We start from the raw sequence: 56112 nt of genomic DNA, 5'->3' as shown, positions 1-56112 counted from the left end.
CAGTCCCTCGGCGCCTGGACGGCCGCCGAGCAGGGCGCGGTCTTCTTCGAGAACGTCGTCAACGAGCAGAGCGCCAACCCGCGCATGCTCCTCGTCCACGAGGTGATGGGCCGCAATTGCGGCTGGCTCGCCGCCGCCACCGCCCGGGCCTATCGGGCGCGCCTCGCGCGCCAGATCTTGCTGCCGGACTTCAACCTCGGCCCCGCCCACAAGGACATCGACGCGGTCTACCTGCCCGAGACGCCGATCGACCTCGACGCCGAGGCGGAGCGCCTGCGCGCGCGCCTCGCCCGGAAGGATTGCGCGACGCTCTTCGTCAGCGAGGGCGCCTGCCTCGACGCGATCGTGGCCGAGATCGAGGGGCGCGGCGAGGTCCTCGGCCGCGACGCCTTCGGGCACGTCAAGATCGACACGGTGAATGTCGGCCAGTGGTTCGCCGATCGCTTCGGCCCCCGCCTCGGGGTCGAGAAGACGCTGGTCCAGAAATCCGGCCACTTCGCCCGCTCGGCCGCGCCCAACGCCGACGACCTCAACCTGATCCAGGGCATGGTCGACCTCGCGGTCGAGAGCGCGCTCGCGGGCGTGTCCGGGGTGATCGGCCACGACGAGGAGCACGAGGGGCGCCTGCGGGCGATCGAGTTCCCGCGCATCCGGGGGGGCAAGGCCTTCGACCCCGCCACCCCCTGGTTCACCGACCTCCTCGCCGCGATCGGCCAGCCGCGCGGCTGAGCCCTACTCCGCCGCCGCGGGGAGGGGCGCCCGGTCGGGCAGCCCGTCGAGGGCGGCCGGGCGCGGGCCGCCGGTCGCCCAGTCGAGCAGTTCCACCGTGTGGACGATCGGGATGGCGGTGCCCTTCCCGATCTGGGTGGCGCAGCCGATATTGCCGGTCGCGATCAGGTCCGGCGCCACCCGCTCGATGTTGGCGACCTTGCGGGCGCGCAGGGCGCCGGCGAGTTCGGGTTGCAGAAGGTTGTAGGTGCCGGCCGAGCCGCAGCAGATGTGGCCCTCCGGCACGTCCTTCACGGTGAAGCCCGCCCGCTTGAGCAGGGCCTTCGGCTCGGTGCGGATGCCCTGGCCGTGCTGCATCGAGCAGGCCGAGTGGTAGGCCACGACGAGGTCGGTCTCGACCGACGGCTCCCGCAGCCCGATCGCGGCGACGTACTCGGTGACGTCCTTGGCCAGGGCGGAGACGCGCCGCGCCTTCTCGGCATAGGCCGGGTCGTCCCGGAACATGAAGCCGTAATCCTTGATCGTCGTGCCGCAGCCCGAGGTGGTGACCACGATCGCGTCGAGGCCCGGCCCGTCCATCTCGGCGATCCAGGCGTCGATCGTGCGCCGGGCGAGCGCGTGGGAGGAATCCTCCCGGCCCATGTGGTGGGTGAGCGCCCCGCAGCAGCCCTCGCCCTTCGCCTGCACCACCTCGATCCCGTGGCGGTTGAGGAGCCGGATCGCCGCCTCGTTGAAGTCCGGCCGCAGCACCGACTGGGCGCAGCCGCGCAGGAGCGCGACCCGGCCCCGGCGCGGTCCCGCCGGCGGGAACAGGCCCGGCCGGTCGCCCGCGCCCCGGCCCGGCAGCGCGGCGGGCGCGAGGTCGAGCATGGCGGAGAGCCGGCTGCCCACCCGCGGCAGCCCGGCGACCAGGCGCCGGAAGGGCTTGCCCAGGGTGGCGGCGAGAAGGGCGAGGCGGAAGCGGTGCGGATAGGGCAGCAAAGCGGCCAGCAGGGCGCGCAGCCAGCGGTCGGCCGCCGGGCGGGCGTAGGTCCGCTCGATGTAGGACCGGGCGTGGTCGACGAGGTGCATGTAATGCACGCCGGACGGGCAGGTGGTCATGCAGGACAGGCAGGAGAGGCAGCGGTCGACGTGCTTGACCACTTCGGGCGGCGCCGGCTTGCCGCCCTCCAGCATGTCCTTGATCAGGTAGATCCGCCCGCGCGGCGAGTCGAGCTCGTCGCCGAGGAGCAGGTAGGTCGGGCAGGTGGCGGTGCAGAATCCGCAATGCACGCAGGTGCGCAGGATTTTCTCCGAGGCCGCCATGGCCGGATCGGCGAGCTGCGCGGGGGTGAAGTTCGTCTGCACGACGGTTCCTCGATCACGTTTTGTCGGGGCGGCTTCTCAGGGGCCTGCCGTGTTCTAGACCAATTCCACGGCGCGTGGGGCGCCGTCGTCGCCGCATCCGGAGCCGGAGCGATGCAGACATTCTTCTATTACCTCGCCACGCTCGTCGAATCCGCCCTCTCGCTGGTGGGGATCCGGGCGGCCTACGAGGCACCGGCCTACGCCCTGGTGCGCCGCCTCGACGGGGAGGTCGAGATCCGGGATTACGCGCCGCGGACGGTGATCGAGACCGGAACGCGCGGGCCGGGCGATGCCGAGGCCTTCCGGCGCCTGTTCCGCACGATCACCGGGGGCAATCGCGGCGCGCGGCTGATCGCCATGACGGTGCCGGTGGAGCAGGCCGAGCGGCCCGCCGCGCCGGCTTCCCCCGGGACGGCGGGGGAGGGGTCGATGCGCTTCGTCCTGCCGCGCAAGGTGGTCGCGGCGGGCGCGCCGGAGCCGACCGACCCGCAGGTGCGGCTCGTGCACCTGCCCCCGCAGCGGCTGGCGGTGCTGCGCTTCTCGGGGGCCGCGGACGCGCGCACGCGCCGCGTCCGGGAGGAGGCGCTGCTGCGCAGCCTCGCGGCGGCCGGGCTCGCGCCGCGCGGCGCGCCCGTGCTCCTGTCCTACGATCCGCCGATGACGCCCCCGTTCCTGCGCCGGAACGAGGTGGCGGTGGAGGTGGCCTCAGCCTCCTGATTCGGCGGCCGGACGCGGCGCCATCCCGGTGAGCGCGTCCCGCATGGACTTGGCCCGAGCGTCCAGCCTCCGGACAAAGTCGTCGTCCACCTCGACGTCGCCGCCCCGCAGGCGCTTGATGTCGAGGTAGGGAATGAAGATGTCGGGCTTGCCGGACAGCCAGATCGCCGAGACGTGCAAGGCCGGCACGTCGAGGATCCGGATCTCGTAGGGGGTGGGCTTTCCGTCCGCGATCGTTGCGGCGAGGGCCGCGGCGTCCATGAGGCGCCGCGCCGCGTCGCCCCGCGAGAGACTGGCGAACCGTGCCTCGTCCCCAGCCCTTTGGCCGAGATCGGCCACCGCCGCGGAGCCGCTGCCCGCTTCGAGGAGGTAGCGCCAGCCCACGGGCTCGGCGCCCGACACGCCCTCGGCGCTGACCTGGTCGAGCCCCAGGCGGTAGAGCGGGATCGGCTCCGACAGGTTGAGGGCGGCCCCGCCGGCCGCGCCGGCGCCGGCGCCCGCGCTCCAGAGGTCGCGCACCGCGCGGGCGACGATCGCTCGGCCGTGCTCCGGGGCCGGCTTCAGGATCAGGCTCATGGTCATGCTCCCAGGAGATCCGGATCGTCCGCGCCCGCCTGCGCCACCGCGGCGCCCCCGCTGGCGGTCGGGGCCGTGAGATAGGAATGCGTCCAGTCGCCTCCCGATCGGTACAGGGACGGAAACTCATCGTAGGCCACCTGAGTCTCCATCCAAATCGGGTCCGCGATGTCGAGATAGGTCCGGCCGTCCTGCGTGAGATATCCGATCACGGCGACGAAGTGGCCGCCCCCACCATACCACCCGATCCGACAGCCGACGACCGAGCCCGCGTCGATCCGCGCCTGCACCTGGGCGAAGGTCAGAGGCTGGGCGGTGGTGTCCTCCAGGTGACCGACGATCTTCAGGACACGATCCAGGTACCAGGGCTTGTCGCACTTGGTCGTGTCGCTCCCTCCGTCGGCGCAGCAATCCTGACGACCGAGGGCGGTGCAGGCGAGTGCGCATTGCGTCCGCCTGCGAGCGCCGGCGTAGAAGTGCTCGATGCTGACGCCGACTGCGGCCCAGCACCAATTGTCCTGCTCCTGCTGCTCGATTCCGAAGCTCAGCCTGCGTCGAAGGGGCGGAGCGGACCCTCCCAGGGCCGACACGGCTGCGGGGGCGTGGCCCTGGATCGGCCGCGGTGACAGGAATTGCGGAATAGGCATTCAGCCCTCACTGAATGTCGGCCGGACTTTATGACGGCCGCGTCGGATCGTCCGGCACCGATTCCGCATGAATCTGCATCGGAGTCGGACCCTCGTCCAGGGGCAACATTTTGGAAGTCGGCGCTCCGGCACCCGCGAGAACGCTGCTGAAGCGAGCGAGTACGGGAGCATGTGCAGCCGGAGCAATCGCGCTCGCGTTTCTCATCTGCTGGCGTAAGAAATCATCGCTCAAAGATTCTCTGGATCCAGGTCGAGTCAGGCAATCGAACCGTTAAATTGTTGACCCTGGCGACGGCAGGTCGCGGCATGTGCGCGCGAGGTCAGGGAAAGGCGCGGCGCTCGCCGGGGTCGAGATCTGTTCCGCGCGTGCCGCACAGGCCTCTTATACGACATCCGACGGGTTGCGTCGCCATGCGGATGCCGGCTTCGCTCACGCGCCGCGCGGGCTTGGCATACCCAATCCGCTTGATCCCTTCGGGATGACGGATTTGGGCTTCGCTCCAGTGCCGCGCGGGCTTGTCATCCGCTGTCCGGACGTGATCGTCCGGACAGCGGATCACACCCCCGGATACATGCGGCCCGGGTTGAACAATCCGGCCGGATCGTGGGCCGCCTTGATCCCGGCCGTGAGGCGCATCAGCGGCTCCGCCAGCGGCTCGAAGACTGGCACGGCGGCGCGCACCGCCTCGGGGGCCCGCACCAGGGTGGCGTGGCCGCCGACCTGCGCCACCGCCGCCCGCAGCGCCGCCGCGCCCGCATCGCTCTCGGGGCTCGTGCGCAGCCAGATCAGGCCGCCCCCCCAGTCGTAGAACCACGCCGCCGCGCGCTCCCGGGCAATGGCGGCGGTCACGAGCGGGCCCCGCGTCGGCGCCGTCGAGATGCGCCAGACCACCCCCTCGCCGGCCGAGGCCGCGAAGGGCGTCGCGTCGCGCACCGAGGCCCAGAGCGAGGCCGCCTCCTCGCCCTCGATCACGGCCGGGGTGCCGAAGCGGCGCAGCAGCCGGCGCAGCTCGCCGAGCCGGTAATCGATCGAGGCGGAGAACCCCTCGATGCGCAGGAAGCTGCGCGCCTCGCCGCCGTCGATCCCGGCGGGCCAGTGCGCCGCCCCGGTGATCTCGAAGGGCGAGCCGAGGGCGAGGCTCAGCGCCTCGACCGCCCGGGCATCGTCGAGGCCGGGGAACACCAGGGTCGCGGCGCGCTCGGGCACCGGCAGGACCTTGAAGGTCACCTCGGTCAGGAAGCCGAGGGTGCCCCAGGAGCCGGCCATCAGCTTGACGAGGTCGAGGCCGGTGACGTTCTTCATCACGCGCCCCCCCGACTTCACCACCTCGCCGCGCCCGTTGACGAAGCGCACGCCGATCAGGCTGTCGCGGGCCGCCCCGGCCATGATCCGCCGCGGCCCCGAGATGTTGCCGGCCGCCACCGCCCCGATGGTCGGCTCGCCCGAGGAGCCGAGGAGCGGGCGGTGGTCCATCGGCTCGAAGGGCAGCATCTGGCGCCCGGCGGCGAGCCGCGCCTCCACCTCGGCCAGGGGGGTGCCGGCCAGCGCCCGGATCACGAGCTCGGCCGGCTCGTAGAGCGTGATGCCGGTGAGGGAGCGGGCCGACAGGGTCGCCTCGTCCTGGGCCGGGCGCCCGATCCCCGCGCGGGTGCCGCCGCCGACGAGCCGCAGCCGCTCCCGCCGCTGGGCCGCGGCCGCCACCATCTCCGCCGCCTCCGCCTCGGTCCGGGGCTGGTACACGCTCATGGCCGTTTCTTCCCTCCCGGCCGGATCGGCCGGATCGGCGAGGAATGCGGCGAAGCACCGGCCGGCGCAAGCCGTCGCCGGCGCGGCGCAGCGCGCCGTCCCGAAGCGTCATTCGCCGAAGCGGTCACCGGTTTGGCGGCAAGAATGATGCGAAAACAAGAGTCTAAGCAGAATTGCGGCATGCAATCCTGCTTAGGCGGCCGGAACCGCGCGGCGCAGGCGCGGCGCCACCGCCGCGCGCAGGCCCGCGATGTCGAAGATCCAGACCGCGGCGCCGTAGACCGCCGCGCCCGCCGCCACGCTCGCCCCGAGCGCCGGCCAGGGGCCGAGGCCCCGCAGGGGCAGCACCGCCGCCACCATCAGGCCGGTCGCCGCCAGGGAAGCGGCGAGGTCGCGCAGCGGCAGGCGCAGGCGCCGCGGCCCGGTAAGGCCGCGCAGGGCCAGGAACAGGCAGGCCGCCATCAGGCCGAGGGACTGCGCCGCCGCGATGCCCGAGGCGCCGAAGGCGCGCGCGAGCGCGAGCCCGCCGAGCCCGTTCACCCCGGCCCCGATCAGGGCCGCGACGATCACCGGCCGCGTGCGGCGGCGGATCTGGAAGATCGGATTCAGGGCGAAGTTCATCAGCGCCCCGGCGAACAGGCCGGGCAGCAGGAGCAGCGTGTAATGGGCGAAATGCCCGCGGAACGCCTCCGGCACCACGATCGCCTCGACCGCCGGGGCGACGAGCCAGAACCCCGCCGCGCAGGGCAGCAGCAGCGCCACCACCACGGCGCCGTTGCGCGCCACCTGCGCCTCGCCGGCCGCCGCGCCGTGATGCTCCTCGGCCTGCACGGCGAGCTGGAACAGCAGCAGATCGAGCGCGGCGCCGAGCGTGCTGAAGATCCGCCCGCCGATATCGGCCGCCAGGGAGAAGTAGCCCGACTCGGAGAAGCCCGCCAGGGCCGCCACCGCCGCCCGGTTGGCGAAGGGCATCAGGTGGTAGACCGCGTTCGCGGCGATCAGCGGCAGCCCGTAGGCCGCGAACACCCGCAACGTCGCGTGCCGGCGCGCCCGGTCCGGCGCGTGCGGCGGGTCGGCGAGGGCGCGCCGCACGGCCAGCACCGCGAGGAACTGGCTGAGGCCGCCCGCCACCATCACGAGGGGCGGGAACGGCAGGAGCCAAGCGGTCGCGGTCATCAGCGCCAGGGCGAGGGCGTTCTTGGCCAGGACCAGCCGGAAGTAGAGCCCGCCCTCGAACCGCGCCCGGGTGAGCGCCGCGGCCGCGTCGAAGAGGCCGATCCCGACCGCGGCGGCGGCCGCGGCCGCCGCGAGCCGCGTCTCGTCGTGCCAGCGCGCGGCGAGTTCGCCCCCCGCCAGGACGAGGAGCGCCGCGCCCGCGAGCCCGACCGCCACCGCCGCGTAGGCGCGGTTCAGCATGGCGCGGATCCAGGGCTCGTCCCGGCGGACCCGGTCGGAGTAGAAGCGCGTCGCCGAGAGGCGCAGCCACTCGAACAGGAGCGTGTTGAGCAGCACGGCCCCGGCCGTCCCGAGGGCGAAGCGGCCGAAATCCGCCGGCCCGAGGAACTGCGCGATCAGCAGCCCCAGCGCGAAGTTGAGGGCGGCGTTGATCACGAAGGCTGCGATGACCGCCATGTCGGGCTGCTTGCGTGGGGACCGGGACGAGAGGTGTACGTGGTCGCGGCGAAGATGTCCTTAAGCGCGGCGGCCGGGCCCGGGCGCGCGATGCTGCTCGCCGTGACCGGCATCGGCCTCCTGTCGCTGATGGACGCGATGATCAAGGGGCTGGCGGCGCGCTACGCCGTGCCGGAGATCGCGTTCCTGCGCTACCTTTCCGGGTCGGTCCTGATCCTGGCGCTGCTGGCGTGGCGGCGGCCGGGCTGGCCCTCCGCGGCGACGTGGCGCGCGAACGGCCTGCGCGCGGTGCTGGCGGCCGCGACCGCGCTCACCTTCTTCACCGGGCTCGCCCGCCTGCCCCTCGCCGAGGCGCTGGCCCTCTCCTTCCTCAGCCCGATCTTCATCGCGCTCTTCGCCGGCCTGCTGCTGCGGGAGATGGTGCGGCCGCGCGTCTGGGCGGCCCTGCTGCTCGGCCTCGCCGGGGTGCTGGTCGTGGCGGGCGGGCAGCTCGGCGGCGGCGCGGCGGGGGAGGGGCACCTCCTCGGCATCGCCGCCGTGCTCGCCTCGGCGCTGACCTACGCGCTCTCGATGGTGCTGCTGCGCGCCCGCGCCGCGCGGGATTCCGTCGCGGTGATCGTGGCGATCCAGCATGTCGGGCCGGCCGCGCTGCTGGCGGCGCCCGCCGCCTCCACCTGGGTGCCGGTGGCCGCGTCGGACTGGCCGGCCTTCGCGCTGGTCGGCGCGCTCGGGGTGGCGGGCCACCTCGTGCTCAGCCGCGCCTATGCGGGGGCGGAGGCCGCCCGGCTCGCGGTCGCCGAGTACTCGGCGCTGATCTGGGCCGTCGGCCTCGGCTATCTCGCCTTCGGCGAGGTGCCGGGGCTCGCCACCGCGGCGGGATCCGGCCTGATCCTGGCGGGCTCGGCCCTGGCGGCGCGGCGCTGACCCGACCGGTCAGGCGAGCGCCTCGGCCCCGGCCTCGGCCGGGATGTCGCGCAGCGAGATCATGCCGACCACCGCCTCGTCCCGCATCACCGGCAGGTGGCGGATGCCCCTCTCGGCCATGAGCCGGTGCGCCTCGGCGAGGGGCGCCTGCGCGGCGATGGTCAGGGGCTCGCGGGTCATCACCTCGCGCACCAGGGTCAGCATCGGGTCGCGGTGGCCCGCGATCACCCGCCGGGCGATGTCGCGCTCGCTGATGATGCCGATGAGCCGGCCCTCGTCCAGCACCGCGAGCGCGCCGACGTTGAGCGCCCGCATCCGGTGGCAGACGCTCGCGATCGTGAAGCTCCCGGTCACCGCGTGGAGGGGGTGGCCGGCGATCACGTCGCCGACGGTGGGGACGGTCATGCTGCGCTCCGCTGGCGGGCCGCCGCATGTCTGGAGGGCGGCCCGAACCGTGGCGGCATCCTCCCCCGCGCGGCCGGCCCCGGCCTTGACCTGAGTCAAGCGCGGCCGGCGCTCCCGCTCCTCCGCGCCGGCATCCGGCTCGCGGCGGGCGGCCGGCGGCGAGGCCGCGCCCGCGTCCGGCCAACGGCGCAGAACGCCGACGCATCGGGCCGCCGACCCTCACGACTCGGCGACGCAGGCCAACGGCGCGGCGACCGTGCGAGACCGCAACCAGCGCTCGCGAGACATCCCCGCTCGGATCAGAACCAGCCCCTCAGCTTGAACCACAGGGCGGGCGCGAGCGCGCTCAGCGCGATCACGGCGAGCCCGTAGGGATAGCCCCAGGCCCAGTCCAGCTCCGGCATGTGCTTGAAGTTCATGCCGTACATCGACGCGACGAGCGTCGGCGGGATGCCGATGATCGACACCACCGTGAGCACGCGAAACGTGTTGTTCTGCTCGATGTTGATGAGGCCGAGGGCCGCGTCGAGCAGGAACTGCACCGTCTCGGAGAGCCGGGTCTCGAACTCCTCCAGCGAGGCGATGTCGAGGTGCAGCGTGTCGAGATGGGCATGGTCCTCCGGGCCGAGCCAGGCCTCCGCCTCGCTCGCCACGTAGGGCACCATCTGGTCGAGGCCGACGAGGGCGGAGCGCAGCTTGGCGAGGGCCTTCCCCCGGCGCCCGATCTCGCCGAGGATCCGGCGCAGGGCGAGGTCGCGCCGCTTGGGCGCCGAGGCCTCGCCGTGCCCCGCGTCGAAGTGGAAGACCCGGGTCGAGAGCGCGTCGAGCGCGTCGCTCATCGCCTCCAGGCTGTCCGCCATGGCGTCGACGAGTTCGGCCATCAGGGCGGTGAGCACCCCGACGCTGGTCTCCAGGCCGTCGCGCTCGGCCTGGCGCTGCTTGACCGCGTCGAAGGCCGCGAGCGGCTGGAAGCGGATCGAGACCAGCCGCTCGCGGGTCAGCACGAAGCCGAGCGGGCGAAGCCCGAGATCGCCCGGAACGAAGGACACCATCGGGGTGCTGAGGTAGAGCGCGTCGCGCCGCCGCCGCAGGCGGCTCGACCGCTCGACCTCGCTCAGGGCCGCGCGGCTGGGCACCTGGAGCCCCGTCGCCTCCTCGGCGAGCGCGATCTCGGTCTCGCTCGGATCGACGAGGTCGAGCCAGACCCCGTGAGGCGGCGGCGCCGCGCAGGCCTCGCCTTCGGCCACGACGCCGCCGGGGCCGTGCAGGGTGATCATCGGGGAAGGATCCTGGTGGGCCGGCTTGTTGGCGCAGAACGTCTTGACTTGCCCGAAGGGTCCGCATAGGTCAGCCGCGGCTCTGGCACTCACCGAAAGTGAGTGCTAACAGGCCGCGCCGACACCGTGCGGCCGCACCGACGCCGAGGCACCATCGCCAAGTCCTTGTGGGAAGCAAGAGGGCAGCACATGCAATTCCGTCCGCTGCACGACCGCGTGGTCGTCCGTCGCATCGAGAGCGAGGAGAAGACCAAGGGCGGCATCATCATCCCGGACACCGCCAAGGAGAAGCCCCAGGAGGGCGAGATCGTCGCCGTCGGCCCGGGCGCCCGCGACGAGACCGGCAAGGTGACCCCCCTCGACGTGAAGGCCGGTGACCGCGTGCTGTTCGGCAAGTGGTCGGGCACCGAGGTCAAGATCGACGGCCAGGACCTCCTGATCATGAAGGAGTCCGACATCATGGGCGTGCTCGCGTAAGGCGGCCCGGAATTCCGCCGCGACCCCCGCGCCGCCCCCGCGAGGCGGGCGCCGCGCCGGGGATCGCGCAAGACGACGATCGAACAGAGAGGTTTGGACATGGCAGCGAAAGACGTTCGTTTCGCCTCCGACGCCCGCGAGAAGATGCTGCGCGGCGTCGACATCCTGGCGGATGCGGTCAAGGTGACGCTCGGCCCGAAGGGCCGCAACGTGGTGATCGAGAAGAGCTTCGGGGCTCCGCGGATCACCAAGGACGGCGTGACGGTCGCCAAGGAGATCGAGCTCGCCGACAAGTTCGAGAACATGGGCGCCCAGATGGTGCGCGAAGTGGCCTCGAAGACCAACGACCTCGCGGGTGACGGCACCACCACGGCGACCGTGCTGGCCCAGGCCATCGTCAAGGAAGGCGCCAAGTACGTCGCCGCCGGCATGAACCCGATGGACCTCAAGCGCGGCATCGACCTCGCCGTCACCGCGGTCGTGAAGGACATCCAGGGCCGCTCCAAGAAGGTCTCGGCCTCCGAGGAGATCGCCCAGGTCGGCACCATCTCGGCCAACGGCGACAAGGACATCGGCCAGATGATCGCCCAGGCGATGCAGAAGGTCGGCAACGAGGGCGTGATCACGGTCGAGGAGGCCAAGACGGCCGAGACCGAGCTCGACGTCGTCGAGGGCATGCAGTTCGACCGCGGCTACCTCTCCCCGTACTTTATCACGAACGCGGAGAAGATGATCGCCGAGCTCGAGGATCCCTACATCCTGATCCACGAGAAGAAGCTGTCGTCGCTGCAGGCGATGCTGCCGGTGCTCGAGGCGGTGGTGCAGACCGGCAAGCCGCTGCTGATCGTGGCCGAGGACATCGAGGGCGAGGCGCTGGCCACGCTGGTGGTCAACAAGCTGCGCGGCGGTCTGAAGGTGGCGGCCGTGAAGGCGCCGGGCTTCGGCGACCGGCGCAAGGCGATGCTGGAGGACATCGCGATCCTGACCGCCGGTCAGATGATCGCGGAGGATCTCGGCATCAAGCTGGAGAACGTGACGCTCCCGATGCTCGGGCGGGCCAAGCGGGTGCGGATCGAGAAGGAGAACACCACGATCATCGATGGGGCCGGGGAGAAGGCGGACATCGAGGCGCGGGTGGCGCAGATCAAGGCGCAGATCGAGGAGACGACCTCGGACTACGACCGGGAGAAGCTGCAGGAGCGCCTGGCGAAGCTGGCCGGGGGCGTGGCGGTGATCCGGGTCGGCGGCGCGACCGAGGTCGAGGTCAAGGAGAAGAAGGACCGCGTCGACGACGCGCTCCACGCGACCCGCGCGGCCGTGGAGGAGGGCATCGTCCCGGGCGGCGGCGCCGCCCTGCTGCGGGCTCGCGAGGCCATCAAGGACCTCAAGAGCGACAACGCCGACGTCCAGGCCGGCATCAAGATCGTCCTCAAGGCGCTTGAGGCCCCGATCCGCCAGATCGCCGCGAATGCCGGCGTCGAGGGCTCGATCGTGGTCGGCAAGGTCGCCGAGAACGGCTCGGCCACGTTCGGCTTCGACGCGCAGAACGAGACCTACGTCGACCTGATCCAGGCCGGCATCGTCGACCCGGCCAAGGTCGTGCGCACCGCCCTGCAGGACGCCGCCTCGGTGGCCGGCCTGCTGGTGACGACCGAGGCGATGGTCGCCGACGCGCCCAAGAAGGAGGCCCCGCCGGCCATGCCGGGCGGCGGCGGCATGGGCGGCATGGACTTCTGAGGTCCACTCGCCACCACGAGACGGAGAGGCCGCCGCGAGGCGGCCTCTCTGCGTTCGGGCCCCCGGTCGGCCCCGGCGACGGGTCGCCGCCGCCGCGCCTCGCTCAATCGGCGCGCGGGCGCGCCCGGCCAAGTCGTCGCGCGGGCGCGGTCAGTCCGGCGGCCTGCGGAGACTGCAAAGCGTTCCGATGACGGGCCGGTAACTTCCGTCCGCTAACCTAGGGGCATGCGGATCACGATCATCTCCCTTGCCCTGCTCCTCTCCGCGGCCTCCGCCGAGGCGCAGACGCTGGAATTGGATCAGCGCCTGCGCAGCTGCCTGTTGGAACAGGCGCAGCAGAGAACGAGCGAATCCAGGAAGGATGGCGAGAAGCCCGACCTCAAGCAGCAGGCGGGTCAGCTTCTCGGCCGCTGCGGCACCGATGTCGGGGCGTGGCTCTATGCCTGCCGGGCGGAGCGCAGCGAGCCCGATTGCAGCCGCGGGGCGGACGTCCGCGCCGTGGCGGCGCTGCAGGGCGGCAAGGGCGCCGGCGGGGAGGGGAGCAAGGGCGGCGGCGGCCACTGACCGCCGCGCTGGGGCGCCCTCAGCGCCCCTTCCACTGCGGCGGGCGCTTGCCCAGGAAGGCCTCGATCCCCTCGCGGAAATCCTCGCTCGTGTAACACATCAGGATCAGGTCGTCGCCCGCCTCGGAGGGGACCGCCTGGATGCGGCGCAGCCCCTCCTTGGTGGCGCGCAGGGTCAGCGGGGCCTGGGCCGCGACGGTGAGGGCGAGCGCCTCGGTGCGGGCCGCGAGCGCGTCCGCGTCCGGCACGACCTCGTGCAGGAAGCCCGCCGCCTTCGCCTCCTCGGCCTCGTAGAGCCGGCCCGTAAAGATCATCTCCTTGACCCGGGCCGCGCCGACCAGGCCCGAGAGCCGCGCGAGGCTCGACAGCGAGAGGCAATTGCCGAGGGTCCGGGCGATCGGGAAGCCGAACCGGGCCTCCGCGGAGGCGACGCGCAGGTCGCAGCAGGCCGCGATCGCCGCCCCGCCGCCTGTGCAGGCCCCCGCGACCGACGCGATGGTCGGGACTTGGCAGGTCTCCAGGGTCGACAGGATGCGGTCGATGCGCCGCTCGTAATCGAGCGGGTCCTGCGGCGTCGTGAAGGCGCGGAACTGGGCGATGTCCGTCCCCGCCGCGAAGGCCTTGCCGCCGGCCCCGGAGATGACGAGCACCCGCACCGAGGGATCCTCGTTGACGCGCGCGCAGAAGGCGGCGAGGTCCTCGTACATCGCGAAGGTGAGCGCGTTGCGCGCCTGCGGCCGGTTGAAGGTCGCGCGGGCGATGCCCCCGTCGATCGAGACCAGCAACTCGTCCGTCCGTCCCTCGCTGCCCATCTGGCGCACTCCCTGATCTGTCTCGTCCCGGGTTAGCGGCCCGGCGCCCCGCCCACAAGCGCCGGTCCGGGCCGCGCCGTCCCGCGGACCGCCGCGCGGGTGGACAAGGTCCGGCGCGACCTCCGCCGCCACGCTTGCCGTGCTGTGCGCGGGCCGGATCAGGGGCGAGGGAGACGGGACGATGCGCGCGGCCGTGGTGATCGCCGGATGGGCCCTCGGCTTGGCCGCCGGGGCGGCGCAGGCCCAGGTGAACACCGACGACCTCGTGCCCTGCGTGCCGGAGGGCGAGGTCCGCGTGATGCCCTGACCGACCACCGTCTTCTCCGGCGTTCCGGGCAGGACGGCCGGCCCTTCCCGCAGGGCGGCCAAGTCGCGTGCAACAACCAGAATTTCGGCGACCCGGCCCCCGGCCAGACGAAGACCTGCTTCGACGCGCGCCGCAGCGAGCGCTGATCGGAGCGGGCCCGGCGGCGTTCGGCGGTGACGCCGGCGGCGGGCCCGCAACGGAGTGGCCCTCGCCGGATGCGGACGGGTCCGCTCAGGCGCGCAGCCAGACCTCGTAGCAGGCGGTGGCATCGGCAAGGTTGGACCGCTCCCGGAGTGCCGCCAGGAACGACGTGTCGGTCATCTCCCGAAGCGTGGGATTGAGTGGGCATGTCTGGACGAAGACGGCATCGGCCTTCGCCAGGTAGGCGCGTGCCTCGTCGACCGTCAGCTTGCCGACCGTCCGCAAGGGATCGAGCCAGAGTTTGGTGCCGGGCGTGGGAGAGGCGCCGAGAAGGCGGCCGAAAGGTTCGACGTAGCCGATCGTGGTCACCCGCATCGGCGGGTGGACGAGGTTGCGCCGTCGCACCAACTCGCCCATGGCCGCGACCTCGCGCGCCCATGCGAGGCTCATCGCGGGTTCGGTCGCGTTCAGGCCGCCCGCGAAGGCGGAATCGGCCCCTTGGACGATCACCTTGGTTGCCTCGGGGCCGTGCCAGAGGGCCGTGTAGCGATCGGCGACCGTGCTGGTCCGCTGCGGGACGAGCGCGCGCCCGATCACCGCGTCGAGTGCGGGCTCGCGCCTCATGGAGGCGAGGTGATGGACCGCCATCGTGCTCCCGCGGCGCAGGATGGACTCCGCCAGAGGGTAGCCCGCGGTCACCAGGAGAGCGACGACGAGTGCGCTCGCCCCATGATCGCCCCGGGATGGGCGGGGCGGTCGGGCCGAGTCTGCGGCGAATCCGCCGAGCGGACCGAAGGCCAGGACGATGACCGGGAACAGGGCGAGGTTGCCGGTGCCCTGGCTCTCGGTCGCCAGAACGGCCAGCACCGCCGCGGCGATCGGACGGTCTTGATCTCTCGGCGAATAAACGAGCGTAGAAAATTGCAGTAATTAACTGATATAAATGGTGCTTTTACACCTGAAATAATCGTATAACTCATATCGAAATCCATAATAGATTTCTGTGAAATTGCTCTGTTTGGTCGAATTAATAATATGAGGTAATCTGCAATATGTCATATCTAGCTTGCATAATCGCATGCTGTCATAGCACTGTTGCCAATTATCTATGATGCATCGCCATCATGCTAATCCGTAATCGGCTTCGCTTGATTCTTCTCGAACTCTTGATAGGATGGCATCATCGCTGTGGCGGAGCAATCCCTTTTGTACCCTAACGTAATAAAGCGCTATTAGGCAATCAGCTTGGTATGAAACTCCGCCTGTGCCGCCTGAATTCAACGTGCGAAGAAAATAAAACGAGAGATGTAGTCAAATTTCATGATGATCGACACTCACATCGAAGCTCCCTCTATGGCAGCGAAGAGGTGTGACAAGACCCAAGGGCGCATTTCGGCGAATCCCAGGATGTCGCGCATCGACGACCTGAGGTGCAGTCTGCGAGACGTCCCACGACAAGACCAAACGAAGGCGCTCCGCAGAGTGGTCGTACAGGCAACGCCAGCGCGAGGACCACGCCCTATCTCCGGCCGCGCGGGCGGCCGGCCAACGCCGACGTGTCGCGCCAGGATCGCTTGCCTCCGGGCCGGGCGAGCACCCTCTCGCGAGGCGTGCATGATCTGCGCCTTTCGCGCCGCCGCTCGCGCGGTAATCCGGCCCGCCGCGTGGCGGGGCGGGGAGCGCGTCGCCTCGACACACCCCTTCGCGCCCGGTCGGGCCGCCCGACCGCGCGGATTCGCGTGCCTCATCGAGAAGGGGCGATCCCGCCCGGGAGCGGAACCCCGCGCCGGGCCGCGCTCACACGCGGTCCGGTTGATGGCTTCGCCATCTCCCATTTCGGCAATGCGGATGTCGGCGTGGCTCAGGCGCCGCGCAGGCGTGTGAGCCGGGATCCGCTTCGATCAAGCCGATCCCGGATCAGGCCCCGGCGCGCGCGCGGGCAGAGTGCGGGGCGAGGCGCACGACGCCGCGCCCCGCCGCCTTGGCGGCGTAGAGCGCCTGGTCTGCCAGCCGGTAGAGTCCCTCCCCGTCGAGACTGTCGCGCGGGGCGAAGGCGACCCCGATGCTCACTCCCACGGTGAGCGGGGGAAAGCCCGCGAGGGCGAAGGGGGCGTGGAGCGCCTCGATCAGGCGGCGGGCCATGGCCTCGGCATTGACCGGCTGGTTCGTGCGGGTCTGGAGGATCACGAACTCGTCCCCGCCGATCCGCGCCGCCGTGTCCTCGGTCCGGATGATGCGCCGGATCCGCTCGGCCGCGGCGCACAGGAGCGCGTCGCCGGCCGCGTGGCCGAAGCGGTCGTTCACCTCCTTGAAATGGTCGAGGTCGAGGCAGAGCAGCGCGAAGGCGCCGCCGTAGCGCTGCACCAGGGCCAGTTCCTGCTGCAACCGGTCGCGCAGCAGCAGGCGGTTCGGCAGGCCCGTGAGCGCGTCGTGGAGCGCCAGATGCGCGATCCGGCTCTCCGCCTCCTTGCGCTCCGAGATGTCGCGCACCGCCGCCACGTAGCCGGTGGGCAGGCCCGTCCCGCCCTCGCGCATCACGCTGAACGTCGCCTCGACCCAGACGAAGCGGCCGTCCTTGCGCCGGTAGCGCTGCCGGCCCACGACCCGGTCGGCCTCGCCGCGGCTCACGCGATCGAGCAGGGCGCGGTAGCCCGCCGCGTCGTCCGGGTGGACGCCGTCGATCGGGCGGGTGCCGACGAGTTCCTCGGGCGCGTAGCCGAGGAGGGGGAGCGAGGCCGGCGAGACGTAGCGCCGGGTCGTGTCCGCGTCGGCGAGCACGATCATGTCGGAGGCGCTCTCGGCCAGGAGCCGGAAATGCGCCTCGCTGGTGCGCAGGACCGCCTCGGTGTGGCGCAGGCGCAGATGCGCGCCGACGATCGCCGCGAGATCCGCGAGGCGCGCGCGCTCCTCGGGCGAGACGCGGCGCGGGGTCGGGCCGAGCACGGCCAGCACCCCGAGGCGCAGGCCCGGAGCCAGGATCAGCGGAACTCCGGCGAAGAACCTCAGGAAGCTCCCGCGCCCCCGGCCCGCCTCGGAGACGCGCGGATCCTCCGCCGCATCCTCGACCACCAGCACCTCGTCGCCCAGGAGGACCTGCGCGCAGAGCGCGGCCGCCCGGGGCGCCTCCGCGGCCGGGAGCCCGCACGCCGCCTCGATCCGGTGGCCCTCCGCCCCCGCGCGCGACACCAGGGCGGCCGGCAGGCCGAGCAGGGCCGCGGCCGTGCGGCACATCGCGTCGAGGTGGGACTCCGCCCCACTTCCGAACGGCCGCGGACCCCACGCCGGATCCGGGCGTCTCGTCACAGCAGCAGTCGAAACGGACATGCGGCCTGCCTGCAAGTCTGCCGATCGATCAGGATGAACCGACCCCGCTGTTGTAGAGCGGCTTCCGAAAAAATCCCTTAATCGGCTCCTGGACGGCCCGGATTCTTCCGGAAGTTCCAGATCTTAGGCCCAATTGGGGAGCCCCGTGGGTGTCCTGCGGCCGGCGAAGACCGAGACGGCGGAGATCACATCTCCGACATGGCTATGCCGGATTAGCTATGTCTGTCAAAGATTGTAAAAGTCTCGATGGTGTTTTCGGTGTGACTGCGCGGTCAGATTGTGATGACGTAAGGATAGAAGCATTGCCTGATATTTTGCGTCAAGGCGCTGTCCATGAAGGCCAAACTTGCCGGGATTGACGCCGCGTGGCGGCCCCGAGCGGCCGGACAGGGGCAAGGGGTGGGATGCGCTCAGGGCCCGGGGCGCAGGATCAGCCGGTTCCGCGAGGCGCCGAGCACCGCCCGGTCCGCCTCGGCCGGCCGCCTCCTCCATGCCGATCCCCTCCTGCCTCGCGACCAGCGCCTCCGCCTCGACCACGAGGTGGCTCGCAGGGGTGCCGTCCCGCCGGATGCCGAGGTCGCCCGAGGAGCCGAACACCGCCTTGCCGACGAGCGCTGCCGGGCCTTCGCGGACGCGGCCCGCGAAGTCGCGCCCGGGGGTGCGGGGCGGAGGCGCGGGGCGGAGGTGCGGGGCGGAGGTGCGGGGCGGAGGTGCGGGGCGGGGGTCCGGGGCGGGGGTCCGGGGCGGGGGTCCGGGGAAAGACCGCGGAGGGCATCGGGCCGAGCGCCGCCTTGGCGTCGGAGGGGTTCACGGCCGCGGCCTCGCCGGCGACCAGGGCCTCGTCCGCGCGGGCGCGGCCGATCTCCCGCCCATCCGGGATCCTCTCGGCGCTGCCGGGCCGGGCCGATCCGGGGCCGGCGCCGGGACCGCGGACCTGATCGAGGGCATGGCCGACGAGGCGGCCGGCCACGCCAAGCAGGGGATCGACGGCCTCACGGGCGACCGGAAGCTTCAGGCCGAGGGGAGGGCGCAGGAGCTGAAGGGCCGAGCGCTGAAGGGGCTCGGCGAAGCCAAGGACGCCGTCGAGGCGATCCGCGAGACGTTCTGACCGGGCAGGCCCCGGCCCGGCCGGGGCGGCCCCCGGCGCGGGGCGCTCGGCGACGACGAGGCGGCCCGCTGGCTCGGCTGCGAGCCCGGCACGGTCGAGAGCCGGCTCGGCCGGGGCCGGGCGCGCCTCGCCGCCCTGGTCGGCGGGGACGCGGCCTGAGCCGGGCCTCAGCTCGCGCGCAGCAGCGGCACGGCGCCGGGCTCGGCGAGCGGGGCGGTGCGGATCGGCACCGGGCCGCCGCTGCGCGGCCCGCCGCGGCAGTCGAGCGGCAGCACCACCACCACGCGGGTGCCGCGGGCGACCGAGCTCTCGAGCAGCAGCTCGCCGTCGTGCAGGCCGACGAGGCCCCGCACCACGGAGAGCCCGAGCCCCGTGCCCTCGTGCATCCGCGCATAGGCCGCCGAGTCGCCCGCCTGGAAGAACGGATCGCCCAGCCGCGGCAGGTCGGCCTCCGCGATGCCGACGCCGGTATCGGTGACGGACATCTCGATGCGGTCGTAGATCGCCCTCACCGCGACCGTGATCCGCCCGCCCCGCGGCGTGAACTTCACGGCATTCGACAGCAGGTTGATCAGCATCTGGCGGCAGGCGCGCGGATCCGCCGTGAGTTCCGGCAGGTCGCGGGGGACGTCGCGCATCAGCTCGATGCCGCCCTGGTCGGCGCGCAGCTGCATCAGGTCGCAGCAGCCGTTGACCAGGGCGCGCAGGTCGAACGGTTCCGGCGCGAAGTCGAAGCTGCCGCTCTGGATCTTGGTGAGGTCGAGGAGCGCGTTCACGACCTCCAGGAGGTGCCGGCCGGAGCCGTGGATGATCGCCGCGTATTCGCGCTGCCGCTCCGGCGGCAGGGCGAGGTTGGCCTCGGCCGAGAGCATCTCGGAGAAGCCGATGATCGCGTTGAGCGGGGTGCGCAACTCGTGGCTGACCACCGCGAGGAAGCGGCTCTTGACCGCGTCGGCGCGCTCCGCCTCGGCGCGGGCCCGCTCCATCTCCTCCGCGTGGCGGCGCTGCTCGGACACGTCGCGGGTCACCGCCACCACGGCGCTGTGGTGGGGAGCGCCGGCCCGCGCGCCGGGCGGCACCCGGTGGGCGCGCATCTCGACCCAGATCACCCGGCCCGCCTCGCCCGAGGCCGCGAGGTCGGTGTGCAGGCGCACCTGCACGGTCACCGGCCCGTCGAGGCTGCCCGCGTCGCTGATCGCCTTCAGGAAGGCCGGCCGGTCCTGGACGTGGATCCGGCCGAGGAGGCCGCGGCCGAGGAGCGTCTGCGGCGCCGCCCCGGCCAGGCGCAGCGCCCCGCGGCTCGCCTGGACCACGCCGCCGCCGCGGTCGTGCCAGGTCACGAGGTCGTCGATGACGTCGAGGAGCAGGGCGTTGCGCGCCGAGGCCTGCTGGAGGCGGTCGTTCCAGCTGCCCTCGCGACGCCGGAATTCGAGCGCCAGGGAGAGCACGTGGCAGATCGCCGTGACGGCGAAGACCGGCATCGCCAGGGCCGCCGACCAGGCGAGCGGGGGTTCCGCGGGCGGGTCCAGGCAGGCGATCGCGACCGCCGCCGCCGCCGCGATCCCGGCCGCCGCGATGGCGGCCCGGTGGGTGCCGGCCATCAGCGCCTCGATCGGGATCAGCGCGAGCCAGAGCGTCGCGGCCGAGACCGGACCCCCGGTGAGCTGCGCGAGGCAGACGATGAAGCCCGCATGGGCCGCGGCCGAGAGGGCGTGCGCCGGGGTCAGCCGCCCCGTCCGGGCGAGCAGGAAGGCCGCCACCACCGGCAGCATGAGGCAGACGGCGACGCCCGCCTCCAGCAGCGACGGCACCCCCCGCCAGAGCAGGTAGGGGGGCAGCAGCGCCATGCTCACCGCGCCGGTCGCGAGGCGCGAGATCAGGAAACGCTCGTGGCGGCCCCGCTCGCCGGATTCCTCCGAGACGGAGTCGTGCACGAGGCCCGCGAGGCGGGCGTCGATCAGGGTCGCCAAGGCCTTGTTGATACGCACACCGCCACGCCAGCACCGGGGACCCACGAGGCCTCCAGCACCCCTCGACTCCAACGCCCCGACCCTCGCAGAGCCGGCTTAAACGATCGTTAGACGAGGCGGCGCGGCCGGCTCAGCCCGTCATGGCACGGGCCTCGTAGCCGGCCCGGGCCAGCGCCTGCGCCACGTCGAGGGCCTGCGCGTCCGTGGTGACGCTCACCCGGCCCTGGCCGAGATCGACCGCGACCGCCGCCTCGGGGTCGAGCCGCCGCAGCGCCCGGGTGACGGCCTCGACGCAGCCGCCGCAGGTCATTCCCTCCACCTGCATCAGCAGTTCCACGCGCTCGCCCCCGCCGGGCTGCTGTCCCTGATGCGCCATGATCCGCACTCCTGAAATCCGCGCCCCCGCCGGGCGGGGCGGCCGCCGGGGCCGCCGGGCGGATGTCGGGCCGGCCGCGCCCCGGGGCAAGGGGCGCAGGGCAAGGGGCGCAGGGCAAGAAGCACAGGGCAAGGGACGCGGCGCGAGGGGCGCGGCGCGAGGGGCGCGGCGCGAGGGGCGCGGCGCGAGGGGCGCGGGGCGCGCGGCGCCGCAAGAAGCCCGGGGACGTGACCGGGCGCCCGCTTGCGGGGGCCGCGAGGCTCGGCGACAAGTTCGGGACATCCGGGCCCATGGGCCCGCCGGTCCGCGAGTTTCGGGAGGTGCACCGCCATGGCCCTGACGACCGGCCGCCGTGCCGAAGGGCCGTCCGCGGGTCTCGTCTCCCTCTGCCTCGCGGCGCTGCTCGGCGGCGGCCTCTGCCTCACGGTGGCGTTCCTCTCCGCGCCCGCCCTCGGCGTGGTAGCGGGGCTCGCCCTGGTCTGGAGCATCGCCGCCAGCGTGGCGGCGGGTCTCGGCTGGCGGGCCGCCCGGCGCGCCGCCGCGCAGGCCGAGAAGCTCTCGGGCGAGGTCGATCTCCTGTCGCGGCGCCTGCTCGCCCTGGAGCAGCGCCCGGCCCCGGCGGCGGGGCCGGAGCCGCCGCGTCAGCAAAGCGGCGAGGCCGATCTCTCGGAACTGACCGCCGAGATCGGGCTCCTCGGCAGCATCGTGCGCGAGATCGCCGTGACGGTGGCGGCCCAGGACCAGGAGATCGCGCGGCTGAAGCAGCCGCCCCCGCCGCCGCCTCCCGCCTCCAAGAATCCCATTCCCGAGCGTCCCGCTCCCGAGGCTCCTCGCCCGCCCGCTTCCGAGCCGGGGATCCGCCCGCGGAGCGAGGCTCCGCCGCGGAGCGAGGCTCCGCCGCGGAGCGAAGCTGCGCCGCGGGGTCGGTCCCTGCCGGGGGAGCAGGCCGCGCCGCGCCCCTTCGTGCCGGAGCCCGCCCTGCCGCGCCCGGTCGCCTCCGGCGCCGAGGCGCGGCGGCGCGAGCAGGCGATCCTGGAGGCCCTGACCCAGGGCGGGCTCGAAGTGCATCTCCAGCCCATCGTCAGCCTCCCCCAGCGCAAGGTGGCCTTCTACGAGGCGCTCACCCGCCTGAGCCTCGGGGAGGCGCGGCTCACCCCGGCGGAGTTCATCCCGACGCTCGAACGCCACGGCCGCACCACGGAACTCGACCGGCTGATGCTCGCGCGCGTGACGGCGATCGGCCGTCAGCTGGCGGCGCGGGGCAGCACCGCCGCGGTGGCCTACGCGCTCTCGCCGAGTTCGCTGTTCGAGCCCGGCTTCCTGCGCGGGCTCGGCCGGCTGATCGAGGCGCATCCCGAACTCGCCGGGCGGATGATCCTGGCGCTGCCCCAGCGCAGCCTGCGCAGCCTCGACGGCGAGCAGAGCGCGGCGCTCGCCGCCCTGCGCGGGCGGATCCCCCTCGCCCTCGACCGGGCGGGGGACCTGCGCTTCGACGGCTCCGCCCTCGCGGCGCTCGGCATCGCCTACGCCAAGGTGCCGGCGGACCTGCTGCTCGGCCGGCGCGGCGGCACCCCGGAGGTCGCGCCGGAGGACCTCGCCGCGGCCCTGGCGCGCGCGGGCATCCGGCTGATCGCCGAGGCCGTGGAGCGCGACGCCGACGTGCCAGACCTGATCGACCTCGACCTGCCGCTGGCCCAGGGGGACGTCTTCGCCGCGCCCCGGATCGTGCGCCCCGAGGTGCTCCAGCCGCCGGAGGCGCCCCCCGAGCCGGAGCCGCCCGACCCCGCGCCGCCGGCCGAGGACCCGCCGGTGCGGCGCTCCTTCCGGGATTTCCTGCGCCGGGCGGTGTAGGGGCGCCTCAGCGTCCGGGCCAGTCCCGGTAGGCGAGGCGCCGGGCGGCGCGGCGCACCCGGTCGGCCGGGGTGAGGCCGAGCACCCGCGCCCGGTAGGCCGGGTCGCCGACGATCCGGGCCAGATTGTCCGAGAGGGTGCGGGCGAAGCCGGTCATGCTGAAATTCGCCTCCCAGAGCGCCCGGCAGCGCCGCTGGCGCGCCGGCACGTCGTCGTCGCGCCAGACCGCCCGGATGGCCTCGACCAGCTGTCGGCGGCTCGCGGCCACGACGAGCGTGTCCTCGAACCGGCCGGCGCGGACCTGCGGCAGCAGGCCGCCGGTGTCGAGCATCACCGGGATCCGGCCCCGCGACAGGACCTCGTACATGCGCACGGTCCAGTTGCCGATGCCGCGGTCGCAGACCACGAAGTCCGACTGCTCGATGTTGGCGGCGAATTCGGCGGCGGCCTGCTCGACCGGCAGGCCCTGGGCCCAGAACTTGTCCCGGATGATGTAGTTCGAGGTGAAGCCCGGGGTGCGGGCGAGATGCGCGAGCGTGCGCCGCCGCGTGCCGCGGTTGCGCAGGGTGCCGCAGAAGCCGATCACCGGCGTCGCGCCCGGCGGCTTCTCGACGATCCCCTCCGGATGCGTGATCCAGACGTAGGGCAGGATGAATTCGTGCGGCAGCCGCCACGCCCGCGTCAGGCCGGTGCGGTAGACGATCGCGTCCCGGCCCGGCGCGTCGATGATGACGTCGTAGTCGGTCTGGGCGAAGACGACGAGGGGCTTGCCGCCCCCCTCGACGACGCCCTCGACCCGGCAATGGACATGCGTGCGGGCGTCGCGGACGAGGCTCGGGACCACCACGAGGTCGCTCTCCGCCTCGCTGCCCACCCGCTCCAGGGCGGCGTGCGACAGGAAGATGCGCAGGAACGGGTCGGGCTCGGCCGGGAGGAAGATCTTCGGGAGTCTGTCGCCTTCGTCCACGGTCGTCCGTCCGCCCGCCGCACCGGGGCTCGTCTAGAGCAGGATCCGATCGCGTTGCAATCGGGGGCTGCTCTAGGTTCTTGATGTTGCCGCATTTTCTGCGACGGACCGGTGGCCCCTCCTGCGGGCGGTGCGCGAGCGCATGGCCCTGCCTGGCGGCCGCCGGGCTCGTCGTCGGGGCGGCGAACCTCTTCCTGCCCTTCATGATCCTGCCGATCTATGCGGTGATCCGGCTGATCGACCCGCGCCTCTCGGAGGCGCCGGCGACGCTCGGGGCCGCGCCCCTGCGCCGCTTCCGCGCCGGGACGCTGCCTCTGACCCTGCCGGGGCTCGTCTCGGGCGCCGCCTTCATGGTCTCGCTCGCGGTGCCGATGTACGTGGTGCCGAGCCTCGCCATCGGCGACCGCTTCCAGACGCTCGCGACGCTCACGGGCCGCGCCTTCCCGTTCATGCGCAACGAGGAACTGGCCTCGACCGCCGCCACGATCCTGCTCGTCCTCGCGGTTGCGATCGTGGTCGGTTCGACGCCGCCGGCGCGCCGCCTGGGGGGCAGCGCATGACGCTCACCGAACGGGCGGCCTGCGCCGCCATCTGCATCGCGGCGATCCTGGCCGCCCCGTTCCTGATCGCCCCGCTCGCCGTCACGGTCGCGGTCTCGTTCGGGTCGAGCCCGGTCTTCACCCGGCCGCCGCCCGCCTGGTCGACGCGCCGGTACGAGCGGATCCTCACCTCCCGCGACCTCTGGCCGGCGGCCCTCACCTCGCTCAGGGTCGCCCTCCTCTCGACCGGCCTCGCCCTCGTGGTCGGGACGCTCCGCGCCATCGCGGTGGTGCGCGGCCGCTTCCTGGGCCGCGAGGCGCTCGTCACCCAGCAACGACATGCGCTTCCAGCGCGGGGGCGGCTACGGCGCGACGCGATCGCGGCCCCTTGGCTGCGCGCCGCGACGGGCCGCCGCCCCCGCGCCTCAGCGCAGCACGCTCGCCCCCGCCGCCCGCAATCCCGCATAGACGAGGCCGGAAGCGGCGGCGAGGCAGAGGAGCGCCCGGGCATTCGGCGCCATCCGGCCCTCCGCGCCGTCGTGGAAATCCGCCTCCGGCTTGCGGCCGGTGACCATCGCCCGGACGACGCGGTCTTTCAGGACGAGTTCGTAGGTCAGGTTCGCCAGCACGTGCAGGGCGGCGAGGCCCAGGATGATCCAGAAGCCCCGCGCATGGTAGAAGGCCGCGCGGCCGTTGAGCCAGTCGGACCCGACCTTGACGAGCGGGCCCTCCGCGACGGCGTCGTCGCTGGTGAACAGGCCCGTCCCCGCCTGGGCGGCGGCCGCGAGCAGCAGCAGGACGATCATCACGCTGCCGAGCGGGTTGTGGCCCCGGTAATGCGGCCTCGCCCCGGCGAGGGCGGCCCGCAGATAGGCGCCGACGCGGCCCGGCGTGGGAAGGAAGTGGGCGAACCGCGCCGTCTCCGACCCGACCAGGCCCCAGATCAGCCGGAAGATCAGCAGGCACAGGATGGCGTAGCCGTTCAGCCGATGCAGGTAGAGCGTGGGATCGTGGCTGAAGCGCTGCGTCGCGTAGGCGCTGAGGATCAGCGCCACGAGACCCCAGTGGAACAGGCGCGTGGGCAGGTCCCAGACCTTGATCCCGGCGCGCCGGGACGCCTCCCGCGGACCGGACGACCTGATCTCCGTCATTTCTTGAGGCGGTATTCCTTGTGGCAGGCGCCGCACTGCGCGACGACCTTCGGCATCGTCGCCGCGAAGGAGGCCTGGTCGGTGATGCTGCCGAGGGCCGAAGTCGAATCCGCCGCCAGCTTCGTGAAGCGCGCCGCGACGTCGTCCTTGTGCGACCAGATCGCCGGCAGGGCCTCGGTGTCGCGGCCGCTCTTCGAATCCTCCGGGAACAGGTCGGGCAGCTTCCTCGCCCCCTCGGCGTAGGTCGCCAGGGCCGTCTTGACGGGGGCGATGTCGAACGGCGCCTCGCCCTTCAGGATCCCGGCCACCGGCTTCGTGACGTCGCCGAAGGATTTCAGGATCTTCTTGCGCGCGTCGATCGCATCGAGATTTTGGGCTTGGGCGAGACAGGAACCGAAAACGCTGAGCAGCAGGGCGACGAGGACGCGTTTCAAGACGGTCTCCTGGGTCATCGAAAGGCGCTTTACCCAAAGAAACGCGAACCGGATTTCCGTCGCGCCTCATTGTCGGCATCAGGCCCAACCGTCCCCACTCTGTCAAGCGGGTGCGCGAAGCCGACGGAGGATGGTGGAGATACGACGCAGAGAGATGTCCGGCCGCCCGCGCGCCCGATCCACCCGTGCCGCGCCGAGAACCCGAGCCGGAACGATCGGACGGAGCGCGCGCCGATCTGGCCGTGACGGCCGCGACATTCCGATTTGTCGGGCGCTTGCCCGCGATCGACGCTGCGGATCCGCGCGGTGCAAAGCGTCCATCGGGAATGTCGCGCCTCTCCTGGCGGCGGGCGGCAGGGCGCCGCAAGCGTGACCGCAGCAAGCGCGGGGCCCGCCCCCTCAGGCCGCATCCTGCGCGGGCCAGGGATCCGCGGCGGCCTGCGTCGCGCGGAAGGCGACGAGCGTCATGTCGTCCCGCCGCGCCTCGTCGCCGCGATAGGCGGCGAGATCGGCCTCGAGCCCGGTGAGCTGCTCGGGCAGCGACCGCCTGGCGCGGGCCGCGAGCCGCGCCGCGACGCCGGCATGTCCGATGAGGCGCGGCCGGGCACCGGGAGAGGGCGCTCCCATCTGGTCGGTGATGCCGTCCGTCATCAGGTAGAAGCCCGTCCCCGGCGCGACGGCGATCACCTGATCCTCCGCGGGCGCGGTCCCGCGGCCCGCCGGCGGCTCCCGCCCGCCATCCGGATAGCCGAGGCCCCGGCGCGCGCCGCGCTCGCGGGTGACGACCCCGTCGCGGATGACCGTGAGCGACAGGCCGGCCCCGGCGAAGCGCAGGCGGCGCGCGGCGGGGTCGTAGACGCAGATCCCGCAATCGAGTCCGTCGTCGGATTCCGCCCCGCGCCCGTCCTGGCGCAGCTGCGCGCGCACGAGGGCGTCGAGCCCGGCGAGCAGGGCGGCGGGCGAGCGCAGGCCGCGCTCGTGCAGGAGCCGGTCCAGGGCCGTCGCCACGATCAGGGTCAGGAAGGCGCCCGGTACCCCGTGCCCGGTGCAATCCGCCACCACGATGACCGCGAGCCCGTCGATCTGCTCCAGCCAGAAATAGTCGCCGCCGACGAGGTGCAGCGGCTCCCACAGCACCGCCACGTCGAGCCCCGACCCGGCGAGCGCGGCGCGGTCCGGCAGGACCGAGGCCTGGATGCGGCGCGCGTAGGCGATGCTCTCGATCACCTGCCGGTTCGCCTGGGCGAGCTCCGCGTGGGCGCTCTCGAGCGCCTGCAGGAGCCGCTTGGCCTCGTCGCCGCTGCGCAGGCCCTCGACCATGCGGTTGAAGGCCGAGGTGATCGCGTCGATCTCGTTGCTCGGCCGGGCGGCGTCCCCGAGATCGACCGCGGTCCAGCGCTTGTGCTCGACCGCGCGCATCGCCCCGAGCAGGCGGGCGAGGGGCGCGAGCACGTGGCGGCGCACGGTGGCGTGGAGCGTCAGCACGAAGGCCAGCATCAGCACGAGGCTCGTGCCGAGGGCGAGCAGCGCCTGGCGCCAGGCATTGTCCCGCAGGGATTCCGCCGAGAGGGCGACCGTGAGGGTGCCGCCGGCCCGGCCGTCGCCGGGCGAAGCGACGTCCGCGCTCGCCTGGATCAGGTCGAAGGCGCGCCGCGGCGTCTCGCCCGCGCTCGCGATCAGGCGGCCCTCGGGGTCGCGCAGGGCGGCGGAGCGGAAGGCCGGATCGAGGGCGAGGGCCCGCAACGGGCCGGCGAGCGCCTCGGGGGCCCCGGCGAGGCCGGGCCGGGCGAGCGCCGCGGCGGTGATCCCGGCGAGCAGGGACGCCCGCTCGCCGTAGAGCCGCAGCTGGTCCAGGTACGAGACGAGGGCGATGCCGATCTGCGTCAGCAGCACCACCACGGCGATGACCGGGTAGATGCGCAGGAACAGGGTATGGGCGAGGCTGTCGAGGTTGCGGCCCCGCGCGGCGCCCCGCAGGGCGCCGGGCCGCATGATGTCCGCGACCCGGTCCCGGTCGGCCGCGGCCGCGGCGAGGCTCCCCGGCAGCGGCACCTCGCCCCGACGCAGCGGCATGGCTCCCCGCAGCGCACCGCGGCGGGGGAGCGGAACGGCCCCGCTCACGAGGCCGGCTCGCAGGCGACGCGGTTGCGCCCTGCCGCCTTGGCGGCGTAGAGCGCCGCGTCGGCGCGGTTGAGCCACTCCGCCAGCGCGTCGCCGGGGCGCAGGACCGCGAGGCCGAGGCTCGCCGTGATGGCGAGCGGCCCCTTCTCCGAGGCGACGCGCGTTCCGGCCACGGCCGCGCGCAGCCGCTCCGCGAAGGCGAGGCCGGCCTCCCGGTCCGTCTCCGCGAGCAGGATGGCGAATTCCTCGCCCCCCATGCGCCCGATCCCGTCGCGCTCCCGCAGCAGCCCCCGGCAGGTCTCCACGAAGGCCACGAGGGCCGCGTCCCCGGCCGCGTGGCCGAAGGCGTCGTTGATCGTCTTGAAGCGGTCGAGGTCGAGCATCAGCAGGCAGGCCGGCAGGCCGCCGCTTCGGCCGCGCTCGGCCTCGCGGGCCCCGACCGCCAGGAAACGGCGGCGGGTCAGCGCCCCGGTCAGGTGGTCGGTGTCGGCGGCCCGCCGCAACTCGCCCTCGAGGCGGATGCGCTGCTCGATCTCCCCCGAGAGCGCCGCGTTGAGGGCCTGCATCTCGCGCTGCTGCTCCGCCAGCCGGGCATTGGCGCGCTGCAGGTCGCCCTGCATGCGGTCGCTCAGGCGCACGAGCCGGCGCTGCTCGCGGTAGCTGCGCCGGTAGGCCTGCGCGAGGTCGCGCACGCCGCCCGCCACTTCGGACAGGCGGTCGAGCATCAGGTCGGTGCGGGCGAGCACCGCCTCCTCGGTGCCGAACAGGCTGAAGGCGTCGGCGACCGGCGCCGGGGAGACCTTCCGCACGCTCACGCCCGCACCTCCCGCACCATCTCGAAGCGCGCGTGGGTGAAGTCCGCGGCGAAGTCCTCGCCCGCCTCCTCGATCGCGTCGTCGCCCTCGGCGAAGACCCAGCGCACGCAGACCGGCCGCCCCCCGGCCGCCGCGTCCTCGAGCGGCAGGAACAGGTTCATCAGGGCCTTGGCGCTCGACGAGTTGAAGTAGGCGAGCGCGATCTCCAGCGTCAGGGGCTCCGTCCCGCCCGCCGCCAGGTGCCCGCGCAGCGCCTGGAGCAGCGGCCCGAAGAAGGCCGCCGCGTCCTCCGGATAGGACTCGCCGCGGATCGCGAGCCGCCCCGCCGCGAAGTCGAACTCGACCTCGGGCGAACGACTGGTCGGCGGGATCTGGATGCGGTCCATCGCGAATCCTCGGCTCTCAGATGCGGGCCTTGAGGCAGAACAGGCTGAGCTCGTCGCCGATGTCCTGGAAGCCGTACTCGACCGGCGCGCTGGCCCGGCGGGCGATCTCGATCAGGCCGATGCTGCCCCCGAGGCTGCCCTCGTCCGGCGGCTGGCGCAGCTTCTCGCGGTAGTGGCGCTTCAGGTCCTCCGCCGAGAGAGCGGCGATGTGGTCGAGCCGCCCGCGCAGGGCCGCGACGTCCGCCCGCCGGACCTCGTTGGCGCAGACCACGACGAAGCGGCCGTCCTCGGCGCCGACCGCGATCATCCCGGCGCTCGCCCGCGGGCCCGCCGGGACCTCGCCCGCGGCCACCTTCCGGGCGGAGTAGCGGATGATGTTCTGCGCCTGCTCGACGAAGATCGAGAACACCCGCTTGGCGATCGAGGCGTCGGTCTCCTGCTGCTGCATGCGCAGCCTCAGCACCTCGCCCAGCGACATCATCACGTTCTCCGAGAGGTCGCCGCCGAAGGACAGCAGGACGCCGTTGCGCTTCGAGGCCTCGTAGAAGGAGATGAAGTCGTGTCCGAGCACCCGCGCCTCCCCGCCGGCCAGCACGGGGCGATGGTCGATGTCGCGCGTGCCGCACCCTCAGCGATAGCCGCGTGGCCTCACCAAAGTCTTAAGTGCGGACCCGAAGGTACCGTAAACCCGGCGCAGATCTGAGTTTCATCCGCGGAAGGGTGCGATGAATTTCGAGGCAATTTGACCAGTATATGTCCATCGGCCGAGACGTTTGCTGAGCGCGAGCTTCCCGGCGACGGTGCCTCCGCGGGAGGCGGCTCGCCGCCTCCCGCGATGACGGGCGCTCCGCGCCTCACTGCGTCAGCGGGCAGCCGCTGTCCTTGGGCGACAGGAACGCCTTCTCGCCGGGGATCGTGGCCAGGAGCTTGTAATAGTCCCAGGGCGCCTTCGACTCGGCCGGCGTCTTCACCTGGAACAGGTACATGTCGTGGACCATGCGGCCGTTCGCCTGCACCTTGCCGCCGCGGCCGAAGAAGTCGTCGACCGGCAATTCGCGCATCTTGCGGGCGACCGCCTCGGTCTCGTCCGTGCCGGCCGCCTTCACGGCCTTCAGGTAGTGGGTGACCGACGAGTAGGTGCCGGCCTGGATCATGCTCGGCATCCGCCCGAACCGGGCCATGTAGCGCTTGGCGAAGCCCCGGGCCTGATCGTCGAGGTCCCAGTAGTAGCCCTCGGTGAGCACGATGCCCTGGGCGGCCTTGAGCCCGATGCCGTGCACCTCCGCCAGGGTGAAGAGCAGGGCCGCGAGGCGCTGGCCGCCCTGGACGATGCCGAACTCCGCCGCCTGCTTGATCGAGTTCGAGGTGTCGAGCCCCGCATTGGCGAGGCCGATGACCTTGGCGCCCGAGCCCTGGGCCTGGAGCAGGAAGGAGGAGAAGTCCTGCGCGCTCAGGGGATGGCGCACGCTGCCGAGCACCTTGCCGCCCTTGGCCTCGACGAACTTCGTCGTGTCGGCCTGCAGCGCCGTGCCGAAGGCGTAGTCGGCGGTGATGAAGAACCAGGTGTCGCCGCCGTTCTCGACCAGGGAGCCGCCGGTGCCGACCGCCAGGGCGTGCGTGTCGTAGGCCCAATGGAACCCGTAGGGCGTGCATTGCTTGCCGGTGAGGTCCGTCGTCGCGGCCCCGTCCACGATGGTGATCCGCTTCTTCTCGCGCGAGAGCCCCTGCACGGCGAGGGCCACCGAGGAGGTGGTCAGCTCCATGATCGCGTCGACCTTGTCGGTGTCGTACCACTGGCGGGCGACGTTGGAGGCGATGTCGGGCTTGTTCTGGTGGTCCGCGTCGACGATCTGGACCGGCGCGCCGAGCACGCTGCCGCCGAAATCCTCGACCGCCATCCTGGCCGCCTCGACCGAGCCGCGCCCGCCGAAATCGGCGTAGACGCCCGACTGGTCGTTGAGGATGCCGATCTTGACGACGCCGTCCGAGATCCGGCCCGGGTCGGCCTGCTGGGCGAGGGCGCCCGGGCCGGCGACGAGCCCTTGGGCGGCGAGGAGCGCGAGGCCGAGCGCGGTGGTGCGGGCGAGCGCCCGGGTCAGGGTCCGCATGAGGTTTCTCTCCCGATCGGCGGACCCGGCCGGCCCGCCCTGTCGTTGGCGGCGCCGATAACAGGGCCGCGGGCGCGCCGAATCAAGCGTCCGCGCGCCCTCCGGCCGTAAGCCTTTCGGCGCAGGGCCGACCCGCCCGAGAGGCCCGGTCCCTTTCTGATGCGCGGACGCCTATATGGCTCTATAACGCGCGGCATCACGCTCGCGTCAGACGTTTCGATCGATCGCAGGTCCACGATGCTCGGTGCCATCGCCAAGAAGATTTTCGGGTCGTCCAACGACCGTCGGGTGAAGGGCTATCGGCCCCGGGTCGCGGCCATCAACGCCCTCGAGCCCGAGATGGAGGCCCTGAGCGACGAGGCCCTGCGCGCCCGCACCGACGCGCTCAAGGCCGAGGTCGCGGCCGGCAAGAGCCTCGACGACATCCTGGTGCCGGCCTTCGCCACCGTGCGCGAGGCGGCCAAGCGGGTGCTCGGCCAGCGGCATTTCGACGTCCAGCTGATCGGCGGCATGGTGCTGCACGAGGGCGGCATCGCCGAGATGAAGACCGGCGAGGGCAAGACCCTGGTGGCGACCCTGGCCACCTACCTCAACGCGCTCGCCGGCCAGGGCGTCCACGTCGTCACGGTCAACGACTACCTGGCGCGGCGCGACGCCGAGTGGATGGGCCGGGTCTACGGCTTCCTCGGCCTCAGCACCGGCATCATCGTGCACGGGCTCGACGACGCCGAGCGCAAGGCGGCCTATGCCTGCGACATCACCTACGGCACCAACAACGAGTACGGCTTCGACTACCTGCGCGACAACATGAAGTACGAGCTGGGCCAGATGGTCCAGCGCGGCCACGCCTTCGCGATCGTGGACGAGGTCGACTCGATCCTGATCGACGAGGCGCGCACGCCGCTGATCATCTCGGGGCCGATCGACGACCGCTCCGACCTCTACGTCGCCATCGACGCGCTGATGCCGCGGCTCGCGCGCGAGGATTACGACCTCGACGAGAAGCAGCGCACGGTCTCGCTCACCGAGAGCGGCAACGAGCACATCGAGGAGTTGCTGCGCGAGGCGGGGGTGCTGCGGGAGGGCGACCTCTACGACGCGCACAACATCACGATCGTCCACCACGTGAACCAGGCCCTGCGCGCCCACACCCTGTTCACGCGGGACAAGGACTACATCGTCCGCAACGACGAGGTCGTCATCATCGACGAGTTCACCGGCCGCATGATGCCGGGCCGGCGCTACTCGGAGGGCCTGCACCAGGCGCTGGAGGCCAAGGAGCGGGTCACGATCCAGCCCGAGAATCAGACGCTGGCCTCGATCACCTTCCAGAACTACTTCCGCCTCTACAAGAAGCTCGCCGGCATGACCGGCACCGCCTCGACCGAGGCGGACGAGTTCCAGGAGATCTACAACCTCGGCGTGGTCGAGATCCCGACCAACCGCCCGGTCGAGCGCGTGGACGAGGACGACGAGGTCTATCGCACGGCCGAGGAGAAGTACGCCGCGATCATCGCGGAGATCGACAAGGCGCATGCCCGCCATCAGCCGGTCCTGGTCGGGACGGGCTCGATCGAGCGCTCGGAGCACATCGCGGCCCTCCTGGAGAGGCACGGCTACCGGCCGCTCGACTACAGCAACCTCTCGGCCATGGAGGAGGTCTACGCGGCGGCCCGCGAGGGGCGGGTGACCAAGCGCTTCGCGGTGCTGAACGCGCGCTTCCACGAGCAGGAGGCCTACATCGTGGCGCAGGCCGGCGTGCCCGGCGCCATCACCATCGCCACCAACATGGCCGGCCGCGGCACCGACATCAAGCTCGGCGGCAACGTCGAGATGCGGGTGGCGCAGGAACTCGCTGAGGTTCCGGAGGGGCCGGAGCGGCAGGCGCGCGTCGAGGCGATCCGCCGGGAGATCGACGAGAACCGGGCCCAGGTGCTGGCCTCGGGCGAGCCGGCGGATCCGGAGGCGGGCCGCAAATCCGCCCTGCCGGGCGGGCTCTACATCGTCGGCACCGAGCGCAACGAGAGCCGGCGCATCGACAACCAGCTGCGCGGCCGCTCCGGCCGCCAGGGCGATCCCGGGCGCTCCAAGTTCTACCTGTCGCTCCAGGACGACCTGATGCGCATCTTCGGCTCCGACCGCATGGACGGCATGCTGCAGAAGCTCGGCCTGGAGCAGGGCGAGGCGATCATCCATCCGTGGATCAACAAGGCCATCGCCAAGGCGCAGCAGAAGGTCGAAGCCCGCAACTTCGACATGCGCAAGAACGTGCTCAAGTACGACAACGTGATGAACGACCAGCGCAAGGTGGTGTTCGAGCAGCGCCGGGAGTTCATGGCGCAGGAGAGCGTGCGCGAGACGGTGGACGAGATGCGCCACGGGGTCGTGGACGACGTGGTGGCGCAGCACATCCCGGAGGACGCCTATCCGGAGCAGTGGGACGTGGCGGGCCTGCGCGAGGCGATCGGCGCGCAGCTCAACCTCGATGTCCCGGTCGAGGACTGGGCCAAGGAGGAGGGGATCGCCGACGAGGAGATCCGCGACCGCCTGCGCAAGGCCGCCGACGAGGGCTACGCGGCCCGGGTCGAGCGCAACGGCCCCGACCTGATGGCCTACGTGGAGAAGCAGGTCCTGCTGCAGAGCCTCGACCACCTCTGGCGCGAGCACCTCGTGACCCTCGACCACCTGCGGCAGGTGATCGGCTGGCGCGGCATCGCGCAGCGCGACCCGCTCAACGAGTACAAGTCGGAGGCCTTCGAGCTCTTCAACGGCCTGATCGGCTCCCTGCGCGAGCAGGTGACCGGCCAGCTCATGCGCATCGAGATCATGATGCAGGAGCCGGAGGCCCCGAGCCTGCCGCCGATGTTCGCCCAGCACCTCGACCCGGTCACGGGCGAGAACGAGTTCGCGCTGCCGCAGGGCTCCGGCAGCTTCGGCGGCGGGGGCGGTGCCTTCGGCTACGCGGCGCAGGACCTCTCGGCGGACGCGGCGGTGCTGGAGCGCGACCCGACCGACGCCTCGACCTGGGGCCGCGTCGGCCGCAACGAGCCCTGCCCCTGCGGCTCGGGCAAGAAGTACAAGCACTGCCACGGCCGCTTCAGCGGCGAGGCGTGAGCGGCGCGGTCCCGGCCCCGCGCGGGCGCCGGGATCGCCTCGGCGGCCCCGCCTCGCCCGGCTGGGCCGTGCCCTGATGCAGGCAGATCACAGGCGGCCGTGCAGGACGGGAATGCCGCCATGCACCCGGAAATTGCCGCAAAGCGCCACCACGCTGCCGGCATGGTCGCGATGGGCTGGAAGGCGCGTCGCGCCGCGCCGCACCTCCCGTGCGGTTCCCTCTGCTCTCGGCGTTATGTCCTTGGCTTCGTGTCCTTGGCGTTTCGTTAAGCAATCGCCGCCATCCTGCTTGCACCTTTCCTGGAGATCCAGCGTGCGCGCTCTGTCTTCTTTCGGCCTCTCGCGCGTGAGCGCGTGTGCGGCGCTCGTCGCCGTCGTCGCCGTCGCGGCGCCGCAGGCCGCCTCGGCCCGTGACAATGTCGGCGCCGCGATCCTCGGTGGGGCGGCGGCCGGCGTCCTCGGCGGCGTCGCGGCCGGGGCGATCATCAACGGCGCCCAGGCCGCCCCGCCCCCGCCGGTCTACGTCGCGCCCCCGCCGCGCCGGGTCTACGTCGAGGAGCCGGAGCCCGTCGTGGTCCGCCGCCGCGCCCCGGTCTGCCACTTCGAGCGCCGCAAGGTCTGGCTCGACGACGAATCCTTCACCTACCGCCGCGTCGAGGTCTGCGAGTAGGGACCACGGTCACGGCGACGGCGCCAGGGCACCGGCGACGGTGCCCTTTTTCGTGGGCGGAGACGGCCCCGCGGGCCGAGGGGCAGGGGAGGGCGCCGTGTCACGGGCCTGACACCGGCCTCGCGCAGAAGGGCCGCGCCGCGGCCGCCCGGTCGCGACGCCCCGTGAGGTGTCCATGCCCGTCCCCCGTCTCCTCGTCCTCGCGCTGCTGGCCACCTCGGTCCCCGCCCTCGCCGAGCCGCAGGCCTTCCCGGCCGTGCTCGCCGGGCACGCGATCCTGCCGGCCCTGAGCGTCATCCCGGCGCCTGCCGACGCGCCGAAGGATCTCACGGTCTCGGGCAAGTTCACCACCGGCCGCCGCGTGGACGAGGTCGGCTGGGTCGAGGGCCTTTCGATGGGCCGCCCGACCGGGGTCAAGCTGCCCTTCCGGGGCCAGCCGCTGCAGGGCCATTCCGGCATCAAGCGCATGGCCGACGGCACCTTCTGGGTGCTGACCGACAACGGCTACGGCACCAAGGCGAATTCGCCGGACGCCATGCTGTACCTGAACCGCTACCGGATCGACTTCGACAAGGGAACCGTCGAGCGGCTGGAGACGATCTTCCTGCGCGATCCCGACCGGCGCGTCCCCTTCCGGATCGCCAACGAGGGCACGGAGAGCCGCTACCTGACCGGCAGCGACTTCGACCCCGAGAGCTTCCAGTTCGTCGGCGACGACCTCTGGATCGGCGAGGAATTCGGCCCCTACCTGATCCGGGCCGACCGCAGCGGCCGGGTCAAGGCGGTGATCGAGACCAGCGTGGCCGGCAAGCCCGCCCGCTCGCCCGACCACTTCGCGGTCACGACCCCGCCGGTCCCGACCGCTCCGGTCGTGTTCACCGTGAAGCGCTCCAAGGGCTTCGAGGGCATGGCGGCCTCGCCCGACGGGCGCTTCCTCTACCCGCTCCTGGAGGGCCCGCTCTGGGACGCGGACGCCAAGGATTGGGAGAAGACGGACGGCCGCGAAGATCTGCGCATCCTCGAATTCGACGTCGCGGCCGCCTCCTGGACGGGCCGGTTCTGGACCTATCCGCTGGAGCGCAACGGCCACGCGATCGGCGACTTCAACATGATCGACGCCGCGACCGCGCTGATCATCGAGCGCGACGACGGGGAGGGGACTGCCGACAAGGCCTGCCCGGCGGGGGAGAAGCGGCCCGACTGCTTCTCGGTGCCGGCGCAGTTCAAGCGCGTCGTCAAGATCGAGATGACCGAGGCGAACCGGGGCGGCCCGGTGCGCAAGATCGGCTTCATCGACCTGATGCGGATCGCCGATCCGCACAAGCGCGCCCGCAAGCCGCTGACCGACGGGGTGCTGGCCTTCCCGTTCTTCACGATCGAGAACGTGGACGTGGTCGACGACCGGCACATCGTCGTGGGCAACGACAACAACCTGCCCTTCTCGGCCAGCCGCGACCCCAACCGCGCCGACGACAACGAGTTCGTGCTGCTGGAGGTGGCCGAGTTCCTGAAGGCGAAGTAGCGGTCGTAGGCGCGACGGGCGGCGGGCCCGTCGCGCCTGGCCCGGCTTTCTCGACATGCAGCAGTGCGAGAGCGTGGGGGTGGGGAGCCGTCCGAGGTCTCCGGAATCGTCGCGACCGGAGACCTCGTCCGCCCTCATCACAAAATGACGGACGCCGCGCCGGCCGGGTCTGACCTGGTGCGGATCGAGAGTATAAAGCTTCGAGATTTCGGGACTTTCCGCTGCGCGGAGACCGGCTATATCGCAAGTTATGCCGTCTTCGCGGGGTCGAATGATGTCGGAAAGTCGAAACCGCTCGATGTCGTGAGATTTGTCCGCGATTGTCTCATGCGACATCGGCGGTCGAACGCCGCGTCGTGACTTGCGTCCTCGATATCGGCGAGCCGGATCGCGGTTCGATCGTGGCCCGCGAGAGCTTGCATTACGCCCGCCACGTCGGTGGCCCTTCCCAGGAGTTCCTGAGATTCGGCTTCCGCAAAGGAGATTTCGTGACCAACGAGAACGAGGTGACCGGGGACGCGACCTCGGTCCATCGTGATCGCCAGAAACGCGATGAGCCGGACTTCCAGGCCTTCCTGGAAGCCCTGGATTGGGCCGTTGCCGGGGCGAGGGGCCTGCTCGGCACGGCCGAGCGGGCCTGACCCGCGCCGCCTCAATGCCCCCCGCCCAGATACGCCGCCCGCACGGCGGGGTCGGAGCGCAGCTGCTCGGCCGGGCCCTGGAAGCGGATGCGGCCGTTCTCCAGCACGTAGGCGTGGTCCGCGACGGCGAGCGCCGCCATGGCGAATTGCTCGACGAGGAGCATCGTCACCTGCTCCTCCTTGAGTCGCCGGATGGTGCGGAACACCTCCTCGACCAGCTTCGGCGCCAGACCCATCGAGGGCTCGTCGAGGAGAAGGATCTCCGGGCGCAGCATCAGGGCGCGACCCATGGCCAGCATCTGCTGCTCGCCGCCCGAGAGCGTGCCGGCGAGCTGCGCCCGCCGCTCCTTGAGGCGCGGGAAGAGGGCGTAGATCCGGTCCCGGTCGGCGGCCACGTCCCCCTTCGGCCGCGACCCGGTCAGCCGCGGGAAGGCGCCGAGCGTCAGGTTGTCCTCGACGGTGAGCGTCGGGAAGACCCGGCGCCCTTCGGGCGAGTGGGCGAGCCCGGCCCGGGCGACCTCGTGGCTGTCGAGCCCGCCGATCTCGCGGCCGTTGAGGCGGATCGAGCCCGCCCGCGGCTTGATCATCCCGGAGAGCGCCCGCATCGTCGTGGTCTTGCCGGCCCCGTTCGAGCCGATCAGGGTCACGACCTGCCCCTTCGGCACCGCGAAGGTCAGGCCGTGCAGCACCTCCACCTGGCCGTAGCCGGCGGCCAGCCCCGTGACGTCGAGCATGCGCGCTACTCCGCGGCGTCGGCAACCGGGCTGCCGAGATAGGCTTCGATGACCTTCGGGTCGGACTGGACCTCGCGGGCGTTGCCCTCGGCGATCTTGTGGCCGAAATCGAGCACGCTGACGCGGTCGCACAGCCCCATCACCACGTCCATGTGGTGCTCGATCAGGATGACGGTGATGCCGGCGTCCCGGATCTTGCGGATGATCGTGGTCAGTTCGGCGATGTCCGGGGCGGTCAGGCCCGCCGCCGGCTCGTCGAGGAGGAGGAGCACCGGGTCGAGGGCCAGCGCCCGGCCGATCTCCAAGAGGCGCTGCTTGCCGTAGGGCAGGTTGCGCGCCTCGACCTGCGCCAGGGCGCCGAGGCCCACGAAGTCGAGCATCGCCATGGCGCGGGCGCGCGCCTCGCGCTCCTCGCGCCGCCGCCGGGGCGTCGACAGGATCGCGTCGAACAGCGTGCCCTGGAAGCTGTGGTGGAGCCCGACCAGCACGTTCTCCAGGGCGGTCATCTCGCGGAAGAGCTGCACGTTCTGGAAGGTCCGCGCCACGCCCGCGAGCGCGATCTCGGAGGGGGTGCGACCGTCGAGGCGGTTGGCGCCGGCCAGCACCACGGCCCCGTCGGTCGGCTGGTAGATGCCGGTGAGCACGTTCATCATCGTGCTCTTGCCCGAGCCGTTCGGTCCGATCAGGCCGTGGATCGTGCCCGGCCGCACGGCGAGGTCGACGCCCGCCAGCGCCTTGAGGCCGCCGAACTGCATCACGGCGCCCTCGACCCGGAGCAGCGGATCGGTGCCCTCGCGGCCGCCCTGGCGGATCAGCGCCTCGCCCGCGGCCGTGAGCAGCCGGCCCTCGCCCGTGTGGGCCGGGCGCAGGAAGGGCAGCTTCTCGCGCAGGTAGCCGACGATCCCCTCGGGCAGGTAGTAGACCACGAACAGGATCATCAGCCCGAAGACCGTGAGCCGGTAATCGGTCACCGACTGGAGCGCCAGGGTCGCCGGGAGGAAGGCGATGCAGAGCAGGGCCGGCACCAGGAGGGCGAAGCGGTTCTCCCGGCGGCGCAGGAAGGCGACGGCGAGGATCGCCACGGCGAGCGCCGCGATGCCGCCCGCCATCATTCGCACGAGTTCGATGTCGGCGAGGATGTTCGGCATCATCACCACGATGGCGGCCCCGATCAGCGGCCCCGAGCGCGACTTGCGCCCGCCCATGGTCACCGCGAGCAGGAACAGCACCGTCAGTTCGAAACCGTAGGTGTTGGGGGCGACGTAGCGCTCGGACCACGCGAAGAGCGCGCCGGCGAGGCCCGCGAGCCCGGCCGAGATCACGAAGGCGTAGACCTTGTAGCGGTAGACGCTGACGCCCATGCAGTCGCAGGCGATGGGCGAGTCGCGCAGGGCCTCGAAGGCCCGCCCGAAGGGCGAGCGCACCACCCGGTTCACCACCAGGATGGTGAGGAGCAGGCAGGCGCAGACGAGGTAGTAGAATTCGAGCCGGCGGCCCGCCGCCCCCCAGGGCGAGGACAGGCCCAGGAGCGAGAAGTCGAGCACGCGGGCCGGCGGCAGGGTGATGCCGAGGGGCCCGTTGGTGAGATCGGTCATCTCGTTGATGAAGATCTGCACGATCGTCCCGAAGGCGAGGGTCACCATGGCGAGGTAGGGGCCGCTCACCCGCAGCGCCGGGATCGCCAGCAGCAGCCCGAACGCCGCCGTGACGCCGATGCCGGCAAGGAGCCCGAGCCAGATGCCGAGCTTGAACTTGAGGAACAGCACGGCGGCCGCGTAGGCGCCGACCCCGAACAGGCCCGCATGGCCGAGGGAGACCTGGCCCGTGTAGCCGACCACGATGTCGAGGCCGAGGATCAGGATCGCGTAGATCGCGATCACGGTGACGAGGTGGATGTAGTACTGGCTGCCGACGAGGTGCGGGAAGGCCGCGAGGCCCAGGATCAGCAGGGCCGCGCCCAGGATCCCGGCGAAGCGGCCGAGGCCCGGGGCGGCGGGCGGCGCGGTCTCGCGGGCGAGGACCGGCGCGGAGGCGGACGGCGCCATGACGTCAGACCTTCTTGATCACCGCCTTGCCGAACAGGCCGACCGGCCGCACGGCGAGGACGAGGAGGAGCAGGATGAGGCCGGGCACGTCCTTGTAGCCCGTCGAGATGTAGAAGCCCGTGAGGGTCTCGGCGACGCCGAGGATGAGCCCGCCCACGATGACGCCGAGGCCCGATTCGAGGCCGCCGATGATCGCCACCGCGAAGGCCTTGAGCGCCAGCACCGAGCCCATCGTGGCGCCGGTCAGCGTCACGGGCGCGACCAGCACGCCCGCGAAGGCCGCCGTCATGGCGCTGATCGCGTAGGAGAGGGTGATGACCTTGCGGGTGTTGATGCCCATCAGCCCCGCCGCGTCGATGTCGTTCGAGGTGGCGACCACCGCCTTCCCCCAGATCGAGCGGCGGTTGAACAGCTCGACCGCCAGCATCATCAGCAGCGCGCCGGCCACGACCAACAGCTCCATCGGCAGCACCCGCACGCCGCCGAAGGTCAGGGCGGCCTCGGGCAGGGGCGAGGGGAATTTCAGGTCGTCGCGGCCCCAGATGTTCTCGGCCACGTTCTTGAAGATGATGCCGAGCGCGATGGTCGCCATGATCCATCCGTACTCGGACTTGATCTTCACGGCCGGGCGCACGCCGAGCCGCTCGACCAGCGCCCCGAGGGCGAAGCCGAAGACCAGCACGAGGGGCAGCATCAGCCAGTAGCCCGTGAAGGGCACCAGCGTCAGGCCGAACAGGGCGCCGAGCATCAGCGCCTCGCCCTGACCGAAATTCAGCGTCTTCGACGTCGCGAAGGTGAGCTGGTAGCCGAAGGCGATGGCCGCGTAGATCATGCCGACCGCGACGCCGCTCGCCACGAGCTGCAGGAAGATGTGCATGGGGGACCCCGGGGGAGGCCGTGAGGCATGTGGCCAGCGCGGAGATCCGCGCGGGGCCGTGCGATCGGTCGGCTGGGAAAGGGCGCCTCGGCGGTACGGCGCGGGGCCGCTCCGCCGAGGCTTGCGTCTTCGCATCGTCGTCGTCGCCGAACCGGTGACCGCCTCGGCGGACGACGCCTGGAGCATTGTCCGACGAAGCGGATGCCGGTCCGTCGAAGACAAGGCGGCAGGATCGAAGATCGAGACCTGCGCCCGGTTGCACCGTGATCGGGCGTTGCTCTAGTTCGACGCCTTCTCCTTCATGCGCACGACGCCCGCGTTCTTGGCGTCCTCGTCCTTGGCGTAGACGATCCGGCCGTCCTGCACCTTGCCGAACACGACCATGTTGCGGGTGATGGCGTTGTGGTCGGTCTTGGTGAAGGGGTGGTCGTAGGTCGTCACCACGCCCTCGACCTTCTCCTTCAGGTCCTCCAGCGCCGCGCGGATCTTCGGCCCGTCGGTGCCGCCGGCCTGCTTGATCGCCGCGGCCAGCAGGTAGACCGAATCGTAGCCCTGCGCGCCCGCCACCGGGGTCGGGATCTTGGAGACCTTGTAGGTGGCGTAGTAGCCCTCGAGGAAGGCCTTGCGCCGGGGCAGGGTCTTATCCTCGATGAAGGTCTGGGGCATGGTCACGCCGTTGCCGTTCGGCCCGGCGATGTCGATGAAGCTCTGCATCGAGGACGGCCACGAGGTGATCATCGGCACCTTCCAGCCGAGCTTGGCCATGCCGTTGGCGATCTGGCCGAGTTCCGGCCCGATCCCGTAGGCCAGGATCACGTCCGCGCCCGCCGCCTGCGACTTCAGCAGCTGGGGCGTCATGTCGACGTCCTTGATGTTGAATTTCTCTACGGTGACCGGGGTCACGCCCTTGGTCTTGAGATATTTCTCCAGATCCTCGCGCCCGAGCTGGCCGTAATTGGTGGAATCGGCCAGGATCGCGATCTTCTTGAAGCCGCGGGTGATCGCCTCGTCGGCCATCATGCCGGCCTGCAGCACGTCGTAGGCCGAGGTCCGGAACACGTAATTGGCGTCGTAATCCGGCGGGTTGAACTGGTTGGTGATGATCGTGCCGGTCGCCACGTTGTTGATCACCGGGATCTCGGCTTCCTGGTAGAAGCGCTGGGCCGCGAGCGCCACGCCGGTGTTGATGAAGCCGAGCGTGGCGACGACCTTCTCCTTGTTGATCAGTTCCTGGGCGACCTGGGCCCCGACCTCGTTCTTGGCCTCGTCGTCGCGCTCGACGATCTGGAGCTGGCGGCCGAGCACGCCGCCCTTCTGGTTGATCTCCTGCACCGCGAGCCGCACGCCGTCGCGCATCGACACGCCCATCGACGAGGATCCGCCCGTGAAGGGGCCGGACACGCCGATCTTGATGGGGTCCGCGGCCTGGGCCGGGCCGGCGAGGATCGTCGCGCAGGCGAGCGCCGCCGCGAGGGCGGTGACGGGCAATCGCATGAGGGTCTCCTCCGAGGTCGCTTCTTTGCTTGCCGGCCCGTTGGGATCGGACCTTGGGGCCGGGATGAAACGGGAATTGGCAGCGCTTGTCGACTGCGTCTTTAGATGTAGACGCTGGGGCCCGAGGCGTCCCGCGCGCCCTCGCGGCGCGCGACAGCTTGCGGATGTCACGCGCCGCGATGCACGCCCGCGGCGAGAACTCCGCGGGCGCAAGCAAAGCCGCCGGCGGCGCGGCGCGGGGCCGGGCGGCCGCCTCCCGGCCTTGACAGGTGACCAAGAAGTCACATAACCACGCAGCATGGATCGGGTCTTCGAAGCTCTGGCGCATCCGGCCCGGCGGGCGCTGCTCGATCTCCTGGTCGCGCGCGACGGCCGGACGCTGGCCGACCTGCACCGGAACGGGTCCGCCCCGATGACGCGGTTCGGGGTGATGAAGCACCTGCGCGTGCTGGAAGAGGCCGGCCTCGTGACGGCGCGGCGGCACGGGCGCGAGAAGCTCCACTACCTCAACCCGGCTCCCATCCAGCAGGTCGCGGACCGCTGGATCAGCCGGTTCGCCGCGCCGTTCGTGCGCACCATGGTCGACATCAAGGATCGGCTCGAAGGCAGCGATCCGCAGCACGGGAGATCTCCTGCGATGAACGAAGCGGCCCCGCGCCACGTCTACGAACTCTACATCGCGGCGACGCCGCAGGCGGTGTGGGACGTGCTGACGGACGACGCCAAGACCCCGCTCTACCAGCACTTCAACATGACCTCGCGCACCCAGTGGCGGGTCGGGGGTGCCATCACCTTCCTGATGGGCGAGCGCCCGGTGATCGTCGGCGAGATCGTCGAATTGTCGCCGCCCGGGCGCCTCGTGATGAGCTTCCACGCCCGCTGGTCGCCGGAGGTCGCCGCCGACGCGCCCTCCCGCGTCACCTGGGAGATCACCCCGGCGGGGCCGAAGGCCTGCCGGCTGAGGCTGATCCATGACGGCTTCGCCGGGGACACCGCCACCGCGCGGGCGGTCACCGCGGGCTGGCCCGAGACGCTGTCGCGCCTCAAGACGCTGATCGAGACCGGCACGCCCCTGGAGGTCGAGGCCGCCTACGCGCCGGCCGCCGGGTAGCGGGCCGGCACGGCGCAGGCCCGCTCACCTCCACGCGCCCGCCTGGAGCAGCGCCCGGTCACGGTGCAATCGGGCGCAGGTCTCGATCTTCGATCCTGCCGCCTTGTCTTCGACGGACCGGCATCCGCTTCGTCGGACAATGCTCTCCGCATCATTCGCCGAAGCGGTCACCGGTTCGGCGGCGAACCGAAGGACCGCGTCGGCGAGAAACGCTGCGAAACCAAGAGACCCAAGCAGAAGTGCCCCATGCCATTCTGCTCAGGGGGCGGCCTTGCCCGCCTCGTCCTTGGCCGGGACCTGGGTGATGCCGCCGATCACCCGGACCGGACGGTTGCCGGAATCCGGCGGGGTCTTCCAGCCGGGATCGGCGGCGGGCGCGTTCGCCGCGACCGCGGGCTTGGCGGGCTTGACGGGCTCGGGCGCGGCGTCGCGCTTCAGGGCCGGCCTCGGCTCGACGAGGGCGGCCGGGCTCTCGACGGGCTTCGGCGCCGGCTTGGCGGTCCTGCGCGGCGCCGCGGGGCGGCGGATTGCGGGATTGTCGGGATTGAGTCCGAGCGGGTTCGCGTCCCGCGCGGCGCTCGGGGTCGGCGCCGGGCGCGCGGCCTGGGGCAGGCTCCGCTCGGGCTGCGGCAGGGGCCGGGCGGCGAGGCGGGGCTCCTCCGGCAGCGGCCCGCCGCGGCCGTAGGACGGGATGCGGGGAAGCGGCACGACCTCGGGGTCCCGCGGCAGCGGCCGGCCGAGGTCGCCGGGCGGCGCGATGCGGGCCTCGGCCTCGGTCCAGCCGTAGCCGGGGCGGCGCGCGCCCGGGACGATGCCCGGCGGGTAGAGGGGCGCCTCGATCCGGTCGCGGTCGAGCACGCGGCCCGAGCGCGCATCGACCGTGAGCCGGACCCGGTTGCCCCAGGGCGAATCGGCATCGAGCGTGTAGGTGTCGCCGTCGAAGCGCGGATGCGTGAAGCCCCGGTAGCCCTCGCGGCCGAGCCGCGCCAGCACGGCGCGGGGCGCGAGCACCGCGTCCACCTCCTCGGCCTCGTAGGAGACCTGCGCGCGGGCGGGCGAGGGCGCCGCGACGCCGAGCAGGGCGATCAGGCCCGCGAAGGCGAGCGCGGCCGCGGGGGCCGCGCTCCGAGTCGACCGCAGAGCGATCATGTCCCGCATTCCCTTGGTTTCGGGGCGGTGGGGTTCTCTCCCCGCATCCCCTTGTGCTCGGACCCGGCGAGTTAGACCTGCCGATTGGGGCGGGAATGCGGGGAGATCGCGACGCGCGTCCTCCCGCGGTCCCGCCCGCGCGGGACCGCGGGAGACGCATCGCGCGGGACCACGCCGGACGGCGTCAGAAGGCGCCGTCGCCGAAGGGCCGGTAGCGGCGAATCCCGGGCGAGCGGCGCGGCCCGAACGGGCGCTCCGCCTCGGGCGGGCGGTAATCGGCGCCCGGATGTCCCCGGCCGGGCCGGTACTCGGCACCCGGATGGCCCGCGCGCGGCCGGTACTCGGCGCCGTGCCGGTGGCGCCCCCGGGAGCCCGCGGCGCCGTGCCCGCCGAACTCGCCCCGGCGGATCCCGCCGCGGCCCGGCGCCCGCGGGCCGCCGTGGTGGCCGCGGCGAAAGCCGCCGAATCCGCCGCGGAAACCGCCGAATCCCCCGTGATAGCCGCCGCGGAAGCCGCCCCAGCCGCCGTGGAAGCCGCCCCCGTGGAAGCCGCCCCCGTGGAAGCCGCCCCCGTGGAAGCCGCCCCCGTGGAAGCCGCGCGCCTCCGCCGATGGCATCGCGGCGAGGCCGAGGCCGAGCACGGCGAGTGTGATGATGACCGATCGGATCATGCGCTGTTCCAGACGTCTCCCGGACTTCCGTGTTCTGTCAGGCTGGCATCTCGGACGGATCCGTCGAGCGTCTTCAGCTGGACTGGTTAACCGGGCGCCGGTCGCGCGCTCCCGGGCGATGCCCCGGTGATCGCTCCGGCGCCCGGCGCGGCGCCGCGCGTCGCCTCGATTGCGGTCGCGCGACGGCGCACGGTCGCGCCGCCCGCTCCATCCTGTCCGCGCGCCCGTCGCCGCGATCTCGCCCCGATACGCTGGGACATCTCCGGCGCTGCCCTGACGGACTCCGTTATGATCCCCAATGACTCAAATTTACTGAAGTTTAAGGTTTCATTAACACATCGTCACCCGTTTGGATGATGGCAGAATTACCCTGCCGTGATTTGATCACGCGAGGTGATCGCATGTCTGGACCATGAAATGGGGATGAAACCGTCCATCTGCACTGCCGACGATCGGGCCGGCGCGGCGAAACGCTGGGGCGCTCCGGCCGGGTGGGGGCGGGGGAGCCTCACGCGCCTCGCGCCCGGCGTGATCGCGCTCAGCCTCTCGCTGCTGACCTCGCCGGTCTCCGAGATCGTGCGGGACCGCTCGCCGCGGCAGGGGGCGTGCGAGGCGGCCCTGCACGATGTCGGCCTGCGCGAGGAATACGCCCATACCGACCCGCTCCTGATCGAGCAGACGATCGGGGACGAGGACGCGCTCCAGAGGGACCTCGACGCCCTGACGGCCGGCTGCCAGTCCTAGCCGCCTCGCCTCGTCTGGCCGACGCGCGACCGGCAGCGCTCCCGCGACGCGTCGGGCCATCGCCGCCTTGAGGGCAGGCTCCGCCCGGACCGCGCCGCCCCGCTTGGGCCGGCTCCGGAGCCGGCGCGAGGGGGGTGCGCGCCGGAACCGCGCTCACTCCCGCGCGCCCGCCGCCCGCCTGAGCGTCGGCAGCCCGATCCCGGCGGCGTCGAACCCGCCATCCACCGCCAGGATCTGGCCGGTCACGTAGGCGGCCCGCGGACCGGCGAGGAACAGGATCGCCTCGGCGATCTCCTCCTCCAGCCCGTAGCGGTTGAGCGGCACCGCGTCGTGGTAGTCGGCGCGGATCGCCGGGCTGTGCACGGCCTTCGCCATGGCGGTGTCGACCGGGCCGGGGGCGACGGCGTTGACCCGGATGCCGAGCCCGGCGAGCTCGACTGCCTGCTGCTTGGTCAGGTGGGCGAGCCCCGCCTTGCTGGTTCCGTAGGCGACGCGCAGGGTCGAGGCGCGCAGCCCCGAGATCGACGTGATGTTGACGATCCCCCCGCCGCCCGTGCGGGCCATCACCGGCGCGGCGGCCCGGGCGCAGAGGAACGGCCCGGTGAGGTTCACCGCGAGCACGCGCGCCCACTCGGCCGGGCTCGTGTCGAGGAGCGGCTTGAACACCGCGACCCCGGCATTGTTCACCAGGGCGTCGAGCCGGCCGAAGCGGTCGGCCGTGGCCGCCACCGCCCGCTCGACCCCGGCCTCGTCGGAGACGTCGCAGGTGAGGGCGAGGACGCGCTCGGGCGCGTCGAGCCCCGACGCGGCCGCGGCCAAGCCCTCGGCGTCGATGTCGAGGAGCGCCACCCGCCAGCCGTCGCGCAGGAAGAGCCGCGCCGTCGCGAGCCCGATGCCGCGGGCGGCGCCGGTGACGAGGGCGGTGCGGGCGGGCTCGGTCATGCGGGATCTCCGGAGGGGGATGGCGGCGCGTTGCGCGCCATGAAGGTTTCGGGCGAGCCCTGCGCCGCGTCCACGAAGACGACGTCGGTCGGTGCCCGGCGCGGCGTGTCGATCGAGAGGAAGACCACGGGCTCGGCCAGGATGCGCGGCAGGGCGTGCACGGTGCCGCGCTCGAAGACCAGCAGGTGGCCGGGCCCGAACTCCGCCTCGGCCGCCGGGTCGCCGATCCAGAAGGTGCCCCGCCCCGAGACCACGTAGAGGTACTCGTCGCATTCCCGGTGGAAGTGCGGCGGCGTCGGCCGGTAGACGCGGAAGACCCGCGCGCTCGCCGCCTCGCGGTCGGTCAGGTAGGTGTCGGCCAGCATCGTCTCGGCGGTGGCCGGCAGCGCCAGCGCCTCCGCGATGATGTCGAACCGGCCCGTGGCGGGCGTCCTCTCGGCCATCGTCTCCTCCCGCGGCCAGAGTGGACGCTCGGCCGCCCGCGCACAACCGGGGCGCGCCGATGCCCGGCGGACCGGGTTGTGGAGCGGGCCAAAAAAAGGCCGCTCTCGCGAACGGCCCGAAGTCTAGGGAGGAAACGCCCAAGGAGGGCTGCGAGACCGCGACGCCATCGCGATCTCGCAATGCAACATTTAAGGCGCGCTGCAAAAACCGCAAGCGGAATTTAATGCGCGCCCCCGCTTCGCGCGCATGGCCGCCTCACGCTGTGCGCAGCAGCTCGGCTATTTCGCGCTTGAGGTCGTCGCGCAGGTCGTCGCGCGCGAGGGCGTAGGCGAGGTTGGCGACCAGGAAGCCGAGCTTCGAGCCGGTGTCGTAGGTCTTGCCGCGGTAGCGCATCCCGTAGAAGGCCTGGGTCTCGGCCAGCCGCTTCATGCCGTCGGTGAGCTGGATCTCGCCGCCCGCGCCCTTCTCGCCCCGGCCGAGGATGTCGAAGATCTCCGGCTGCAGGATGTAGCGGCCCGAGATGATGAGGTTGGAGGGCGCGGTGCCCCTCGGCGGCTTCTCCACCATGCCGGTGATCTCGAACGTGTCGCCGAAATCCTCGCCCACGCTGACGATGCCGTACTGGTGGGTCTGGTCGTGGGGCACCTCCTCGACCGCGATGACGTTGCCGCCGTGGCGCTCGTAGGCGGCGAGCATCTGCCGCATCGAGTCGCGGCTCAGCATGTCGGGCAGGATCACCGCGAAGGGCTCGTCGCCGACGATCTCGCGGGCGCACCAGACCGCGTGACCGAGGCCGAGCGGCGCCTGCTGGCGGGTGAAGCTGGTCTGCCCGGCCTGCGGCAGGTCGCGCTTCAACTCCTCGTAGGCTGCCTGCTTGCCGCGCTCCTGCAGGGTGCGGTCGAGCTCGAAGGCGATGTCGAAATGGTCCTCGATCACGCCCTTGCCGCGGCCGGTCACGAAGATGAAGTGCTCGATCCCCGCCTCCCTCGCCTCGTCGACCACGTGCTGCACCACCGGCCGGTCCACGACCGTCAGCATCTCCTTGGGTACCGCCTTGGTCGCCGGGAGGAAGCGGGTGCCCAGACCCGCGACGGGCAGGACTGCTTTGCGAATGGGCTTCATCATGCGTGATCCGGTGAGACGAGGTGGGTCGGGCGAGGCCCCGCGCCGCTTAAGGCATAGCGCGCCGCGCCGCTACGGGACAGTTCATTGACGTGCGAGCGTCCGGCGTTAGTGATCGACCACGATGTGAAGCGGGGAGAGAGCGAGATGGCGGTTCTGGTGACGGGCGGCGCCGGCTACATCGGCAGCCACATGGTTCTGGCGCTGCTCGATGCGGGCCAGGACGAGGTCGTGGTGCTCGATGACCTCTCGACCGGCTTCGCCTGGGCGCTGCCGCCGGAGGTGACCCTCGTGCGGGGCGACATGGGCGACCAAGCCCTGGTTGCCGAGACGATCCGCCGCCACCGGGTCGACGCGATCGCGCATTTCGCCGCCAAGATCGTGGTGCCCGACTCGGTCGCCGATCCGCTCGGCTACTACCTCAACAACACGGTGAAATCGCGGGCGCTGATCGAGACCGCTCTGCGCGAGGGCGTGCGCCACATCATCTTCTCCTCCACGGCCGCCGTGTACGGCGAGCCCCCCATCGTGCCGGTGCCCGAGGACCTGGTCACCAACCCGATCAACCCCTACGGCCGCTCGAAGCTGATGACCGAGTGGATGCTGGCGGACGTGGCCAGGGCGCACGGGCTCACCTACGTGGCCCTGCGCTACTTCAACGTGGCGGGGGCCGATCCGCGCGGCCGCTCGGGCCAGTCGACGCCGAACGCCACCCACCTGATCAAGGTCGCCACCCAGGCCGCGCTCGGGCGCCGCAGCCACCTCGAGGTGTTCGGCACCGACTACCCGACGCCGGACGGCTCCTGCCTGCGGGACTACATCCAGGTGTCGGACCTCGCGGACGCGCATCTCGTGGCGCTGAACCACCTGCGCAGCGGCGGCGAGAGCCTGACCCTGAATTGCGGCTACGGGCGGGGCTACTCCGTCCTGGAGGTGATCCAGGTGGTCAAGGAGGTGTCGGGCAAGGATTTCGAGGTGCGGCTGTCGCCGCGCCGGCCGGGCGACCCCTCGCAGATCATCGCGGCGGCCGACCGCATCCGCGCGCGCCTCGGCTGGCAGCCCAAGCACGACGACCTGCGCGAGATCGTGTCGCAGGCCCTGGCCTGGGAAGAGGCGCTGGCGCGGCGCAACCAGTCCTGACCCGATGCGGCGCGCGCTCCCGGCGGCCCTCGCCCTCCTCCTCGGCCTCGCTGCCGCCCGGGCCGAGGACGGGTTCCGCGGCTTCATCGAGGGACTTCGGCCCCTCGCGACCGCCCGGGGCGTCGCGCGCGAGACCTTCGACGCCGCCTTCCGGGAGGTGACGGCGCCGGATCCGGCGGTGCTCGCGCGCCTGCGGCGCCAGGGCGAGTTCAGCCGCCCGGTCTGGGAGTACCTCGCCGGATCCGTCTCGACCGCGCGCGTGGCGCGCGGCCGGGCCGAGGCGGCGCGGCGGGCCGAGCTCCTCGCCGGCCTGGAGGCGCGCTACGGGGTGCCGGGGCCGGTCCTCCTCGCCGTCTGGGGCATGGAATCGGATTTCGGGACGGGGACGGGCAGCGTCCCGACGGTGCGCGCGCTCGCCACCCTGGCGCAGGCGGGGCATCGCGGCGACCTCTTCCGCGACGAGCTGCTGGCCGCCCTCGACATCCTGCAGCACCACGACGTCGGCCCCGAGGGGCTGAAGGGCTCCTGGGCGGGGGCGATGGGGCAGACGCAGTTCCTGCCCTCCGTGTACCTGCGGGCCGCGGTCGATTTCGACGGCGACGGGCGGCGGGACATCTGGAATTCGGCGCCGGACGCGCTCGCCTCGATCGCGAACTTCCTGCGCCAGGCGGGCTGGCAGCCGGGGCTGCCCTGGGGGCTGGAGGTGCGGCTGCCCGCGGGCTTCGACCTGTCGCGCCACCGCGGTTCCCTGGCGGAGTTCGCCGCCCGCGGCGTGGCGCGCGCGGACGGGGCGGCGCTGCCGGCCGCCGGCGAGGCGAGCCTGTTCCTGCCCGGCGGCCTCGGCGGGCCGGCCTTCCTGATCACCGTCAATTTCGAGGCGTTCCGCGCCTACAACACCTCGGACGCCTACGCGCTGGCGGTCGGCCACCTCGCCGACCGCATCGCCGGCGGGGGGCCGCTCGCGGCGCCCTGGCCGATTCGGGCGCCGCGCCTCGACGCGGCCGGCCTCGCGGCGCTCCAGCGGGGGCTCGCCGCGCGCGACCTCTACGCGGGTCCCCTCGACGGGCGGGCCGGGCCGAAGCTGCGCGAGGCCGTGCGCCGCTACCAGACCGCCGCCGGGCTCCCGGCGGACGGCTACGCCACGCCCGCCCTGCTCGACCACCTGCGGCGCGCGCCCTGACCCGGGCGCCCGTGCGGGCCCGGTCCGGCGGGTGCCAGTCCGGCCCTCATGCGTTATCGTGCGCGCTCACCGGTCGAGCGAGGCGGAGATGGTCGGCGCATGAGGTGGCGGAGGATCGCGGAACTCGGACTGCGCGGCCTCGTCTGCGGCGGGCTGCTCGCGGGCGCCGGTCCGGCCCGCGCGCAATGGTGGGGCGGCGACGAGGGCTACCCGCGCCAGGATCCTTACGGCGCCCGCTCCCGCGGCTACGACGACGGCTACGGGGGACGGCAGGGCTATGCGCGGCGCCCGCCCGCGCCGGCGCCGCAGCCGCAGCCGCAGCGCTACCGCTGGCCCTGGGAGGACGACCCGGCCCCGCAGGCCGCCCCGCCGCCGCCCGCGCAGGGCGGCTATTACGGCGGTTACCGCACCCCGCGGCCGCGCTTGCGCGAGGCGCCCCGCGACGTGCGCGAGGCCCCGCGCGAGGCCCGTCGCAGCCGCGAGGGGCGCTCGGTCCAGCGGCCGAAACCCCGGCCCGCGCCGGTCGTGGCGGCGGCGCCCGCCCCGAAGCCCAAGACCAACCCGTCGGTGCAGATCGCGGTCTTCGGCGATTCCCTCGCCGACCTGCTCGGCAAGGGGCTGGAGGCGGCCTACGAGGCGAATCCCGACATCCTGGTGATCCGCAAGGCCAGGGGCGACAGTGGTCTCGTGCGCAAGGACGTGGTCGATTGGCCGAAGGCCGCCGAGGATTACCTCAAGGCCAACCCGAAGCTGACCTACGCGGTCGTCATGGTGGGCGCCAACGACCGCCAGTCCCTGCGCGACGGCGACGCCACGGTCGATCCGCTGAGCGATCGCTGGAGGGCGGTCTACCGCGACCGGGTCGACGCGCTGCTCAAGGTCTTCAGCGACGCCAAGGTGCCGGTGATCTGGGTCGGCGAGCCGCCGATGAAGAACGAGGGCCTGTCGGCCGACCTGATCTCCATCAACGAGATCGACCGCGACCGGGTGCAGCGGGCGGGCGGGGTCTACGTGGACATCTGGCCGGCCTTCGTGGACGACCAGAACCGCTACGCCGCGAGCGGGCCGGACCTGGAGGGCCAGACCGCGAAGCTGCGCACCGCGGACGGCGTGCACTTCACCCAGGCCGGCGCCCGCAAGGCGGCCCATTTCGCCGACGTCGAGATCAAGCGGCTGATGGAGCAGCGGGGCGGCGCCCCGAGCGTGCCGGACGCGGTCGCGGCCGCCCCCGCACCGGCTCCGGCGCCCGCCGACCCGGCGGCGGCGCGCCTCGACGACGACGCGGCGATCGACCGGCTGCTGACCGCGATGCTGCCGAGCCTGCCCGAGCCGCCGGGCATCCCGGCCCTGCCGGTCAAGCCGCCGGCCGGGCCGGTGGTCCCGCTCACCCGCAACGAGGTCTCGCCGGGCGGGCAGCTCGTCAGCGGGCGCCCGCGGATCGAGGGCGAGGCCGGCTACACGGTGGAACGCGCGCTCACCCGGGGCGCCCCGCCGAGCCCGCAGCCGGGGCGGGCCGACGATTTCCGCTGGCCGCGCAGCTGAGGACCGCCCCGGCGGAATCGCCCGCGCGCTCCCGCGGGCGCCGGCGCGCTCCCGCGGGGCCCGGTGCGGCCCGCGTCATACGACATCCGGTTGAGTGCTTCGCTATGCGGATGTCGGCTTCGCTCAGGCGCCGCGCTCAGGCGCCGCGCAGGCGCGTGATCCGGGATCCGCTTCGATCAAGCCGATCCCGGATCAGGGCGTCGCCAGCTGGGCGAGGCGCGCGGCGAGTTCGTTCTTGCGGAACGGCTTGGTGAGCCGCGGCAGGTCGGCCGCGACGCCGTCGCTCTCCGCGTAGCCCGAGACCAGGAGCACGGGCAGGCCAGGCCTCGCGTGCCGGAGCGCCCGGGCGAGTTCGGTCCCGGTGATGCCCGGCATCAGGTGGTCGGTCACGAGCAGGTCGAAGCGCTCGCCGCCGCGGACGAGGCGCATCGCCTCCTCGCCCGATGCGGCCTCGATCACCGCGTAGCCGAGGTCGCCCAGCATGTCCGCCGTGCTCATGCGCACGAGGTCCTCGTCGTCGACCAGGAGCGCGGTCCCGCGCGGGGACGCCGCCGCGGAGGGCTGCGGCGCGGGCTCGGCCAGGTCCGGGGCCGCGTCGCTCCGCGGCAGCCAGAGCTCGACATTGGTGCCGAGCCCCGGCCGGCTCTGGATGGTGAGCGCGCCGCTGAGCTGGGAGGCGAGGCCGTGCATCATCGAGAGGCCGAGCCCCGTGCCCTTGCCAACGCCCTTGGTGGAGAAGAAGGGCTCGACCGCCCGCGCGAGCGTCGCCTCGTCCATGCCGGTCCCGCTGTCGGCGACCGACAGGCGGATGTAGGGGCCCGGCCGGAGCGTGGTGCGGTGACCGGGCCCGACCGTCTCCGCGCGGGCCGAGATCCGCAGCGTGCCGCCCTCCGGCATGGCGTCCCGCGCGTTCACGCAGAGGTTCAGGAGCGCCATCTCGATCTGGTTCGGGTCGGCCTTCGCGGGCGGCAGGGCGTCGGGCGCGTCGACGGCGACCCTGATCTGCGGGCCCATCGTGCTCGCCACGAGGTCGCCCATCCCGGTCACCAGCTTGGCGACGTCGACGGGGATCGGCTGCAGCGGCTGCCGCCGCGCGAAGGCGAGGAGCCGCTGCACCAGCGTCTTCGCCCGCTCGGCCGACTGCATGGCGCCCGCGATGAGGCGCTGCTCCCGTTCGCCGCCCAGGCCCCTGCGCTGGAGCATGTCGAGGGAGCCGACGATCGGGGTGAGGAGGTTGTTGAAGTCGTGCGCGACGCCGCCGGTGAGCTGGCCCATCGCCTCCATCTTCTGCGACTGGCGCAGCGCCTCCTGTGCGGCCTCCAGCTCGGCCCGGCGCTCCTTCTCCTCGGTGACGTCGCGGGTGACCGAGTAGAGCTTGCCGCCCTCCGGCACGGCCACCCAGGACAGCCAGCGCCAGCCGCCGTCCCGGGTGCGGTAGCGGTTCTCGAAGTGCAGGACGGGGCTGCCCTGCCGGATGGCGTCGAAGGCCGCGAGGCTCGCGCCGACATCGTCCGGGTGCACGAGTTCGGCGTAGGGCCGTCCCTCGATCTCGCTCGTCGGCCAGCCGAGCGCCGCCGTCCAGGCCGGGTTGGCCGCGGCGAAGGCCGCCGTGTCAATGTCGATGACCGAGAGCAGGTCGAGGCTGAGCTGCCAGATCAGGCCGCGCTCGCGGGTGCGCGCGACCACCTCCCGCTCGAGGTCGGCGTTGAGCGCCAGCAGCGCCTCCTCGGCGAGCTTGCGGTCGTGGATGTCGACCGAGGCCCCGAACCAGCGCACCACCTCGCCGGTGACCGGATCGCGGGAGGGCTCGGCGCGGACCAGGAACCAGCGATAGGTCCCGGCGGCCGAGCGGATGCGGTGCTCGACCAGGAAGGTGCCGCCCGATCGCCTGGCCTCGCCGAAGGCCGCCATCGTGGCCTGCGCGTCGTCCGGGTAGACGTGGGCGGCGGCCACCGCGGCGGCCGTCGTCGGCGCGTAGGGCGCGCCCGTATAGGCCGTCCACTGCCTGTTGAAGAACTCGGTGCGGCCCTCGGCATCGGTGATCCAGACGATCTGGGGCACGGCGTCCGCCATCTGCCGGAAGCGCGCCTCGCTCTCGCGCACGCGCTCCTCCGCCTCCCTCGTCGCCGTCACGTCCCGGGACACCGCGAGGAGCTTTTCCGGCCGGTCGTCGGGCCCGTCGATCGAGGTGACGATCACGTCCCACCACCGCGGCGTGCCCCTGGCGGTGGTGGCGAGGCCCTGGAAGCGGCCCGTGCCGCCGCGCCGGGCCTCCCGGATCGCCGCACGGGCCTGGCCGCGCCCCTCGCCCTGCCAGAAATCGGGCCAGTGGGCGCCGCGGATCAGGCCGAAATCCTCGACCGCCATCGCGCACATGCCGCCCTCGCTCATGAATTCGAGGCGGCCGTCGAGGCTGAGCACCTTGATGCAATCGGCCGAGCTCGCGAGGATGCGGCGGTTGAACTCCTCGCTGGCGCGCAGCCGCTCCTCCGCCAGCACCTGGCCGGTCGTCTCCGTGCAGGCGCAGAACATGCCCACGACCGCGCCCTCGTCGTCGCGCAGGGGCGAGTACGAGAAGGTGAACCAAGTCTGCTCGTCGTGGCCGCGCCGGTTCATGACCAGCGGCAGGTTCTCGGACCAGGTCGCCTCGCCGGCGAGCGCCGCCGCGATCAGGGGTTCGATCTCGGCCCAGATCTCCGCCCAGATGTCGCGGAAGCGGCGACCGAGCGCGGCCGGGTGCTTGTCGCCGAGGATCTCCGCGTAGGCGTCGTTGTAGAGGAAGCCGAGGTCCGGCCCGAAGGCGACGAACATCGGGAAGCGCGAGCCGAGCATCAGGCCGACCGCCGACCTCAGGCATTGCGGCCAGGTCGAGGGCTCGCCGAGCACCGATCCCGACCAGGGCCGGGCGCGCATCGCGGCGCCCATCGCGCCGCCGCCGGTCAAGAAGGCGGGGGCGTCCCCGTCCCGCCCAGGCATCCCCCTCCGCACGGCCCCCTCCGCCCCAGGCCCCGCCGCCATGCCGACAGGCGTCGCGCTGGTCCCCCGGGGGAGATCTTGGGCGCTCGCCGGCCTCATCAAGGTCCGGCCCTCCCGGGCGTCCCGCACCCCGCCCGGCACGCCCCGCGAAGATCCGCAGGCTCGAGAGGGCGACGGGCTGGGCGATGCGCGGATCGTGCTCGCGTCCCCGGACAAGCCCGGTCGGAGACCCGCGCTTCCCCCTCGCGAGGCAATCCCAAGTTGCCCATTCGCGGCAACTCGCCTACGGCCGCAGCGATGCGCTCCTCTCCCGAGGCGTGGACGGCCCCGCGCGATCCCGGCATCGGCACGACATGAGCGGGCACGACATGAACGGGCACGGCACGGGCGGGCAGGACACGGGCGGGCAGGACACGGGCGGGCACGGCATGGGCGACCTCTCGGTTCTCGACTTCGCGGCGCTCGCGGCCTTCCTCTGCGCCTGGGTCGGTTACGGCCTCGCCCTGGAGCGCGTCGGCGGCACCCGCACCAGCCTCAACCGGATGATGAACCGCTACCGCCACGCCTGGGCCGAGCAGATCGCCACGCGCGAGATCCGGGTGGTCGACACCACCATCAACGCCTCGCTGCAGAACGGCACCGCCTTCTTCGCCTCGACCTCGCTGATCGCGCTCGGCAGCGTCCTCACCCTGACGCGCTCGACGGACGAGGTGCTGACCCTGTTCTCGACCCTGCCCTTCGGCATGCAGACCACCCGCGCCACCTGGGAGATCAAGGTGACGGGGCTGGCGCTGATCTTCGCCTACG

The 56112-nt window shown here is 72.4% G+C and carries 50 protein-coding genes and 1 pseudogene (2 of these 51 only partly in view); 20 read left to right on the top strand and 31 right to left on the bottom strand.

Translation table 11 applies throughout. The features are described 5' to 3' along the window. Positions 1-729, top strand: the 3' portion of a protein-coding gene (locus MET2598_RS0119180) for a pyrophosphate--fructose-6-phosphate 1-phosphotransferase (RefSeq protein WP_018261986.1). It extends 477 nt beyond the left edge of the window; only the last 729 of its 1206 coding nucleotides appear in the window; its start codon lies beyond the left edge, outside the window; it ends in the stop codon at positions 727-729. A gap of 3 nt (positions 730-732) precedes the next feature. Here MET2598_RS0119180 and glcF read toward each other — a convergent pair whose 3' ends face one another. Beyond that, complete coding sequence (gene glcF / locus MET2598_RS0119175; RefSeq protein ID WP_018261985.1) at positions 733-2076, bottom strand: glycolate oxidase subunit GlcF; 1344 nt, start codon at positions 2074-2076, stop codon at positions 733-735. Between the two features lie 111 nt (positions 2077-2187). Between glcF and MET2598_RS0119170 the strand changes: the two genes are divergently transcribed. Continuing rightward, positions 2188-2793, top strand: coding sequence for an SOUL family heme-binding protein (locus MET2598_RS0119170; protein ID WP_018261984.1), 606 nt, complete (start codon positions 2188-2190; stop codon positions 2791-2793). Here the strand turns inward: MET2598_RS0119170 and MET2598_RS0119165 are convergent. From MET2598_RS0119165 to MET2598_RS0119150, 4 genes are all read right to left on the bottom strand, one after another. Then, complete coding sequence (locus MET2598_RS0119165; RefSeq protein ID WP_026190819.1) at positions 2782-3369, bottom strand: hypothetical protein; 588 nt, start codon at positions 3367-3369, stop codon at positions 2782-2784. The two genes, MET2598_RS0119170 and MET2598_RS0119165, sit on opposite strands and share 12 nt — an antisense overlap. Before the next feature lie 2 nt (positions 3370-3371). Further along, the gene (locus tag MET2598_RS0119160) at positions 3372-4016 is read right to left on the bottom strand and encodes a papain-like cysteine protease family protein (protein WP_018261982.1); all 645 of its coding nucleotides are present in this window, start codon (positions 4014-4016) and stop codon (positions 3372-3374) included. Between the two features lie 556 nt (positions 4017-4572). Continuing rightward, positions 4573-5763, bottom strand: a complete 1191-nt coding sequence (glcE, locus tag MET2598_RS0119155) for a glycolate oxidase subunit GlcE (RefSeq protein WP_018261981.1) — start codon at positions 5761-5763, stop codon at positions 4573-4575. A gap of 192 nt (positions 5764-5955) precedes the next feature. Continuing rightward, positions 5956-7395: a lipopolysaccharide biosynthesis protein gene (locus MET2598_RS0119150; protein ID WP_012331666.1), complete on the bottom strand. Its 1440-nt coding sequence runs from the start codon at positions 7393-7395 to the stop codon at positions 5956-5958. A 39-nt stretch (positions 7396-7434) separates the two neighbouring features. Here MET2598_RS0119150 and MET2598_RS0119145 point away from each other — a divergent pair, with 39 nt between their 5' ends. Continuing rightward, positions 7435-8319 carry a DMT family transporter gene (locus MET2598_RS0119145; RefSeq protein WP_018261980.1) on the top strand — a complete coding sequence of 295 codons (885 nt, stop codon included), beginning with the start codon at positions 7435-7437 and terminating at the stop codon, positions 8317-8319. A 9-nt stretch (positions 8320-8328) separates the two neighbouring features. Here MET2598_RS0119145 and MET2598_RS0119140 read toward each other — a convergent pair whose 3' ends face one another. Further along, entirely contained in the window at positions 8329-8724 is a 396-nt protein-coding gene (locus MET2598_RS0119140) for a CBS domain-containing protein (RefSeq protein WP_012331668.1), read from the bottom strand. Between the two features lie 299 nt (positions 8725-9023). Then, positions 9024-10001 carry a magnesium transporter CorA family protein gene (locus tag MET2598_RS0119135; RefSeq protein WP_018261979.1) on the bottom strand — a complete coding sequence of 326 codons (978 nt, stop codon included), beginning with the start codon at positions 9999-10001 and terminating at the stop codon, positions 9024-9026. A 189-nt stretch (positions 10002-10190) separates the two neighbouring features. Between MET2598_RS0119135 and groES the strand changes: the two genes are divergently transcribed. The 3 genes from groES to MET2598_RS0119120 all read left to right on the top strand — a co-directional run bounded on the left by groES (position 10191) and on the right by MET2598_RS0119120 (position 12779). Next, a complete protein-coding gene (gene groES / locus MET2598_RS0119130) occupies positions 10191-10478 on the top strand; it encodes a co-chaperone GroES (RefSeq protein ID WP_012331670.1) in 288 nt (95 codons plus the stop codon). 99 nt (positions 10479-10577) lie between these two features. Continuing rightward, a complete protein-coding gene (gene groL / locus MET2598_RS0119125; RefSeq protein ID WP_018261978.1) occupies positions 10578-12215 on the top strand; it encodes a chaperonin GroEL in 1638 nt (545 codons plus the stop codon). A gap of 225 nt (positions 12216-12440) precedes the next feature. Further along, complete coding sequence (locus MET2598_RS0119120; protein ID WP_018261977.1) at positions 12441-12779, top strand: hypothetical protein; 339 nt, start codon at positions 12441-12443, stop codon at positions 12777-12779. Between the two features lie 19 nt (positions 12780-12798). Here MET2598_RS0119120 and MET2598_RS0119115 read toward each other — a convergent pair whose 3' ends face one another. Further along, on the bottom strand, positions 12799-13590 hold the full coding sequence (locus MET2598_RS0119115) for an enoyl-CoA hydratase/isomerase family protein (RefSeq protein WP_018261976.1): 792 nt from the start codon (positions 13588-13590) through the stop codon (positions 12799-12801). A 181-nt stretch (positions 13591-13771) separates the two neighbouring features. Here MET2598_RS0119115 and MET2598_RS43435 point away from each other — a divergent pair, with 181 nt between their 5' ends. Then, entirely contained in the window at positions 13772-13897 is a 126-nt protein-coding gene (locus tag MET2598_RS43435; RefSeq protein WP_018261975.1) for a hypothetical protein, read from the top strand. 231 nt (positions 13898-14128) lie between these two features. On the opposite strand, the gene MET2598_RS0119105 is transcribed toward MET2598_RS43435, so the two are convergent. From MET2598_RS0119105 to MET2598_RS42900, 3 genes and pseudogenes are all read right to left on the bottom strand, one after another. Next, positions 14129-14905, bottom strand: coding sequence for a hypothetical protein (locus tag MET2598_RS0119105; RefSeq protein ID WP_018261974.1), 777 nt, complete (start codon positions 14903-14905; stop codon positions 14129-14131). 1050 nt (positions 14906-15955) lie between these two features. Next, positions 15956-17269 (bottom strand): sensor domain-containing diguanylate cyclase, encoded by a 1314-nt coding sequence (locus MET2598_RS0119090; protein ID WP_018261973.1) that lies wholly within the window; start codon positions 17267-17269, stop codon positions 15956-15958. Positions 17270-17824: 555 nt separating this feature from the next. Beyond that, positions 17825-18206, bottom strand: a pseudogene (locus MET2598_RS42900) (hypothetical protein); the annotation flags it as partial. A 102-nt stretch (positions 18207-18308) separates the two neighbouring features. On the opposite strand from MET2598_RS42900, the gene MET2598_RS39475 reads away from it, so the two are divergent. Continuing rightward, positions 18309-18470 carry a CsbD family protein gene (locus MET2598_RS39475; RefSeq protein ID WP_018261971.1) on the top strand — a complete coding sequence of 54 codons (162 nt, stop codon included), beginning with the start codon at positions 18309-18311 and terminating at the stop codon, positions 18468-18470. A 167-nt stretch (positions 18471-18637) separates the two neighbouring features. On the opposite strand, the gene MET2598_RS0119075 is transcribed toward MET2598_RS39475, so the two are convergent. Continuing rightward, positions 18638-20458 (bottom strand): PAS domain-containing sensor histidine kinase, encoded by a 1821-nt coding sequence (locus MET2598_RS0119075; protein ID WP_018261970.1) that lies wholly within the window; start codon positions 20456-20458, stop codon positions 18638-18640. A 112-nt stretch (positions 20459-20570) separates the two neighbouring features. Beyond that, on the bottom strand, positions 20571-20816 hold the full coding sequence (locus MET2598_RS0119070; protein WP_012331677.1) for a heavy-metal-associated domain-containing protein: 246 nt from the start codon (positions 20814-20816) through the stop codon (positions 20571-20573). Positions 20817-21146: 330 nt separating this feature from the next. Here MET2598_RS0119070 and MET2598_RS0119065 point away from each other — a divergent pair, with 330 nt between their 5' ends. Then, positions 21147-22667, top strand: coding sequence for an EAL domain-containing protein (locus MET2598_RS0119065; RefSeq protein WP_018261968.1), 1521 nt, complete (start codon positions 21147-21149; stop codon positions 22665-22667). A gap of 7 nt (positions 22668-22674) precedes the next feature. Here MET2598_RS0119065 and MET2598_RS0119060 read toward each other — a convergent pair whose 3' ends face one another. After that, on the bottom strand, positions 22675-23634 hold the full coding sequence (locus tag MET2598_RS0119060; RefSeq protein ID WP_018261967.1) for a hypothetical protein: 960 nt from the start codon (positions 23632-23634) through the stop codon (positions 22675-22677). Positions 23635-23717: 83 nt separating this feature from the next. Between MET2598_RS0119060 and MET2598_RS36915 the strand changes: the two genes are divergently transcribed. Further along, a complete protein-coding gene (locus tag MET2598_RS36915; protein WP_018261966.1) occupies positions 23718-24194 on the top strand; it encodes an ABC transporter permease subunit in 477 nt (158 codons plus the stop codon). A 404-nt stretch (positions 24195-24598) separates the two neighbouring features. Here MET2598_RS36915 and MET2598_RS0119050 read toward each other — a convergent pair whose 3' ends face one another. The 7 genes from MET2598_RS0119050 to MET2598_RS0119020 all read right to left on the bottom strand — a co-directional run bounded on the left by MET2598_RS0119050 (position 24599) and on the right by MET2598_RS0119020 (position 31188). Continuing rightward, a complete protein-coding gene (locus MET2598_RS0119050) occupies positions 24599-25324 on the bottom strand; it encodes a cytochrome b/b6 domain-containing protein (protein ID WP_012331680.1) in 726 nt (241 codons plus the stop codon). After that, positions 25321-25758: a c-type cytochrome gene (locus MET2598_RS0119045; protein ID WP_018261965.1), complete on the bottom strand. Its 438-nt coding sequence runs from the start codon at positions 25756-25758 to the stop codon at positions 25321-25323. The genes MET2598_RS0119050 and MET2598_RS0119045 overlap by 4 nt, the downstream gene beginning before the upstream one ends. A gap of 399 nt (positions 25759-26157) precedes the next feature. Then, a complete protein-coding gene (locus MET2598_RS0119040; RefSeq protein WP_018261964.1) occupies positions 26158-27831 on the bottom strand; it encodes a SpoIIE family protein phosphatase in 1674 nt (557 codons plus the stop codon). A 44-nt stretch (positions 27832-27875) separates the two neighbouring features. Continuing rightward, positions 27876-28694, bottom strand: a complete 819-nt coding sequence (locus MET2598_RS0119035; protein WP_012331683.1) for a GGDEF domain-containing protein — start codon at positions 28692-28694, stop codon at positions 27876-27878. Then, the gene (locus MET2598_RS0119030) at positions 28691-29080 is read right to left on the bottom strand and encodes a DUF1987 domain-containing protein (protein WP_012331684.1); all 390 of its coding nucleotides are present in this window, start codon (positions 29078-29080) and stop codon (positions 28691-28693) included. Before MET2598_RS0119030 ends, MET2598_RS0119035 begins: the two co-directional genes overlap by 4 nt. A 16-nt stretch (positions 29081-29096) precedes the next feature. Further along, a complete protein-coding gene (locus MET2598_RS0119025; RefSeq protein WP_012331685.1) occupies positions 29097-29651 on the bottom strand; it encodes a SiaB family protein kinase in 555 nt (184 codons plus the stop codon). Positions 29652-29934: 283 nt separating this feature from the next. Beyond that, the gene (locus MET2598_RS0119020; protein ID WP_012331686.1) at positions 29935-31188 is read right to left on the bottom strand and encodes an ABC transporter substrate-binding protein; all 1254 of its coding nucleotides are present in this window, start codon (positions 31186-31188) and stop codon (positions 29935-29937) included. 237 nt (positions 31189-31425) lie between these two features. Here MET2598_RS0119020 and secA point away from each other — a divergent pair, with 237 nt between their 5' ends. The 4 genes from secA to MET2598_RS42895 all read left to right on the top strand — a co-directional run bounded on the left by secA (position 31426) and on the right by MET2598_RS42895 (position 37135). Then, entirely contained in the window at positions 31426-34302 is a 2877-nt protein-coding gene (gene secA / locus MET2598_RS0119015; protein ID WP_018261962.1) for a preprotein translocase subunit SecA, read from the top strand. A gap of 313 nt (positions 34303-34615) precedes the next feature. Further along, complete coding sequence (locus tag MET2598_RS0119010) at positions 34616-34972, top strand: hypothetical protein (protein ID WP_012331688.1); 357 nt, start codon at positions 34616-34618, stop codon at positions 34970-34972. Positions 34973-35147: 175 nt separating this feature from the next. After that, on the top strand, positions 35148-36494 hold the full coding sequence (locus MET2598_RS0119005; protein WP_018261961.1) for an esterase-like activity of phytase family protein: 1347 nt from the start codon (positions 35148-35150) through the stop codon (positions 36492-36494). A gap of 488 nt (positions 36495-36982) precedes the next feature. After that, positions 36983-37135 (top strand): hypothetical protein, encoded by a 153-nt coding sequence (locus tag MET2598_RS42895; protein ID WP_236728758.1) that lies wholly within the window; start codon positions 36983-36985, stop codon positions 37133-37135. 11 nt (positions 37136-37146) lie between these two features. On the opposite strand, the gene MET2598_RS0118995 is transcribed toward MET2598_RS42895, so the two are convergent. The 4 genes from MET2598_RS0118995 to MET2598_RS0118980 all read right to left on the bottom strand — a co-directional run bounded on the left by MET2598_RS0118995 (position 37147) and on the right by MET2598_RS0118980 (position 42285). Further along, on the bottom strand, positions 37147-37869 hold the full coding sequence (locus MET2598_RS0118995) for an ABC transporter ATP-binding protein (RefSeq protein WP_012331691.1): 723 nt from the start codon (positions 37867-37869) through the stop codon (positions 37147-37149). 5 nt (positions 37870-37874) lie between these two features. Next, a complete protein-coding gene (locus MET2598_RS0118990; protein ID WP_018261959.1) occupies positions 37875-39914 on the bottom strand; it encodes a branched-chain amino acid ABC transporter ATP-binding protein/permease in 2040 nt (679 codons plus the stop codon). Between the two features lie 4 nt (positions 39915-39918). Beyond that, positions 39919-40791, bottom strand: coding sequence for a branched-chain amino acid ABC transporter permease (locus MET2598_RS0118985; RefSeq protein WP_012331693.1), 873 nt, complete (start codon positions 40789-40791; stop codon positions 39919-39921). Positions 40792-41070: 279 nt separating this feature from the next. Beyond that, positions 41071-42285 (bottom strand): ABC transporter substrate-binding protein, encoded by a 1215-nt coding sequence (locus tag MET2598_RS0118980; RefSeq protein WP_018261958.1) that lies wholly within the window; start codon positions 42283-42285, stop codon positions 41071-41073. A 298-nt stretch (positions 42286-42583) separates the two neighbouring features. Here MET2598_RS0118980 and MET2598_RS0118975 point away from each other — a divergent pair, with 298 nt between their 5' ends. Then, positions 42584-43396 (top strand): ArsR/SmtB family transcription factor, encoded by an 813-nt coding sequence (locus MET2598_RS0118975; protein WP_018261957.1) that lies wholly within the window; start codon positions 42584-42586, stop codon positions 43394-43396. Between the two features lie 258 nt (positions 43397-43654). Here MET2598_RS0118975 and MET2598_RS0118970 read toward each other — a convergent pair whose 3' ends face one another. Both MET2598_RS0118970 and MET2598_RS36910 read right to left on the bottom strand, forming a co-directional pair. Further along, a complete protein-coding gene (locus MET2598_RS0118970) occupies positions 43655-44545 on the bottom strand; it encodes a hypothetical protein (protein ID WP_236728757.1) in 891 nt (296 codons plus the stop codon). Positions 44546-44729: 184 nt separating this feature from the next. Continuing rightward, complete coding sequence (locus MET2598_RS36910) at positions 44730-45215, bottom strand: hypothetical protein (protein WP_018261955.1); 486 nt, start codon at positions 45213-45215, stop codon at positions 44730-44732. 423 nt (positions 45216-45638) lie between these two features. On the opposite strand from MET2598_RS36910, the gene MET2598_RS0118960 reads away from it, so the two are divergent. Further along, the gene (locus MET2598_RS0118960) at positions 45639-45959 is read left to right on the top strand and encodes a hypothetical protein (RefSeq protein WP_018261954.1); all 321 of its coding nucleotides are present in this window, start codon (positions 45639-45641) and stop codon (positions 45957-45959) included. A 153-nt stretch (positions 45960-46112) separates the two neighbouring features. Here the strand turns inward: MET2598_RS0118960 and MET2598_RS0118955 are convergent, their stop codons facing one another. From MET2598_RS0118955 to galU, 3 genes are all read right to left on the bottom strand, one after another. Beyond that, positions 46113-46901, bottom strand: a complete 789-nt coding sequence (locus MET2598_RS0118955; RefSeq protein ID WP_012331699.1) for an SDR family NAD(P)-dependent oxidoreductase — start codon at positions 46899-46901, stop codon at positions 46113-46115. Further along, entirely contained in the window at positions 46898-47344 is a 447-nt protein-coding gene (locus tag MET2598_RS0118950) for a cupin domain-containing protein (RefSeq protein ID WP_012331700.1), read from the bottom strand. The genes MET2598_RS0118955 and MET2598_RS0118950 overlap by 4 nt, the downstream gene beginning before the upstream one ends. Before the next feature lie 256 nt (positions 47345-47600). Next, positions 47601-48467 carry a UTP--glucose-1-phosphate uridylyltransferase GalU gene (gene galU / locus MET2598_RS0118945; RefSeq protein WP_026190816.1) on the bottom strand — a complete coding sequence of 289 codons (867 nt, stop codon included), beginning with the start codon at positions 48465-48467 and terminating at the stop codon, positions 47601-47603. Between the two features lie 147 nt (positions 48468-48614). Between galU and galE the strand changes: the two genes are divergently transcribed. From galE to MET2598_RS0118930, 3 genes are all read left to right on the top strand, one after another. Continuing rightward, complete coding sequence (galE, locus tag MET2598_RS0118940) at positions 48615-49607, top strand: UDP-glucose 4-epimerase GalE (RefSeq protein ID WP_018261953.1); 993 nt, start codon at positions 48615-48617, stop codon at positions 49605-49607. Positions 49608-49611: 4 nt separating this feature from the next. Continuing rightward, positions 49612-50787 (top strand): lytic murein transglycosylase, encoded by a 1176-nt coding sequence (locus MET2598_RS0118935; protein WP_012331703.1) that lies wholly within the window; start codon positions 49612-49614, stop codon positions 50785-50787. Positions 50788-50886: 99 nt separating this feature from the next. Then, entirely contained in the window at positions 50887-52329 is a 1443-nt protein-coding gene (locus tag MET2598_RS0118930) for an SGNH/GDSL hydrolase family protein (RefSeq protein WP_018261952.1), read from the top strand. A gap of 192 nt (positions 52330-52521) precedes the next feature. Here the strand turns inward: MET2598_RS0118930 and MET2598_RS0118925 are convergent, their stop codons facing one another. Next, on the bottom strand, positions 52522-55305 hold the full coding sequence (locus tag MET2598_RS0118925) for a PAS domain-containing protein (protein WP_018261951.1): 2784 nt from the start codon (positions 55303-55305) through the stop codon (positions 52522-52524). A gap of 428 nt (positions 55306-55733) precedes the next feature. On the opposite strand from MET2598_RS0118925, the gene MET2598_RS0118920 reads away from it, so the two are divergent. Continuing rightward, positions 55734-56112 carry the 5' portion of a DUF599 domain-containing protein gene (locus tag MET2598_RS0118920; RefSeq protein WP_026190815.1) on the top strand. It continues 302 nt past the right edge of the window, so only the first 379 of its 681 coding nucleotides appear in the window; its start codon is at positions 55734-55736; the stop codon falls past the right edge of the window.

It is taken from the genome of Methylobacterium sp. WSM2598, assembly GCF_000379105.1.
GTDB lineage: Bacteria > Pseudomonadota > Alphaproteobacteria > Rhizobiales > Beijerinckiaceae > Methylobacterium.
This window is presented reverse-complemented; position numbering and strand designations above follow the sequence as displayed.

Coding starts and splice junctions, on each gene's coding strand:
- MET2598_RS0119170 (WP_018261984.1), top strand. CDS start 2,188: ATGCAGACATTCTTCTATTACCTCGCCACGCTCGTCGAATCCGCCCTC.
- MET2598_RS0119165 (WP_026190819.1), bottom strand. CDS start 3,369: ATGAGCCTGATCCTGAAGCCGGCCCCGGAGCACGGCCGAGCGATCGTC.
- MET2598_RS0119160 (WP_018261982.1), bottom strand. CDS start 4,016: ATGCCTATTCCGCAATTCCTGTCACCGCGGCCGATCCAGGGCCACGCC.
- glcE (WP_018261981.1), bottom strand. CDS start 5,763: ATGAGCGTGTACCAGCCCCGGACCGAGGCGGAGGCGGCGGAGATGGTG.
- MET2598_RS0119150 (WP_012331666.1), bottom strand. CDS start 7,395: ATGGCGGTCATCGCAGCCTTCGTGATCAACGCCGCCCTCAACTTCGCG.
- MET2598_RS0119140 (WP_012331668.1), bottom strand. CDS start 8,724: ATGACCGTCCCCACCGTCGGCGACGTGATCGCCGGCCACCCCCTCCAC.
- MET2598_RS0119135 (WP_018261979.1), bottom strand. CDS start 10,001: ATGATCACCCTGCACGGCCCCGGCGGCGTCGTGGCCGAAGGCGAGGCC.
- groES (WP_012331670.1), top strand. CDS start 10,191: ATGCAATTCCGTCCGCTGCACGACCGCGTGGTCGTCCGTCGCATCGAG.
- groL (WP_018261978.1), top strand. CDS start 10,578: ATGGCAGCGAAAGACGTTCGTTTCGCCTCCGACGCCCGCGAGAAGATG.
- MET2598_RS0119120 (WP_018261977.1), top strand. CDS start 12,441: ATGCGGATCACGATCATCTCCCTTGCCCTGCTCCTCTCCGCGGCCTCC.
- MET2598_RS0119115 (WP_018261976.1), bottom strand. CDS start 13,590: ATGGGCAGCGAGGGACGGACGGACGAGTTGCTGGTCTCGATCGACGGG.
- MET2598_RS43435 (WP_018261975.1), top strand. CDS start 13,772: ATGCGCGCGGCCGTGGTGATCGCCGGATGGGCCCTCGGCTTGGCCGCC.
- MET2598_RS0119090 (WP_018261973.1), bottom strand. CDS start 17,269: ATGTGCCGCACGGCCGCGGCCCTGCTCGGCCTGCCGGCCGCCCTGGTG.
- MET2598_RS39475 (WP_018261971.1), top strand. CDS start 18,309: ATGGCCGACGAGGCGGCCGGCCACGCCAAGCAGGGGATCGACGGCCTC.
- MET2598_RS0119070 (WP_012331677.1), bottom strand. CDS start 20,816: ATGGCGCATCAGGGACAGCAGCCCGGCGGGGGCGAGCGCGTGGAACTG.
- MET2598_RS0119065 (WP_018261968.1), top strand. CDS start 21,147: ATGGCCCTGACGACCGGCCGCCGTGCCGAAGGGCCGTCCGCGGGTCTC.
- MET2598_RS36915 (WP_018261966.1), top strand. CDS start 23,718: ATGTTGCCGCATTTTCTGCGACGGACCGGTGGCCCCTCCTGCGGGCGG.
- MET2598_RS0119050 (WP_012331680.1), bottom strand. CDS start 25,324: ATGACGGAGATCAGGTCGTCCGGTCCGCGGGAGGCGTCCCGGCGCGCC.
- MET2598_RS0119040 (WP_018261964.1), bottom strand. CDS start 27,831: ATGCCGCTGCGTCGGGGCGAGGTGCCGCTGCCGGGGAGCCTCGCCGCG.
- MET2598_RS0119030 (WP_012331684.1), bottom strand. CDS start 29,080: ATGGACCGCATCCAGATCCCGCCGACCAGTCGTTCGCCCGAGGTCGAG.
- MET2598_RS0119020 (WP_012331686.1), bottom strand. CDS start 31,188: ATGCGGACCCTGACCCGGGCGCTCGCCCGCACCACCGCGCTCGGCCTC.
- secA (WP_018261962.1), top strand. CDS start 31,426: ATGCTCGGTGCCATCGCCAAGAAGATTTTCGGGTCGTCCAACGACCGT.
- MET2598_RS0119005 (WP_018261961.1), top strand. CDS start 35,148: ATGCCCGTCCCCCGTCTCCTCGTCCTCGCGCTGCTGGCCACCTCGGTC.
- MET2598_RS0118995 (WP_012331691.1), bottom strand. CDS start 37,869: ATGCTCGACGTCACGGGGCTGGCCGCCGGCTACGGCCAGGTGGAGGTG.
- MET2598_RS0118990 (WP_018261959.1), bottom strand. CDS start 39,914: ATGGCGCCGTCCGCCTCCGCGCCGGTCCTCGCCCGCGAGACCGCGCCG.
- MET2598_RS0118985 (WP_012331693.1), bottom strand. CDS start 40,791: ATGCACATCTTCCTGCAGCTCGTGGCGAGCGGCGTCGCGGTCGGCATG.
- MET2598_RS0118980 (WP_018261958.1), bottom strand. CDS start 42,285: ATGCGATTGCCCGTCACCGCCCTCGCGGCGGCGCTCGCCTGCGCGACG.
- MET2598_RS0118975 (WP_018261957.1), top strand. CDS start 42,584: ATGGATCGGGTCTTCGAAGCTCTGGCGCATCCGGCCCGGCGGGCGCTG.
- MET2598_RS0118970 (WP_236728757.1), bottom strand. CDS start 44,545: ATGATCGCTCTGCGGTCGACTCGGAGCGCGGCCCCCGCGGCCGCGCTC.
- MET2598_RS36910 (WP_018261955.1), bottom strand. CDS start 45,215: ATGATCCGATCGGTCATCATCACACTCGCCGTGCTCGGCCTCGGCCTC.
- MET2598_RS0118960 (WP_018261954.1), top strand. CDS start 45,639: ATGAAACCGTCCATCTGCACTGCCGACGATCGGGCCGGCGCGGCGAAA.
- MET2598_RS0118955 (WP_012331699.1), bottom strand. CDS start 46,901: ATGACCGAGCCCGCCCGCACCGCCCTCGTCACCGGCGCCGCCCGCGGC.
- MET2598_RS0118950 (WP_012331700.1), bottom strand. CDS start 47,344: ATGGCCGAGAGGACGCCCGCCACGGGCCGGTTCGACATCATCGCGGAG.
- galU (WP_026190816.1), bottom strand. CDS start 48,467: ATGAAGCCCATTCGCAAAGCAGTCCTGCCCGTCGCGGGTCTGGGCACC.
- galE (WP_018261953.1), top strand. CDS start 48,615: ATGGCGGTTCTGGTGACGGGCGGCGCCGGCTACATCGGCAGCCACATG.
- MET2598_RS0118935 (WP_012331703.1), top strand. CDS start 49,612: ATGCGGCGCGCGCTCCCGGCGGCCCTCGCCCTCCTCCTCGGCCTCGCT.
- MET2598_RS0118930 (WP_018261952.1), top strand. CDS start 50,887: ATGAGGTGGCGGAGGATCGCGGAACTCGGACTGCGCGGCCTCGTCTGC.
- MET2598_RS0118925 (WP_018261951.1), bottom strand. CDS start 55,305: ATGCCTGGGCGGGACGGGGACGCCCCCGCCTTCTTGACCGGCGGCGGC.